At 40.3% G+C, this 57671-nt stretch carries 49 protein-coding genes, 1 tRNA gene and 1 riboswitch (1 of these 51 running past the window's edge); of the genes, 9 read left to right on the top strand and 41 right to left on the bottom strand.

The genetic code is table 11. The annotated features are described in order from the left end of the window. A protein-coding gene (locus DXB52_RS02580) for a PTS transporter subunit EIIC (RefSeq protein ID WP_207661747.1) crosses the window boundary here: on the bottom strand, positions 1-604 show its 5' end (the start). 728 nt of this gene lie to the left of the window's left edge; the window shows 604 of its 1332 coding nt (coding positions 1-604); its start codon is at positions 602-604; its stop codon lies off the left edge, out of view. 178 nt (positions 605-782) lie between these two features. On the opposite strand from DXB52_RS02580, the gene DXB52_RS02575 reads away from it, so the two are divergent. Further along, positions 783-1802, top strand: a complete 1020-nt coding sequence (locus DXB52_RS02575) for an AraC family transcriptional regulator (RefSeq protein ID WP_118106438.1) — start codon at positions 783-785, stop codon at positions 1800-1802. Between the two features lie 280 nt (positions 1803-2082). Here DXB52_RS02575 and DXB52_RS02570 read toward each other — a convergent pair whose 3' ends face one another. The 14 genes from DXB52_RS02570 to DXB52_RS02510 all read right to left on the bottom strand — a co-directional run bounded on the left by DXB52_RS02570 (position 2083) and on the right by DXB52_RS02510 (position 16779). Then, positions 2083-3813, bottom strand: coding sequence for an AAA family ATPase (locus tag DXB52_RS02570; RefSeq protein WP_118106436.1), 1731 nt, complete (start codon positions 3811-3813; stop codon positions 2083-2085). Between the two features lie 18 nt (positions 3814-3831). Then, positions 3832-4002, bottom strand: coding sequence for a hypothetical protein (locus tag DXB52_RS16320; RefSeq protein WP_181984671.1), 171 nt, complete (start codon positions 4000-4002; stop codon positions 3832-3834). An 8-nt stretch (positions 4003-4010) separates the two neighbouring features. Further along, positions 4011-5441: a 6-phospho-beta-glucosidase gene (locus DXB52_RS02565; protein ID WP_118106434.1), complete on the bottom strand. Its 1431-nt coding sequence runs from the start codon at positions 5439-5441 to the stop codon at positions 4011-4013. A gap of 98 nt (positions 5442-5539) precedes the next feature. Next, positions 5540-5857, bottom strand: coding sequence for a PTS sugar transporter subunit IIA (locus tag DXB52_RS02560; protein ID WP_020436744.1), 318 nt, complete (start codon positions 5855-5857; stop codon positions 5540-5542). A 42-nt stretch (positions 5858-5899) separates the two neighbouring features. Then, positions 5900-7213 (bottom strand): PTS sugar transporter subunit IIC, encoded by a 1314-nt coding sequence (locus DXB52_RS02555; RefSeq protein WP_118084876.1) that lies wholly within the window; start codon positions 7211-7213, stop codon positions 5900-5902. 56 nt (positions 7214-7269) lie between these two features. Beyond that, positions 7270-7581 (bottom strand): PTS sugar transporter subunit IIB, encoded by a 312-nt coding sequence (locus DXB52_RS02550; protein ID WP_472519915.1) that lies wholly within the window; start codon positions 7579-7581, stop codon positions 7270-7272. A gap of 262 nt (positions 7582-7843) precedes the next feature. Beyond that, entirely contained in the window at positions 7844-8602 is a 759-nt protein-coding gene (locus tag DXB52_RS02545) for a MurR/RpiR family transcriptional regulator (protein ID WP_227156423.1), read from the bottom strand. Between the two features lie 62 nt (positions 8603-8664). Further along, entirely contained in the window at positions 8665-9435 is a 771-nt protein-coding gene (locus DXB52_RS02540; RefSeq protein ID WP_020436750.1) for an inositol monophosphatase family protein, read from the bottom strand. A gap of 71 nt (positions 9436-9506) precedes the next feature. Next, positions 9507-11117: an AAA family ATPase gene (locus tag DXB52_RS02535; protein ID WP_472519913.1), complete on the bottom strand. Its 1611-nt coding sequence runs from the start codon at positions 11115-11117 to the stop codon at positions 9507-9509. Between the two features lie 145 nt (positions 11118-11262). Further along, entirely contained in the window at positions 11263-12255 is a 993-nt protein-coding gene (locus DXB52_RS02530; protein ID WP_330677902.1) for a LacI family DNA-binding transcriptional regulator, read from the bottom strand. A gap of 124 nt (positions 12256-12379) precedes the next feature. Next, complete coding sequence (uxaC, locus tag DXB52_RS02525; RefSeq protein WP_118106425.1) at positions 12380-13789, bottom strand: glucuronate isomerase; 1410 nt, start codon at positions 13787-13789, stop codon at positions 12380-12382. Between the two features lie 98 nt (positions 13790-13887). Next, positions 13888-15195 carry a TRAP transporter large permease gene (locus DXB52_RS02520; RefSeq protein WP_118106423.1) on the bottom strand — a complete coding sequence of 436 codons (1308 nt, stop codon included), beginning with the start codon at positions 15193-15195 and terminating at the stop codon, positions 13888-13890. Positions 15196-15209: 14 nt separating this feature from the next. Further along, positions 15210-15707 (bottom strand): TRAP transporter small permease, encoded by a 498-nt coding sequence (locus tag DXB52_RS02515; RefSeq protein WP_118106421.1) that lies wholly within the window; start codon positions 15705-15707, stop codon positions 15210-15212. Between the two features lies 1 nt (position 15708). Next, positions 15709-16779, bottom strand: coding sequence for a TRAP transporter substrate-binding protein (locus DXB52_RS02510; protein ID WP_118106419.1), 1071 nt, complete (start codon positions 16777-16779; stop codon positions 15709-15711). A gap of 420 nt (positions 16780-17199) precedes the next feature. Between DXB52_RS02510 and DXB52_RS02505 the strand changes: the two genes are divergently transcribed. From DXB52_RS02505 to DXB52_RS02490, 4 genes are read left to right on the top strand one after another with little or no spacing between them, the layout of a single operon-like run. Beyond that, a complete protein-coding gene (locus DXB52_RS02505) occupies positions 17200-18681 on the top strand; it encodes a UxaA family hydrolase (RefSeq protein WP_118106417.1) in 1482 nt (493 codons plus the stop codon). 40 nt (positions 18682-18721) lie between these two features. After that, positions 18722-20218 carry a tagaturonate reductase gene (locus DXB52_RS02500; protein ID WP_118106415.1) on the top strand — a complete coding sequence of 499 codons (1497 nt, stop codon included), beginning with the start codon at positions 18722-18724 and terminating at the stop codon, positions 20216-20218. Position 20219: 1 nt separating this feature from the next. Beyond that, the gene (locus tag DXB52_RS02495; protein WP_118106413.1) at positions 20220-20861 is read left to right on the top strand and encodes a bifunctional 4-hydroxy-2-oxoglutarate aldolase/2-dehydro-3-deoxy-phosphogluconate aldolase; all 642 of its coding nucleotides are present in this window, start codon (positions 20220-20222) and stop codon (positions 20859-20861) included. A gap of 3 nt (positions 20862-20864) precedes the next feature. Next, positions 20865-21893, top strand: coding sequence for a sugar kinase (locus tag DXB52_RS02490; RefSeq protein WP_118106410.1), 1029 nt, complete (start codon positions 20865-20867; stop codon positions 21891-21893). 252 nt (positions 21894-22145) lie between these two features. Here DXB52_RS02490 and thrH read toward each other — a convergent pair whose 3' ends face one another. The 11 genes from thrH to DXB52_RS02435 all read right to left on the bottom strand — a co-directional run bounded on the left by thrH (position 22146) and on the right by DXB52_RS02435 (position 36671). Then, entirely contained in the window at positions 22146-22748 is a 603-nt protein-coding gene (gene thrH, locus DXB52_RS02485; RefSeq protein WP_118106408.1) for a bifunctional phosphoserine phosphatase/homoserine phosphotransferase ThrH, read from the bottom strand. 151 nt (positions 22749-22899) lie between these two features. Beyond that, positions 22900-24582, bottom strand: a complete 1683-nt coding sequence (locus DXB52_RS02480) for a phospho-sugar mutase (protein WP_015529961.1) — start codon at positions 24580-24582, stop codon at positions 22900-22902. Between the two features lie 189 nt (positions 24583-24771). Next, positions 24772-26148 carry a sodium-dependent transporter gene (locus DXB52_RS02475; RefSeq protein ID WP_020436749.1) on the bottom strand — a complete coding sequence of 459 codons (1377 nt, stop codon included), beginning with the start codon at positions 26146-26148 and terminating at the stop codon, positions 24772-24774. Between the two features lie 167 nt (positions 26149-26315). Further along, positions 26316-27407 (bottom strand): ABC transporter ATP-binding protein, encoded by a 1092-nt coding sequence (locus DXB52_RS02470; RefSeq protein ID WP_055146529.1) that lies wholly within the window; start codon positions 27405-27407, stop codon positions 26316-26318. A 1-nt stretch (position 27408) separates the two neighbouring features. Continuing rightward, positions 27409-28449, bottom strand: a complete 1041-nt coding sequence (locus DXB52_RS02465; RefSeq protein WP_015529958.1) for a FecCD family ABC transporter permease — start codon at positions 28447-28449, stop codon at positions 27409-27411. 4 nt (positions 28450-28453) lie between these two features. Next, positions 28454-29668: an ABC transporter substrate-binding protein gene (locus tag DXB52_RS02460; protein ID WP_118106406.1), complete on the bottom strand. Its 1215-nt coding sequence runs from the start codon at positions 29666-29668 to the stop codon at positions 28454-28456. Between the two features lie 14 nt (positions 29669-29682). Further along, on the bottom strand, positions 29683-32622 hold the full coding sequence (locus DXB52_RS02455) for a hypothetical protein (RefSeq protein WP_118106404.1): 2940 nt from the start codon (positions 32620-32622) through the stop codon (positions 29683-29685). A gap of 156 nt (positions 32623-32778) precedes the next feature. Further along, positions 32779-33040, bottom strand: a riboswitch (cobalamin riboswitch). A gap of 32 nt (positions 33041-33072) precedes the next feature. Further along, positions 33073-34152, bottom strand: coding sequence for a 16S rRNA (cytosine(1402)-N(4))-methyltransferase RsmH (rsmH, locus tag DXB52_RS02450; protein ID WP_117961210.1), 1080 nt, complete (start codon positions 34150-34152; stop codon positions 33073-33075). Next, entirely contained in the window at positions 34149-35318 is a 1170-nt protein-coding gene (locus DXB52_RS02445; RefSeq protein WP_118106401.1) for a HipA domain-containing protein, read from the bottom strand. The genes rsmH and DXB52_RS02445 overlap by 4 nt, the downstream gene beginning before the upstream one ends. Positions 35319-35472: 154 nt before the next feature. Continuing rightward, positions 35473-36033 (bottom strand): chromate transporter, encoded by a 561-nt coding sequence (locus tag DXB52_RS02440; RefSeq protein WP_118106399.1) that lies wholly within the window; start codon positions 36031-36033, stop codon positions 35473-35475. Continuing rightward, positions 36030-36671 (bottom strand): chromate transporter, encoded by a 642-nt coding sequence (locus DXB52_RS02435; RefSeq protein WP_118106397.1) that lies wholly within the window; start codon positions 36669-36671, stop codon positions 36030-36032. The genes DXB52_RS02440 and DXB52_RS02435 overlap by 4 nt, the downstream gene beginning before the upstream one ends. A 193-nt stretch (positions 36672-36864) precedes the next feature. On the opposite strand from DXB52_RS02435, the gene DXB52_RS02430 reads away from it, so the two are divergent. Next, positions 36865-37887, top strand: a complete 1023-nt coding sequence (locus DXB52_RS02430) for an N-acetylmuramoyl-L-alanine amidase family protein (protein ID WP_270370753.1) — start codon at positions 36865-36867, stop codon at positions 37885-37887. A 44-nt stretch (positions 37888-37931) separates the two neighbouring features. Next, entirely contained in the window at positions 37932-38618 is a 687-nt protein-coding gene (locus DXB52_RS02425) for an ABC transporter ATP-binding protein (protein ID WP_117540333.1), read from the top strand. A 134-nt stretch (positions 38619-38752) separates the two neighbouring features. Here the strand turns inward: DXB52_RS02425 and DXB52_RS02420 are convergent, their stop codons facing one another. Beyond that, positions 38753-39604 carry an FKBP-type peptidyl-prolyl cis-trans isomerase gene (locus DXB52_RS02420; RefSeq protein WP_118106393.1) on the bottom strand — a complete coding sequence of 284 codons (852 nt, stop codon included), beginning with the start codon at positions 39602-39604 and terminating at the stop codon, positions 38753-38755. A gap of 181 nt (positions 39605-39785) precedes the next feature. Between DXB52_RS02420 and DXB52_RS02415 the strand changes: the two genes are divergently transcribed. Beyond that, positions 39786-40274 (top strand): DNA-deoxyinosine glycosylase, encoded by a 489-nt coding sequence (locus DXB52_RS02415; RefSeq protein WP_015529950.1) that lies wholly within the window; start codon positions 39786-39788, stop codon positions 40272-40274. Between the two features lie 64 nt (positions 40275-40338). On the opposite strand, the gene DXB52_RS02410 is transcribed toward DXB52_RS02415, so the two are convergent. After that, positions 40339-41400 (bottom strand): FUSC family protein, encoded by a 1062-nt coding sequence (locus tag DXB52_RS02410; RefSeq protein WP_118106392.1) that lies wholly within the window; start codon positions 41398-41400, stop codon positions 40339-40341. Between the two features lie 187 nt (positions 41401-41587). On the opposite strand from DXB52_RS02410, the gene DXB52_RS02405 reads away from it, so the two are divergent. Continuing rightward, positions 41588-41672, top strand: a tRNA-Leu gene (locus DXB52_RS02405). A gap of 54 nt (positions 41673-41726) precedes the next feature. On the opposite strand, the gene DXB52_RS02400 is transcribed toward DXB52_RS02405, so the two are convergent. The 13 genes from DXB52_RS02400 to DXB52_RS02345 all read right to left on the bottom strand — a co-directional run bounded on the left by DXB52_RS02400 (position 41727) and on the right by DXB52_RS02345 (position 57493). Continuing rightward, complete coding sequence (locus tag DXB52_RS02400; protein WP_181982978.1) at positions 41727-43082, bottom strand: tyrosine-type recombinase/integrase; 1356 nt, start codon at positions 43080-43082, stop codon at positions 41727-41729. A gap of 511 nt (positions 43083-43593) precedes the next feature. Continuing rightward, positions 43594-45825 (bottom strand): alpha-galactosidase, encoded by a 2232-nt coding sequence (locus DXB52_RS02395; RefSeq protein ID WP_118106388.1) that lies wholly within the window; start codon positions 45823-45825, stop codon positions 43594-43596. A 15-nt stretch (positions 45826-45840) separates the two neighbouring features. Further along, positions 45841-46929, bottom strand: a complete 1089-nt coding sequence (locus tag DXB52_RS02390; RefSeq protein WP_330581229.1) for an aminoglycoside phosphotransferase family protein — start codon at positions 46927-46929, stop codon at positions 45841-45843. An 87-nt stretch (positions 46930-47016) separates the two neighbouring features. Next, on the bottom strand, positions 47017-48279 hold the full coding sequence (locus tag DXB52_RS02385) for a Gfo/Idh/MocA family protein (RefSeq protein WP_117860621.1): 1263 nt from the start codon (positions 48277-48279) through the stop codon (positions 47017-47019). Positions 48280-48301: 22 nt separating this feature from the next. Next, the gene (locus DXB52_RS02380) at positions 48302-49609 is read right to left on the bottom strand and encodes an alpha-L-fucosidase (protein WP_054751887.1); all 1308 of its coding nucleotides are present in this window, start codon (positions 49607-49609) and stop codon (positions 48302-48304) included. 32 nt (positions 49610-49641) lie between these two features. After that, entirely contained in the window at positions 49642-50496 is an 855-nt protein-coding gene (locus DXB52_RS02375) for a carbohydrate ABC transporter permease (protein ID WP_054751886.1), read from the bottom strand. 18 nt (positions 50497-50514) lie between these two features. Then, positions 50515-50661: a hypothetical protein gene (locus tag DXB52_RS16510; RefSeq protein ID WP_472519912.1), complete on the bottom strand. Its 147-nt coding sequence runs from the start codon at positions 50659-50661 to the stop codon at positions 50515-50517. A 35-nt stretch (positions 50662-50696) separates the two neighbouring features. Further along, the gene (locus tag DXB52_RS02370) at positions 50697-51446 is read right to left on the bottom strand and encodes a carbohydrate ABC transporter permease (protein ID WP_472519911.1); all 750 of its coding nucleotides are present in this window, start codon (positions 51444-51446) and stop codon (positions 50697-50699) included. Between the two features lie 69 nt (positions 51447-51515). Next, positions 51516-52817, bottom strand: coding sequence for an ABC transporter substrate-binding protein (locus DXB52_RS02365; protein ID WP_054751884.1), 1302 nt, complete (start codon positions 52815-52817; stop codon positions 51516-51518). Positions 52818-53031: 214 nt separating this feature from the next. Next, positions 53032-54150 carry an ABC transporter substrate-binding protein gene (locus DXB52_RS02360; RefSeq protein WP_472519910.1) on the bottom strand — a complete coding sequence of 373 codons (1119 nt, stop codon included), beginning with the start codon at positions 54148-54150 and terminating at the stop codon, positions 53032-53034. A gap of 130 nt (positions 54151-54280) precedes the next feature. Continuing rightward, on the bottom strand, positions 54281-55033 hold the full coding sequence (locus DXB52_RS02355) for a response regulator transcription factor (RefSeq protein ID WP_117860619.1): 753 nt from the start codon (positions 55031-55033) through the stop codon (positions 54281-54283). Continuing rightward, positions 55021-56820 (bottom strand): sensor histidine kinase, encoded by a 1800-nt coding sequence (locus DXB52_RS02350; protein ID WP_252255935.1) that lies wholly within the window; start codon positions 56818-56820, stop codon positions 55021-55023. Before DXB52_RS02350 ends, DXB52_RS02355 begins: the two co-directional genes overlap by 13 nt. A 103-nt stretch (positions 56821-56923) precedes the next feature. After that, a complete protein-coding gene (locus DXB52_RS02345) occupies positions 56924-57493 on the bottom strand; it encodes a DUF6553 family protein (RefSeq protein ID WP_117860617.1) in 570 nt (189 codons plus the stop codon). Between the last annotated feature and the right edge of the window lie 178 nt (positions 57494-57671).

Here is a 57671-nt window from a genome sequence, read left to right as displayed (position 1 = left end):
CTGCTGCAATCGCTGCCACCAGATTCGGATATACAAGCGCCGCTCCGATTGCAGCCGTCGTATACGGATTACAATCAAAAATCTTTCCGCATGAAAATCCTACGATAATCGGCATAAAGTACATAATTGCATCAGATGCTGCATAAAGTACAAGGTATGTTCCATCTGTGTTTGTGAGGATACCCATTGTTGTAAGAATGACAAGGATTCCTTTCAAGATTCCTCCTGCGATCATTGGACCTATCATTGGCATGATACATCCGGAGATCACCTTAAAGAAACGGTTCCAAAGACTGTCTTTTTTCATCACCTGGTAATCTTCTTTATTTACCGCCTTACTGTTCCCTGTGATTCCGGCTTCTGTCTTTACAAACTTAACTACTTCACTTACATGAGTACCAATGATCACCTGGTACTGACCACCCTGATTCATAACGCCTTTGACACCCTTCATCTTGCTCACCTCATCCTTATTTGGAATTGTATCATCCTTCAAAACAAAACGTAAACGTGTCATACAATTTGATACACTAACAATATTTTCTTTCCCTCCAACAGCAGCTACTACTTCCTTTGCCAGCTGTCCATAATCTTCTTTTGCCATGATGTACGTTCCTCCCATTCATCACTCACACTTAATATCTAATAGTTTCTCGAAATGCATTTCTTTATTGTCTATATTATAGCCAACCACATATTAGAAAAAAATATCAGATTCCTCACTTTTTATTGACCATTTCCACACAATCTGCTACACTTCATGCAAAGGAGGTACCTGTCTTATGAATCTGAAAGCACTACATCATTATCTTACCACGTTATCCCCAAGTGAGGAGAAATATCACAATGGATATGTCTATGATGGCTGGAAAGATATGCCGAGAAAACAATGTAATGGCGTAGAATACACTATATTGGACTTAGATGTTGCTTATTCCCCACTTGACAACAAGCCAGCCGATCACTCTCCCGGACTTAATGCGGAACTCTCGGAAATATCAATTAAGAAGAATTCCCGCTTCAGTACAGTTCCAGAACATATCCATACCCACATTGAGATTAACTATGTCTATTCCGGAAGCTGCCCGCAGGTTATTGACGGACACCCGATCACTCTGCAAAAGAACCAGGTTCTCCTGATTGACACAAACTGCCCGCACTCAATTGCTCCGCTTGGAGAGAATGATATCATGATCAGCATTATCCCCAAGACGGACTTTCTGCGTGAGCATATGTTTAATCAGTTTTCTAATGACAGTATACTCTCCCGCTTTTTTATTAATGCGATCAACGAAAAGACTGACCATGACCACTACCTGCTTTTCCACTCAGAAAACGACCGTAGAATTCCGATGTTCTTTAATGAACTGTTCTGTGAGTGCTTTGATCCATCCATTAATTCTACAGATATCATCATGCATCTTTTTTACACGATCATGGCGGAATTGATCAATGTCTATGAAGACGATTTGACAAGGGGGGACTCCTACTCACACAACAGCGTTGTGATTCCTATGCTGCGTTATATGGAACGGAATTTCAGAACATGTACACAGGAATCTGTCGCTGACTTTTTCCATATCAGTCCAAACTATGTCACGCGTCTTCTCAAGAAATATACCGGTATGACTTATATTCAATTGATCCAGGCGCAGAAACTGCAGACTGCCGCCAACCTGCTGAGACAGACAGCACTTCCGGTAACCGAAATTGCCCAGCGAGCCGGATATGAAAATGTCACCTTCTTCTATAAGAAATTTCAGGAGAAGTATCACTGCCAGCCGGGGGAGTATCGGGGGTAGGTGAAAAACTTATACCCTTTATTTTACCTCTTCATAGGTTCAAAAAAGAAGAGTCAATATTTCTGGATTTCTTAACAAACTCGAATATTGACCCTTCTTCGCTATTATTTATAACTCAATTTTTTTGTTTATAAAATGTGGATAACTTTTCATAATCCCGCCAGATCCACCTCATATCTACATTTTTCCGAGGTTATTCGATGTGTTTCGTTACATTTTTCCGCGTTTTTTATCGGTTTCTGTAACATTTTTCTGCACTTTTTCACTATGTTTTGTAACATTATTCTCGCATCCCGATTAGAATCTTCTTTCCTTCAAATGCAAATCCATAATGTCTGATTTCTTCTTTTTTGAATCCACGTGCAAAAAGCTGTGCATCATAGTTCATTTCTTCAATCTGATTCAGCGCATGCTCCACTGTCTCTTCCAACGTTTTTTCTTTCCTTGAGTTACGAACTTTAAACTCCATAATGATTGCAGGATATTGTTTATCTCCCTGTTCCCTTGGAATCATCATTACATCATATCTTCCAAATCCGCTCTCTCGATTCGAACAGATTTCATATTGATCTGCCTGATCCGCAATCAATCCCAATACAAAGCCATGATAAAATCGTTCCGGCTCACTTGGTCCTTCTTCATTTCCTGATGTGTCAAAGTAACTAAATGTTGCCATTGAAACCTGATTCATATAATAGTTCATCGCATCCAGATCACCGGCGAGCAGTGCCTTCATAAATTGATTATAATTCGATCTGCTCTGATGAAACCATCCCTTAAATAAATTTGAGAACATTGCGGTTGTTTCCAAATTAGTAATCATCAGATGATACCATGGTTCTCTTAGAACTCCTCGATATTCTACGTCTGTTGCCTTCAGATATCCGCTTGCCAGCATCAGACTCCAGATGGCATTCTCATCCTGATCCAGCTGTTCAAACACAATCTGTTCGTCAAAATTTACTACGATTTCTTTTCCTTGCAGAAGCTCTTCCATCCGTTCTTTGATTTCCGATGAGGATTGTCTGATCAGTCGATTGATCAAACCATTCGAACTTGTATCTGCCCAATACGGACGCAATTGTTTTTTATCCAGATAGTTTGTGATAGACCACGGATTATAAATGTCTTTCTGTTTTCCAAATATAAATCCGTCATACCAGGATTTTACAAGCTGTTTTTCTTGTGACATTCCCATTGTTTCCAATGCATGGAATACTTCTTCTTCAGTAAATCCAAAGCTTGATTCATATTCTTCTGATGTTGTTGTAACAACATTTAAGTTGTTCAAATCAGAAAATACCGATTCCTTCGACACTCTCGTGATGCCAGTCATCATTGCTCTTTCAAGATATGGATTGGTTTTAAATGTTGCATTGAAAAAGTTTCTTATAAAAGCAATGAATTCTTCCCAATATTCATAGAGATATGCTTCTTGCATCGGTGTATCGTATTCGTCCAGAAGAATCAGAACTTTCTTCTCATAATAACGATACAGACAATTGGACAGATTCTTAACTGCATTGCAGATTGTATCATTTGCTACCGGTTCTTTCATTCCTGGATTCTTGGCGTAATTATCCAGTTCTTCAAAGCATCTTCGCTCACCTTCTGTAAGGCCGTTCCATTCCAGGAGATAACGATGCTCGGAATATGCTTCATTGATCGCCATGATGATTCCATCTCTTGCATCCTGATAATCAGCACCTTTAATTGTAGCAAAGCTAATGAATATCACTGGATATGTTCCTTGTAATTTCTGATATTTTTCTTCTTTCCAGACAGAAAGATCTTCGAATAATTTCTTCTTATCCGTATATAGGTTCGAGAAGAAATTATTCAGCATACTCATATTTAATGTCTTGCCAAAACGACGAGGTCTTGTAATCAGTGTGATCTCATCCTGTGATTCCCACCATTCTCTGATCAGGTCAGATTTATCTATATAAAAGCAGTTGTTCTCCCGCAATGATGCGAAATTTTGTTTTCCAATGCTTATTACCGGATGCATAATATTTCCCCTCGCTTTCTACTCTGCAACTTTATCTACACAATCTGATACTACTAGTATTGTAACATTGTTCACTAAAATACTCAACAAATCCCATTTGCCCAATACTATAAAATCAGTAACCAAAAAAGTGTCTATATCAGAACCTTTTATCGTTCCTTGATATAGACACTCTTCTTTAACAATCATCTTGTCAACTAATTGATATTTTCGCCGTTTGTTGAAATAACTTCTTTATACCACTCGAAAGAATCTTTCTTTCTTCTGGACAAATCTCCTGTTCCATCATTATGTTTATCCACATAGATGAATCCATATCTCTTATCCATCTCACCGCTTCCTGCACTGACAAGGTCGATGCATCCCCATGGTGTATAACCCATCAGATCTACACCATCTTCCTCTACCGCCTTTTTCATTTCTGAAATGTGGTGTTGCAGATATTCTACACGGTATGGATCGTGGATGCTTCCATCCTCTTCTAAAGTATCATATGCTCCAAATCCATTTTCTACAATAAACAATGGTACTTTGTAGCGATCTGTAAACCAGTTCAATGAATAGCGCAGTCCAATCGGATCAATCTGCCATCCCCATTCACTTGCCTTTACATACTGATTCTTTATACGATCCTTTTCTCCACGGTAATCATATTCCGGATTGTCTGGTTTTGCTTTTGTACAGAAAGACATATAATAACTGAAACCGATGTAATCGACACAGCCCTGTTTTAACACTGCAAGATCTTCTTCTGTTACGTCAATCTTAAGGTCTTTTCTTTCCCAGTATTTCAAAATATTTACAGGGTATTCTCCTTTTACATGCACATCTGTATAATAATATCTTTTCTGCATGGCTTTTTCAGCCTGCAGTATATCTTCCGGACGGCAGGTAGCCGGATAAATCGGGCACATTGCGATCATGCAGCCAATCTGAAATTTGGGATTGATCTTATGTCCTGCTTTTATCGCTTCGGCACTGGCAACCAGTTCGTAGTGAGATGCCTGATACATCAATTCTTCTACATTTTCTTCTGGTTTAACTACAATCCCGGAATTAGCGTAAAGCATGAATCCGTCACCGATATCTGCCTGGTTGTTAATCTCATTAAATGTCATCCAATATTTTACTTTGTCTTTGTATCGCTCAAAGCATGTTACTGCAAATTTCACGAAGAAATCAATCAGTTTTCTGTTTCTCCATCCACCGTACTCTTGTACAAGATGCAGAGGCATCTCAAAGTGACTCAGTGTGATCACTGGTTCGATTCCATATTTCAGACATTCATCAAACATGTCATCATAGAATTTTAATCCGGCTTCATTCGGCTGCTCTTCATCACCATTTGGGAAGATACGTGTCCATGCAATACTTGTACGGAAACACTTGAATCCCATTTCCGCAAATAAGCGGATATCTTCTTTATAGTAATCATAAAAATCGATTGCTTCATGATTCGGATAATTCTCGCCTTTTAGTATTTCACCTGTTATTCTTCTTCTTGTATTTACATCTCCGCTGGTTACAACGTCCATAATGCTCAAGCCTTTTCCATCTCGATCATAGGCACCCTCCAGCTGATGAGCAGCAACTGCGCCGCCCCAGAGAAAATCTTTTCGAAATCCCATTGTTATTTCCTTCCTGTTGTCTTAATTGCTTTGTATAATAGTGTTGGGGGCTTTTGCCCCCAACTTTTCTGTTTCTATATCCAATTACATCTTGATGATTATTTCTCATCAATTCTCTTATACAGTGCAATGAATTCATCTGCGAGAATACGGAAACTCTCTGCACTCATAAGCTGATCTTCTGCATGCATCAGAAGCATGTATCCATTAGAAATCTCTCCGTTTGCATCCATTGTCAGAAGGTCTGCATGAGCGTTATGCCCAAGTGAAAAGGCTTCATCTCCTTGTTTGATCAGCTCTGCTGCCTCATCATATTTTCCCTCTTTCGCACAATGGATTGCATTGATAAAATGTGTTCTTGCTGTACCTACATATGTAATAATCTGAAAACATGCCAATTCAAATTTTTCGTCCATTTTTGTCTCCTGTCCTGCTTTTATTATTTTTAAATTCTGATTTTACCAGTCTTCATCCTCATCTTCTACTGGCTGATTCTTCTCCTGAACCAGATTCATCTTGTCAACCTTCTTAATGAATGGCAGATAAACAAAGAATGAAACACAAAGGATTACTAACTGAAGCAAAGCACTTTTCCATCCTGCTAAAAGGAATCCTGAGATAATCGGTGGACAAGTCCATGGGATCTGTGTTGCTCCATATAATGGGCAGATTCCTGTATACAGTGCAAAATACTGGATTAAACATGCGATCACAGGCATTCCAATAAACGGAATTGCAAGCATTGGGTTCATAACGATCGGAGTACCAAACAGAACTGGCTCATTGATTCCAAATAATGCCGGAATAATTCCAACTTTACCAAGTGCTTTCAACTGTTTTGATTTTGCAAAGAAGAACATATACATTACAAGTCCGATTGTGATACCTGCACCTGTTATATTGATAAACTGATCATAAAACTGCTGTGTTACAATATGGCCTCCGTTTGCTATTGTAAGTTCTACACCACTGTCAATAATAGCCTGGTTTGCAAGACTGTTTGCCTGTAAAAGTCCTGTCATGATTCCACCAACTACTGTTGAACCATGAACTCCGAAGAACCACAGGAATGGTCCTGTAAAGCACATCAGAACTGCTCCACCAAGGGAGTCTGTCATTTTCTGAAGTGGTGTCTGAACAACTTTGTAAATAATTTCCATACCTGTTGTGTTGAATCCAATAGAACAGATACCGTGAATTACTGCAGTCCCTGTCAGGATTACGAATGCCGGGATTAATGCTGAGAATGCATTTGTTACACCTTCCGGAACTCCGGCCGGCATTTTAATACGTATATTTTTCTTCAAAAACCAGCAGTAAACAAGCGGTACGATCAATCCGACAATGATTGCTCCAATCATTCCCTGTCCTGCTGTCCATGTCTTATCAATGATTCCACCAACAACTTCTCCACTTTCTGTTGTTTTGGACGAAGGCATCAGAATCAAGAATGATGCCAATGAAATAATTGCACAGTTGAGTGGTTCCTGATTTTCCAGTTTCGCATAGCTATAGCTGATACCGATAACTGCGATCATCGCACTGATGGAGAATGTTGCGCCACATGCCTGATCTAATACTGCTTTGATTCCTGTAGACTCTAATACATCGACAACTGCCTTTATCGGAAAGTTTGACAGGATCAGGAAGATTGATCCGATGATCAGAGGAGACATGGAAGTCACCATACCATTTTTTATTGACTGTATTCCCTTTGTATTAATAAACTTAAGGATCACAGGGATTACTTTTTCGTTAAATTTCTCTTTCATTTGCTGCTACCCTTTGCTCTGTTTTTTTGCTTTAAATTGTGTATCTTTGTTTTCTCTTATTTATTTTTCGCAAGCTTATATGCAAATTTCAAAACATTCATTCCATTGCACATTCCATAATCCTGCATTGGGATCACATCTACCGGAACCCCTTTTGGATCACAGATCTCTTTTGCTCTGGCAAGCTGATATCCTACCTGTGGTCCGAGCAGTGCTACATCCACGCCTTCAATCATGCGTTCCATATCTGTAAATGGATATGCTGCGATGTCAGCATCTTTTCCTTTTTCCTTTGCTGCCTCTTCCATCTTTTTTACCAGAAGACTTGTTGACATTCCTGCTGCACAAAATAATCGAATTACCATGATTGTTTCCTCCTTAATTTTTTCCCATTTGTTTTGATGGTGCTAGTATAACAGGCATTTTCCATTTTGTCAGTACTTTTTCCTGTTTCTGGTTTCCGTTCCATATAGACGGAATTTGTTACATAAAAAAAACAGGGCATTCTACTTTATTGTGTAAAATGCACTGTTTTCCTTTTCCTTTTTTGTATATTATGATACTTTTTCGTGTATCCTGTTTTTTTTGTTACTTATCTGGTTACTATTCGTACCATTACATTCTACAACCTTAATGAAATAAGTCTTCCATATCATTTTGAAACAGATCATCTGTATCGTTATGGACGCCCTCCAATTCTCTTCCGATTAATTCCAAAATAAAAACGACTGCCATTTGGGATGTCAGATCATAATTTTCGTCTTTTTTATACTCTGAAACATAATAATTTATATTGCAGTCACTCATCTTCGCCAAAGAACAGTTTGCCTTATTTGTAATAGATATCAGGCTGCTCCCTCTTCTTTTCAGCTTTTCTGCCAGCATCAGTGTCTGCTCTGTCTCTCCTGATACAGACAATGCAACCGTAGCTGTCCTCTCACCTTTTCCGCGAAATACCGGAGTAAATGGATCATCAATTGCAAAAGAAAACCAACCTACATTATTAAAATATCTTGCTCCATACTTTCCTATAATAGAAGAATTTCCCACTCCTACAAATATAATTGACGATGCCTTTGTAAGTAACTTCACAGCTTCCTGGATATTCTCAGCAAATGCCTGTGTCTGCACCCTCTCAAAGAAATCTTTAACCGCAGTAAGATCCATATTGATTTTCTTCTGTTCTTTGCTGTTGACTTCCTGTTTTAATTTCAAACGAAATTCAGAATATCCCTCGCATCCTACCTTTTTACAAAAGCGAAGGATCGTTGTTGTCGAAACATGAACCTCCTCTGCCAGTTCACGTACTTTCATATATACTACTTTCTCTTCATTGCTGATAATATAATTATATACATCCATCTCCAACTGATTAAAAGACTTTATCATCTCATGCGTAAACATATGAATTCAGTTCCCTTCTATTTTTTCTCTCTATTCCATTCTTCTGATTATTCACTCAACAACTGGCTTGCTTCCTTCCAGCACTGCCGTCCTGCTGCCAGGATGGAACACGGCTGATCCAACGTGATCATTCCACCCTCTGCTGTTGAGATAAACCCTCCGGCTTCCATCACGATCAGTGATGCTGCCGCATAATCCCACGGATACAGCATTAGTTCAAGATAGACTCCATTTGCACCGGATGCCACACGGCAGATATCAAGTGCTGCAGAACCACCGGCACGAATTCCAAGGCTGTTCAGATACAGCTTCTTCGCATGGTCAAAGATTCTGTCTGTATCTTCTGTCTGATACCGTGCAGTTCCGAATGCAACCAGATTATCTGCAAGTCCTTTATCCGAACAGTGAATCTCTTTTCCGTTCAGCTTCGCCCCTTCACCTTTCACAGCGGAATACATTTCTCTTGTGTAAGGGTTGTAAACACAGCCAAACAGCATTCTTCCAAACTTTGTCAATCCGACTGAAATGCAACTATGCTTGTAATCAAAAATAAAGTTCGTCGTTCCGTCAATCGGATCTATAATGAAACAATAGCCATCTCCAAGTTCCTGCTGCATCCCGTCTTCCTCTGCAAGAAATGTCGCTTCCGGTATAAGCTGACGCAGGTTCTGAATCAGATAAAACTGAATCTCCTTGTCATGCTTTGTCACAAAGTTTGCGGTTCCTTCTTTATCAAAAACTGTCAGTTCCTCGTCCTGTGCCTGAAGCATCAGTTCCCCTGCCAGTGTCACTATCTTCATGATTTCATCGTATAACATGTTGGTTGTAGTCCTTTCCTGTTTTCAAGAATGCTATTTAATCAATGCGTTTCCTTTTTATTCATACAATCTTACAGATTCCATTTTTCGATAATACAGCTATGTTTTTTCGTCTTTTTATCGTAATTAATACCTGCTAAGAGCAAATCACCTTGATAATCTTTCAGTGCATCTATATATTCTTTATTTTTAATCTGCTGTATCGCACCTTCTGCACTTTTATCCCACTTCAGTTCAATCATAACAGCTGGTTTATCAAGATGAATTTTTCTTGGTATCATACAAATATCCGCAAATCCTCTACCACCTGGCATTTCTCTAATAATAGTATAATATTCTCTTGCAAAGTAAAATGCCAGATTAACTGCACAGCTTAATGAGTTCTCATCATTGTACTCCAATATTGAAATCTCTTTATGAGCCTGTTCAATTCCATTTGCAACCTTTTCGCTATCCATATCCCACAATGCTTCCAACAATTTTCTAGAAGCATTTATTGACCGAATTACTTCTGTCCAATCCATTGTACTGATTGCATTTACGTATTCCTGAGACACTTCTCTATTTGGGATTTCAACTGTTTCTTTCTCATTATCATAGGTCAGATATCCCAAGTGTACCAACAAGGTCAATACATCATCTTTTGTTGCAAATGTTGTCATATCATTGCTGAATGTTCCTGTATTGATGCGTGCGCTTTCTCCTGCAAGTATTTCAATAATGATATCTTTCAATCCATCCATGTTCATCTGAATATATACTTTGAGTGCTTCGTACGTCTCTGTCTGATTCCAATATGTTCCGAATTTTCTCTTCTGCATGGCTTCTACTACAGATTTCGGACTATACATGGAATGAACTTTTCGCACTCCATCTTCGTGTGAAATCAAATGATACCCATTGTACCACGCACTTGCTTCTTCAAAACTCATTTCATATTTTTTGCATAAAATTTCAACTTCTGTTTCTGTAAAACCAAAGTACTCTGCCAGATCGCCCGGATCTGTCATGGAATATTCTGTGAACATATTGAGTGCGGAGTGAGAACCATATTTTTTGATTGGAAGAATTCCTGTCATATAAGCCAACGCCACATACTCTTTATCTTTCAACCAGAATCTTAAAAAATCCAGATATTTTTTCTGCGCTTCCTGATCTTGCTGATATTCTCGAAACAGACAGTCCCACTCATCAATTAATATTACAAAAGGATGTTTTGTATAACTATAAACATCTTTCATTACCTGAACCAGATTGTTTTCGTCACGGAATCGTACCTGTCCATACTGTTCTTTCAGGTCAAAGAGGAGGTAATCATTTAACATTCGAAGCATCTGATCTATATTTTCGGTTGCACTAAGGAATTCCTGCATATTTATTTTCAAAACATCATATTGATTCAAATGTTTTTCATATTCTTTCGTGCTGCTGATTTTTAATTCTTGAAACAATTCCTTTGTATCTACACTTCTGTCATAATAAGCCGCAAGCATATCAACACCCATAGATTTTCCGAATCTTCTTGGTCTGCTCACGCAAATATATCTCTGTAATGTTCGCACACAGCGATTTGTTTTTTCTATCAATCCGCTTTTATCAACAAATATCTGTGATCTCAAAGCCATTTCAAAAAGATCACTTCCTGGATTCAGATAACCTCCCATACTTCTGACAACCTCCATTTTTCTATACAGTCCGTTTCATGTGCTTCTATCTTATCATGATTTTCCTCATTAATCTATAGATATCCGGGGCAAAAGGTCAGACAAAAAAATCGAGAATGTATCCCCATACACTCTCGATTTCGCATCACCATTCTTCTTTTTTCTAAAAATCTGTCGTGCACCGCTTCACGATCTCGCAAGGCACAACTACATTTTTCTCAATCTCTTCCTGCTTCTCCAGAAGGCTGATCATATGATCTACAGTTGTCTTGCAAAGCACATTAAGCTTACTGTCCACGGAAGTCAGCTCCGGTTCGCTACTGATTGCCATAATGGAATCATTGTATCCACTGATCGATAGTTTTTCCGGAACGGAGATAGCTTTCACCTTCGCATATTTCACTGCTCCGACTGCCATCGCATCGTCTGTTGCAAGTACTCCGTCAAACTCCAGAGTTCTGCTGTATTCTAAGAGGAGATTCTTCGTATATTCAATGTCATTCTTCGTGCGGAATTTCAATTCGCCTCTGATCGGATATCCTGCGTCTGCAAGTGCAGCCTCATATCCTTTCATCTTCTGGCGTCCGCTGAAGGAATCTGAATCATACATGAAGAGGATTCTCTCTCTTCCTCTGCGAATCATGGACTTTGTCACTTCATAAGTTGCATGATAATCATCTGCGCAGGCGCAATAGATATTTTTGCCACACACTCTACCGTTGATGATAAAGATTGGTGTCTGTTCTGCGGCTTCTCTGATGTAATCTGTGTCATCCTCGTCTTTTCCATTCCCTGCATAAGTGGAACCTACAAGTACGAGGGTGTCAATCTTCTTTGACAATAACAGATTCACGTAATTTTCTTTCTCTTTCTGCTTGAATCCACTGCAGCCGAGGATACAGTCGTATCCGTATTCATGTAAACGGCTTTCTAAATAAGAAACAGCTTTAGACATGTAACTGTCTGAAATATCCGGACAAATGATTCCCACTGTCTTCATTGATCCAAGTCCAAGACCTCTCGCGAAGACATTCGGCGTGTAATCATTCTCCTCCATGACAGCCAACACTTTCTGTTTTGTTTTCTCGCTTACTCTCGGGCTTCCATTGACCACTCTGGACACAGTTGCAATGGACACACCAGAAAGCTTCGCTATATCATATATGTTAATCGTCGTGCCCTCTCTTTCTAATTTCTGTCATCCATGAATGGTTTTTCCTTTCACAAGCGACTCTACAGATAAATTTTAACGCAAATTTCTCGTTATTTCAACCTCGAAACTATTCCACATCAAATCCAAAGTATTTCACTGCATTATCATAGGAAATACCTTTTACAATCTTCTCAAGTACCTTATAGTCAGCCGGGTACTCTCCGTTCTCTACCCATCCTCCGATGAGTTCACAGAGGATTCTTCTGAAGTACTCATGTCTTGTATAAGACAGGAAACTTCTGGAGTCTGTCAGCATACCTACGAAATTAGACAGAAGCCCCAGGTTTGCAAGGGATGTCATCTGAGCGATCATACCTGTCTTGTGATCGTTGAACCACCATGCGCTTCCCTGCTGGATCTTGCCTGCTGCCTCTGTTCCCTGGAAGCATCCGAGAATTGTTCCGATTGCTTCGTTATCACATGGATTCAGAGAATACAGGATGGTCTTCGGAAGCTCATCTGTTGCGATCAGTGAGTTAAGGAAATCTGCTGTCTGTGCACTTGGAGCATAGTTGTTGATACAGTCGAATCCTGTATCCGGTCCGAGCTTTGCATACATCAGGGCATTGTTATCACGCTTGCAGCCGTAATGGATCTGCATTACCCAGTTCTTTTTGTGGTAAGCTCTGGCAACAAACTGCATGAATGCCATCTTGAACTTCATTTCCTCTTCTCTTGATACACCTTCGCCAGCGAGTGCTTTCTTGAAGATCGCATCTACTTCTTCCTCAGAAGCTGGTGCATACATTACATATTCCAGAGCATGGTCAGACACACAACATCCCATAGAATCAAAGAAATCCATTCTGTTCAGGATTGCTTCTTTCATGGTTGCGAAGTCTTTTACTTCAATTCCGCTTACTTCTGAAAGTGTCTTAATGTAATCAGCATATTCCGGTTTCTCAAGGTTCATTGCCTTGTCCGGACGCCATGCAGGAAGTACTTTTACTTCAAATGTCTCATCCTCTGCCAGTTTCTTATGCCATTCAAGAGAATCTACCGGATCATCTGTTGTACAAATCAATTTTACATTAGACTGACGGATCAGATTTCTTACAGACATTCCATCTTCCTGCAACTTTGCGTTGCACAGGTTCCATACTTCCTCTGCTGTCTCGCCACACAGATGTCCTGTATATCCGAAATATCTCTGCAGCTCTAAGTGGCTCCAATGATACAGCGGGTTTCCGATTGCTTTCTCAAGTGTCTCTGCCCATTTCTGGAATTTTTCACGGTCGCTTGCGCCACCTGTAATATAATATTCATCCACACCGTTAGAACGCATCTGACGCCATTTATAATGATCTCCGCCAAGCCATACCTGTGTAATATTCTCAAATTTTCTATCCTCTGCAATTTCCTGCGGATTGATATGACAATGATAATCTACGATTGGCATATTTTCTGCGTACTCGTGGAAAAGTTTCTGTGATGTCTCTGATGATAATAAAAAGTCTTTGTCCATAAATGCTTTCATCTTACTATTCTCCATTTCTAACTCTTATTAATTGTAGTTTAAAGAGCGCACATAGAATTGTTGCGCGCTCTTTGTGTGTATCAAAACAGGCGGATTCTTTAGATATATCCGAGTAGTTTTGGAAGTGTCAGGCTGAGTGCCGGAATGTATGTTACCAGCAGCAGTACGATAAAGATTGCTGCGAAATATACGAGCAGCTGTTTAAATACGGTTTCGATCTTAACGCCTCCGACTTTAACACCAACGAAGAGTGTTGTTCCAACCGGTGGAGTGATTGTTCCGATACACAGGTTGAAGATCATCATGATTCCGAAGTGGATCGTGTTCATTCCGAGTGCTGTACATACCGGAAGAAAGATTGGTGTAAAGATCAGGCAGGCTGGTGTCATATCCATGAATGTTCCAACTACAAGAAGGATGACATTGATCAGAAGGAAGATGACATATTTGTTGCTGCTGATTGCAAGAAGTCCTGCAGATACGATTGCCGGAATATTTGTAAATGCCATAACCCATGACATGATACTGGATACTCCAATCAGGAAGATGATGATTCCTGTCATCTCTGCACTGTCCTTGAAAATCTTCGGAAGCTCTTTGATCTTGATTGATTTATACACAAACAGAGAAAGACACAGGCTGTATACTACTGCCACTACAGATCCTTCTGTTGCTGTGAACACACCAAAGATGATTCCCCCGATAACGATTACGATCAGAAGCAGACATGGGAGTGCCTGAAGGATTACATTTCCTGCTTCTTTGGCTGTGAATTTTGTCTTTGCGCGGTAGCCTCTCTTCTTGGCAATGAAATAGACTACGAGCATACATGCAAGTCCCCAGAGGATTCCCGGGATATATCCTGCCATGAAAAGTGCTGCTACAGAAGTTCCTCCACTTACAAGTGAGAATGTGATCATTACGTTACTTGGTGGAATCAAAAGTCCTGTCGGTGCTGTTGCGATATTAACTGCTGCTGAGAAGTTCGGGTCATATCCTTCTTCTTTCTCGATTGGTCCGATGATAGATCCCATAGCGGATGCTGCGGCTGTACCGGAACCGGAGATGGAACCAAAGAGCATGTTGGCGAGAACATTTGTCTGGGCCAGTGCTCCAGGTGCACGGCCTGTGATAAGTTTTGCAAGGTTGATCAGGCGGACTGCGATACCACCTTTATTCATAATATTTCCTGCAAGGATGAAAAACGGAATAGCCAGCAGACTGAATACGGAGATTCCGGAGAAAATTCTCTGGGATCCTGTCAGAACGGCTACATCTACATCCATGACCGGAAGAATTGCACATACAGAAGATACTCCAAGCGCTACTGCGATCGGCACTCCTGCAATCAGCATGATTACAAGAAGGACTAAAATAATTAATCCTGACAATACTGCTATATTCATCTTCTAATTCCCCCCTATTCCTCTATTTTCTGTACATAATTTCCTGTACACATATCTGCAATGTTAAGAAGTCCGTAGACTGCAATCAGAACTCCACTGATCGGCATAACTGCGTAGATCACACCCATGGATACTCCAAGAGATGCTGTTTTCTGTGTCATTGTCAGATTCATGATTGTAACACCACCGTAGATCAATACTGCTGCTGCGAAGAAAACGATTAGTACTTCGATCACGATATCAAGCACTCTTCTCTTTCCTTCCGGAAGCTTGTCTACTAAGAAACTCATTTTCATGTGGTCTCTCTTACCGAATACATAAGCGGAAGCAAGCATTGCCATCCATGCAAATGTATATGTAAGAAGCTCTTCTGATACAGTACTTGGTTTGTTGAATATGAATCTTGTTACGATCTGATATGTTCCAACGACTACCATCATTGCAAACAGCAGTACACAGGCTGAGCTTAAGACTGTATCAATACCTTTTCTGATCTTATGTAATGCTTCCATCTTACTTCGCCTCCTTTGTCTCTGCTGTATCAGATGAATCTGATGTATTCGCATATTTTTCATTGTACATCTGGATGTGGTCATACAGATTCTGGATATCCGGGTTCGCATCAAGCATCTCCTGCTGTACATTGCTTACCTTATCTTTAAACAGGTTGATGTCCGGGTAAATGAATTCAACGCCCATATCGTCCTGTGCAATCTTCTTAGCCTGCTCTACCTGAGTATCCCATGCTTCCATCTCTGTCTCTGTTGCCTGCTGTGCCGCATCATAGAAGATCTCTTTCTCTTCATCGTTCAGTCCGTTGAGGAACTTCAGGTTTGCGATCAGAACATCAGGAATAATCTGGTGCATTGTATAAGAATAATATTTGGCAACCTCACCGTGTTTGTTCTCTGTCAGAGCCAGCTCATTGTTCTCCGCTCCGTCGATAACTCCCTGTTGGATCGCTGTGTATACTTCACCGAAACTCATCGGAGAAGCGGCTGCGCCAAATGCATTCGCCATCTTTACACTGGCCGGACTCTGCTGAACACGCATCTTCAGACCTTTCAGGTCATCCGGTGTGTTGATTGGTTTCTTTGCATAGAAGTTTCTTGATCCAACGTTGAACCATGTCATAACACGAAGTCCTGTATCATCTGTAGACTCATAAACCTTTTCCATATAATCGGTATCATTCATTGATGCGAAATAAGCTTCTTCTGATGTAAAGAGGTATGGCATACTGAATACTTCATATACATCTGCAAAGATCTCAAGGTTTGGCGTACCTGCTACTACGAAGTCGATCGCACCTGTCTGCGTCAGCTCGATTGCTTTTGTCTGTCCACCAAGGAGCTCGTTTGGATAAATCTGAACTTCATATTTATCTCCAAGTTTTTCCTCTACAACTTCTTTAAACTTTTCCATTCCTGTATACTCCGGATGTGTCTCTGACTGGGACAGAGCAACACGAATGATTCGTTTTCCCCCATTGATATCCCCTGTTCCGCTGCATCCTCCTGCCAGACCGGCAACAAGACCTGCACAGAGAACAGTGCTGATAATTTTTTTAATCCTGTTTCTCATATTCTTTTCCTTTATTCATTGAATCCCCGGCGATCGAACTGTCTGTTCTTTTTATAGAAATATTCTGGAAGTAACGCATTCCATATTGCATTAAGATGTTAGTGCTTCCTCCTGGTTTTCCTTGTTCGCCGCATTTACACCGTTTCTTGTGTAAGCTCTTACATTTATAAATTAAGTATAACGTGCATTGTACTCGATTGCAAACAATTTCTCGTTTATTTTTTCACAATTTTTATTCTTTGTTTTTGTAGCTTTTTCACAAAATTTGTTGTTTTCCCATTTTTATATTGACCTTTTTCTGATTTCGGTTTACTTTTTATGTAAGCTCTTACATAATCTGTAAGCAATTACATTTTAAAACATTACATTTATAAAAAGAAGTTTCTATTGATACACATTGGAAGGAGGATCAATCGACCTTTGAAACCATTTATTAAAATCCATCCTGCTGATAAAGTCGCAGTTGCACTGTCTCCTCTTAAGAAAGGAACAGAGATCCAGCTCGACGGTCAGACAGTAATATTAACAGAAGACATCCCACAGGGACATAAATTTGCTTTAACTGATATCGCCGAAGGTGAATCCGTTATTAAATATGGAAATCCCATCGGAGTTGCAAAGACAGATATCGCAAAGGGCTCCTGGATCCATACTCACAATATGAAAACAGGACTTGGTGACCTTCTTACATATACTTATAATAAAGAAACTACTCCTCTCGCTGAGAAGGAAGCACGTTTCTTCAACGGTTACAGAAGAAAGGACGGACGCGTCGGTGTTCGTAATGAGATCTGGATCGTTCCGACTGTCGGATGTGTCAACAATGTGGCACAGGCAATCGAGAAAGGTTCCCAGCGCTTTGTAACTGAGAATGTAGAAGGTGTGATCGCATTCACTCATCCATATGGATGTTCCCAGATGGGTGACGATCAGGAGCACACACGTCAGATTCTGGCAGACCTGGTCAACCATCCAAATGCCGGTGGTGTTCTTGTTCTCGGACTTGGCTGTGAAAACAGTAACATTGATGAACTGAAGAAATACATAGGAGAATATGATCCGGAACGTGTGCGTTTTCTTGTTGCGCAGGAATGTGAAGATGAGATTGCAGACGGAATCGAGGTTGTACGTGAGCTTGCCGCTTACGCAGAACAGTTCCACAGAGAACCGATCAGCTGCAGTGAACTTGTAATTGGTATGAAATGTGGTGGTTCTGACGGACTTTCCGGTATTACAGCGAACCCGACTGTTGGTGGATTTTCTGACCGTCTGATCGCCATGGGCGGTTCCACAATCCTTACAGAAGTTCCTGAGATGTTCGGAGCTGAGACGTTACTTATGAACCGTTGTGAGAACGAAGCTCTTTTCGATAAGACAGTTACTCTGATCAATGACTTCAAAGAATACTTTAAACGTCACGGACAGACAATCTATGAGAACCCGTCTCCTGGAAATAAGAAGGGTGGAATCTCCACACTGGAAGACAAGTCTCTTGGATGTACACAGAAGTCCGGTACAGCTCCTGTCAAAGGTGTCCTTGCTTACGGCGAACCAGTCTGTACAAAGGGACTCAACCTTTTAAGCGCACCTGGAAATGATCTGGTTGCCGCAACTGCACTGGCTGCATCCGGTGCGCACATCGTCCTCTTTACTACAGGACGAGGAACACCATTCGCATGCCCGGTACCGACTGTAAAGATTTCTACAAACAATCTTCTCGCTGAGAAGAAAAAGAACTGGATTGACTTCAACTGTGGTGTCCTCGTTGATGACACACCGGCGGATGAACTTGCAGATCAGCTGCTTGACTTCGTCATTAATATCGCATCCGGTAAGAAATCAAAATCTGAAGAAGCTGGTTTCCATGACATGGCGATCTTTAAACAAGGTGTAACACTTTAAGAATCATTGATATATATTTTATGGAAAGGACGATACAATTATGAAAAAGCTTTCTTATGAAACTTTAAAAGAACAGAATTATTCCGGATATCTTCTGGAAAATGCACCGGAACGTGTGCTTCAGTTTGGTGAAGGTAACTTCCTTCGTGCATTCGTTGACTACTTTATTGATGTTATGAATGAAAAGGCAGGATTCAACTCCAAGGTTGTTCTCTGCCAGCCGATCGGACCAGGTCTTGCCGACATGATCAATGAGCAGGAAGGACTTTACACACTCTTCTTAAGAGGATTCCAGGACGGAAAGGAAGTAAATAAGAAACGTGTCATTTCCTGCGTAAGCCGTTGCCTGAACCCATATGCTGATTTCGAAGCTGTTCTTGAGTGTGCTTCTAACCCGGATTTAAGATTCATTACATGTAACACAACCGAGGCTGGAATCGCTTACGATCCATCCTGCCAGTTCACAGATGTTCCGGCAAACTCTTACCCTGGAAAGCTGACACAGTTCTTATATCGCCGTTTCCAGAAATTTGGTCAGGAAGAAGGAAAAGGATTCATCATTCTTTCCTGTGAGCTGATTGATAATAACGGAAAAGAACTTGAGAAGTGTGTTCTGAAATATGCAGAGCAGTGGAACCTCAGTGAGGACTTCTGTGCATGGGTTAAGAAGGAAAATACTTTCTGCTCCACACTGGTTGACCGTATCGTAACAGGATATCCAAGAAATGAAGCCGCTGCAATCTGTGAAGAACTCGGATATGAAGACAACCTGATTGACACAGGAGAAATTTTCGGATTCTGGGTAATTGAAGGACCACAGTCTATCAAAGATGAATTCCCGGTAGACAAAGCGGAACTTCCGATCCTGATCACAGACAACCATAAACCATACAAACAGCGTAAAGTACGTATTCTGAACGGAGCTCATACTTCTTTCGTTCTTGGTGCTTACCTTGCAGGACAGGACATCGTAAGAGACTGTATGCATGATGATGTAATCTGCGGATTCATGAACAAGACAATCTATGATGAGATCATCCCGACACTGGATCTTCCAAAGGAAGAGCTGCTTGACTTCGCTGCTGCTGTAACAGAACGTTTCAAAAACCCATTCATTGACCACGCATTACTTGCCATCTCACTGAACTCTACTTCCAAATGGAAAGCCCGTGTAATGCCATCACTGAAAGAGTACATCAAACGTAAAGGAACTCTTCCTGAATGCATCACAGCTTCCTTTGCTTTCTACATTGCATTCTTCAATGGTCACACTCTGACAGACGAAGGTCTTGTAGCAAGCAGAAAAGGAAATGATTACACTGTAAAAGATGACAAAGAAGTTCTTGAATTCTACCTTGCACACAAGGATGATTCTGTAGAAGCTCTTGTTCACGCAGTATGCACAAACAAAGCTTTCTGGGGTGAAGACCTGACACAACTTGAAGGATTCGAGAGTGCTGTATGCAATTACCTGACACAGATCCGCGAAGAAGGAACCTATGCTGTAATGAAATCTCTTTTAAAGGAGGCGAACTAGAATGAACGCTACATTAGAAAAACTTTCACAGTTCGGTATTGTACCGGTTGTTGTTCTTGATGATGCGAAAGACGCAGCTCCGCTTGCAAAAGCTCTTTGCGACGGCGGACTGGCTTGTGCGGAAGTAACATTCCGCACAGCCGCTGCTGAAGAATCCATCCGCATCATGGCAACAGAACATCCTGAGATGGTTGTCGGAGCCGGAACAGTTCTTACAACAGAGCAGGTTGACCGTGCAGTAAATGCCGGAGCAAAATTCATCGTAAGCCCGGGACTTAACCCAAAGGTAGTAAAATATTGTCTTGAAAAGGGAATCCCTGTTACACCTGGTGTTGTAACACCTAGCGAAATGGAGCAGGCAATCGAGCTTGGTCTTGAAGCAGTTAAATTCTTCCCGGCTGAGCCATCCGGTGGACTTAACATGATCAAAGCTGTTGCAGCGCCTTATACAATGCTGAAGTTCATGCCAACAGGCGGACTTAACCCTCAGAATGTCACATCTTACCTTCAGTATGATAAAATCTTCGCCTGCGGCGGAAGCTGGATGGTAAAAGGAAACCTCGTAAAAGAGGGTGCTTTTGATGAGATCACAAGACTTACAAAAGAAGCTGTAGAACTTGTTCGCACTGCACGGGAGGTGTAAGCCATGGCAAAAGTTGTCACATTAGGAGAAATCATGCTCCGTCTCTCCCCACCGGGATATCAGCGTTTTGCTCAGGCGTCCGACTTCGAGATCAATTATGGCGGTGCTGAGGCAAATGTAGCTGCTTCCCTCGCCCAGTTCGGCAATGATGCGGCATTCGTTTCCAAGGTTCCTGCCAATGCCATTGGAGACGCTGCTGTCGCAACACTGCGTAAGCTCGGCGTAGACTGCAGCCATATCGTGAGAGGAGGTAATCGTCTTGGAATCTATTTCCTGGAAAACGGTGCTTCCGTCCGCCCGTCAAGCGTTGTCTATGACAGAGCGGATTCCGCGATCACAAAAGCAACTGCCGATGAATTTGATTTCGATGCGATCATGGAAGGGGCTGATCTCTTCCATGTATCCGGAATCACTCCTGTCCTGAGTAAAGCAGCTGCAGAACTTACAATGACTGCACTAAAAAAAGCAAAAGAGCACGGAGTAACTGTTTCCTTCGACCTGAACTACCGTGCAAAACTCTGGACAGAAGATATCGAAGGAAAACAGAAAATGCTCTCTGAGATGATGCCATATGTTGATATCTGCTTCGGAAATGCAAGAGATGCTGCCAAATGTCTTGGATATTCCGAGGAAGGTGTTGACTTCATCAATGGAGACTATCAGATCTGTGTCGATGAAGAACACATGACCCATGTTCTGAACCACTACGGATTCACTCATCTGATCACAACTCTCCGTAAGAGTATCAGCGCATCCGACAATGGCTGGTCCGGTGCTGTCTGCACAGCAGACGGACTGTACCACGGACGCAATTACGATCTTCACATCGTAGACCGCGTCGGCGGAGGAGATTCCTTCGCTTCCGGATGCCTGCACGGTATCCTTGCACAGATGGGTGCCGAAAAAGCCTTAGAGTTCGGTCTTGCCGCAGCTGCGATCAAGCACACGATTCCGGGAGACCTGAACTTTATCTCTGAAACAGAAGTATTAAATCTCATGGACAGCGACGGTGCCGGTCGCGTGCAGAGATAACTCAGAATGTGTCAAGGCACATTCTGACCCTTATGCCGGCCGCAAAAAGCCATGGTTCTGTGGTCGGCATTTTCATCAAATATAAACCAAAATATTAACTTGCCAACAACCATTAAAAACATATAAACATTTTTCCTAAAATTTTTAAATATAACTATAAGAAACCGCACACTATAACAGATGAACATATCAAGATTTGTTCTCCTGTTATAGTGTGCGGTTCTTTTTTGGGTCTTAACTGGCCTATTTTGCTTATTTCATCGCATCTTTAATTGCTGTCAGAAGCTCATCATAAGTCTCATATGCCGGAAGTTCCGGATGATCTGCTTTGATCTGCTCTGTGCTGCGGAACAAGAATCCTGCCTTACTTGCCTGGATCATGCCAAGGTCATTGTAGGAATCTCCGCTTGCAATTGTGTCAAATCCGATAGACTGCAGTGCTTTCACAGTACTTAACTTAGACTGCTCTACGCGCATCTTGAATCCTGTGATCTCGCCGTCCTCAGCTACTTTCAGACTGTTACAGAACAGTGTCGGCCACCCCAGCTTCTCCATCAGCGGTGTTGCAAACTGTGTAAATGTATCACTGATCAGGATTACCTGGCTGAATGTGCGGAGCTCATCTAAGAACTCTCTCGCTCCCGGAAGCGGATCGATCTTTGCGATTGTCTCCTGGATCTCTTTCAGTCCGAGACCATGCTCTTTCAGAATTCCAAGTCTCCAATTCATCAGTTTATCATAGTCAGGTTCGTCTCTTGTTGTCTTCTTGAGTTCCGGAATTCCACTCGCCTCTGCGAATGCAATCCAGATCTCCGGTACAAGTACTCCCTCTACATCAAGACATGTTATATACATCGTAATATTCCTCCATCTGTTTCGTTCTCTAATCACTTTATTACTTTACTGTAATGTATTGATTTTAACATATATGCTACATATTTACTACTTATTTTTTTACGACATTGAAAAAGGAGACCAGATATCTGATCCCCTTTCCCATCTTCTATTACTCCATAATAGGTTTCAGTGCTTCTGCAAGCTTCTCTTTCTCAGCTTCTGCCTCTGCAAGATCTTTACCAAGTGTTGTGTAGTAGATCTTGATCTTCGGCTCTGTTCCGGATGGACGAACGATTACTGTCTCGTTGTTCTCCAGTTTGTAAACAAGTACGTTAGCCTTCGGAAGTCCTGTTTCTTCTGTCTTCTCGTAATCGATCACGCTGGCTACTTTGTATCCTGCGATCTCTTCCAGAGGATTCTTACGAAGATTTTCCATGATTCCTGACATCTTATCCATTCCGCTCAGTCCCGGGAATTCAAAGCTATCGATCTTGTTGAGATAACGTCCGTACTGTGCGTAGATCTCTTCCAGTCTCTGTTTCAGTGAACTTCCGATACTTCTATAGTAAGCGGCCATCTCACAGATCAGCATAGATCCGATGATTGCATCTTTATCACGTACATAAGGTCCTGCAAGGTATCCGTAGCTCTCTTCAAATCCGAAGATAAAACGGTCAACTTCTCCTGCTGCCTCGAGGTTCGCGATCTGATCTCCGATCCATTTGAATCCTGTCAGTACGTTGCGAAGCTCTACTCCGTAATGCTCTGCAACTGCATCTGCAAGTGGTGTAGATACGAGAGATTTCACTGCTACCGGTTTCTCAGGCATTGTGCCTTTCTCGATACGTCCTGCTGCGATGTAGTCAAGAAGAAGAACTCCGACTTCATTTCCTGAAACAAGCTCATAGGATCCGTCCGGGCACTTCATAGCGATTCCTACACGGTCTGCATCTGGGTCTGTTGCAAGCATGAGGTCTGCACCTGTCTCTTTCGCAAGATTCAGTCCCAGCTCAAGTGCTGCAAAGATCTCTGGGTTCGGGTAGCTGCATGTTGTGAAATATCCATTCGGGTACTCCTGCTCCGGTACGATTGTTACATCTGTGATTCCGATGTCTTTAAGTACACGTGTTACCGGTACTAATCCAGATCCATTCAGTGGGCTGTATACAAGCTTAAGTCCTGCGCTCTTACACAGACCCGGACGAACCTGACGGGACTCGATTGCCTCATACAGTGCATCCTTACAGTCATCTCCTACGAAACGGATCAGACCTTCTTCAACTCCCTGAGCGAAAGACATATACTTCGCACCTGTAAGTACATCTGTCTTCTGGATCTCTTCGTATACGATTGCTGCTGCATCATCTGTCATCTGGCATCCATCCGGTCCGTATGCCTTATATCCGTTATACTTCGCCGGGTTGTGGGATGCTGTTACCATAACACCTGCGTTACAGTTATAATAGCGTGTTGCAAAGGAAAGTGCCGGTACTGGCATCAGAGCATCGTAGATTCTTACTTTAATTCCGTTCGCTGCAAGAACTCCTGCTGCTGTCTTCGCAAACACATCACTCTTGAGTCGGCTGTCGTAGCTGATCGCTACTGTCTGTGTACCGCCCTGTGTCTTTACCCAGTTAGCGAGTCCCTGTGTAGCCTGACGAACAACATAGATATTCATTCTGTTTGTTCCTGCTCCAAGTACACCACGAAGTCCGGCTGTTCCAAACTTCAGCGCAACTGCGAAACGCTCCTTGATCTCGTCATCATTTCCCTCGATTTTAGTTAACTCCGGCATCAGATCTGCGTCTTCCAGGTCTGCTGCCATCCAGCGCTTATACTCTTCCTGATACATCTTAATCACTCCTATTATTTTCTTAAAATGTAAAATTATTGCAATTCAGCCATACAACGTAAGACCGTCAGTTTATGACCACTTCGTTGTATGGCTGAACTGTTTCTAAACTTTACAAGTCTAGTTATATTATACCATGCAGGTAGATTTACAGCAAGATTACTTGTCTATTTTAACAAGCATTTTCCATTACATAGAAATAATTCCCAATACATTTGCAATAGAACTTAATAATATAATAATCAGGCAGATCGGTGCCAGATATTTCATAAAGAACATGTATAATTTCTTTCTCTTAAATGCAGATGACTGCTCAATCTCCCTTGCAATCTTGTCAAATCCAACGGTACGAACGATCAAGAAGCATGTTGCAAGTGCTGCAAGTGGCATCATCACTGAATTTGTCAGGAAGTCAAAGAAGTCCAGACATGCCATTCCGAAAATCTGAATAAAGCTCAGTACTCCATATCCCATAGAAGATAAGGTTCCGATTATAAGCATAACAGCAACCATAAGGATACAGCATTTCGGTCTGCTCCAGTGAAGTTCATCCTGGAATGTAGATACGCTTGTCTCCAGAAGTGAGATTGCACTTGTCACTGCTGCAAGAAGTACCAATATGAAGAACAGGATACCAGCCAGCCTTCCAACGCCCATACTTGCGAATACCTTCGGAAGTGTGATGAACATCAGAGATGGTCCTGCCTGCAGATTATCCGGGTTTCCACCAGAGAATGCAAATACAGCCGGAATGATCATAAGTCCTGCGAGCATTGCGATTGCTGTATCGAAAATCTCAACCTGTGTTGTACTCTTCTCAAGATCAACGTCTTTACCAATATAAGAACCATATGTATACAAAATTCCCATCGCGATTGACAGGGAGTAGAACATCTGTCCCATTGCCGCAACAACCGTCATTGCTGAGAAGTGCTTTGGATTCGGAATCAGGAAATACTTCACACCTTCAATTGCTCCCGGTCTTGTTACAGAATAAATTGCTACGATAACCGCAAGGATAACAAGGATTGGCATCATAATCTTAGATACTCGCTCTACACCATTCTCAACTCCTGCCAGGATAACGCAGAATACAAGAATAGAAAACACGATGAACCATGCTTCTACCTGAAAAGAATCTGAAATAAATTCTGTAAAATATCCGTCCTGTGCAACAGTCTGCACATTTCCTTTCAAATACTCTGCAAGGTACTTGATAACCCAGCCACCGATCGAACTATAATACGGCACGATCAGCATAGGGATTATTGCATTGAGCCATCCGCCGATCTTAAATGATTTTGTCTTACCAAATGTCTGAAAAGCTCCAACCGGACTTTTTCTTGTCATTCTTCCAAGTGCTGTCTCTGACATGATCAGAACATATCCAAAAGATACGGTCAGAATCAGATAAACGAGAAGGAAGATTCCCCCTCCATATTTCGCAGCCAGATACGGGAATCTCCAGATATTTCCCAGGCCGACTGCTGAGCCTGCAACAGCAAGCACATATCCAATTTTACCCGAGAAGCTTGCTCTCTTTGCTGATTGTCCATTGTTACTCATAAATTGCCTCCCATCACATAACAGTCTGTACTGCTATTTTCCCATCTTTTTTATAGCCTATACTGTTCTATTCTACCATTCACAATCATGAATAGCAACAAAAAAGAGCGTTGACAGCGCTTTTTAAACACATTTAAAATGCTATCTCGGCTCATTTTTATACGTTTTTATAATTTCCCTTCTATTTCTGCTCTTTCAAGCAATCTCTCAATCCCTATATTCCATGTTCCGATCTTCACTCCGGCATTGATCACACGCTTACATTTCCCTATTGTCTCAAATGCTTTCTGAAGCGTTTCTTCCCGAATCTCCTCAAACGGTTCTTCCGTGATCACTTCTGCTGCCAGTAATCTTGCCAGCCGGTAATCCATATCATTTTCATATAAAATACCTGCCGCAAACGGGATGTGCTCCTTCTGAAGTCTTCGATAAACCGGGATTCCAGTTCCGCCGGAAGAGATCACGAACACTTCCGGCTCACCCTCCGGCGCAGGAAGTTCAATACTTCCAAAAAGCGGGTCAAAATATCCATTATTGATTCCATACAATTCGCGAATGATTTCTTCTGTAAATACTTCTTCCGGACTTCCGTAATGTGAAATCGTCTCGCCTTTGACACAGATGATCTTATCTGAAATCTTCTGTGCCAGATCGATTTCATGAAGAGACATAATCACCGTAATCTTCTTCTGCCTTGCCATCCGCTCAAGGATAGACAATAGCTCCAACTTATATTTTACATCCAGGAATGAAGTCGGCTCATCTAAAACGATCACATCCGGGTCCTGACAGATTGCTCTCGCCAGCAGAACGCGCTGCTTCTGTCCATCACTAATCGCATTAAAATCACGGTTGCCGAGCTCCTGCGCATGCACCGCCTGCATCGCCTCTTCCACCAGACATTCATCTTCCTGCGTCAGAATCCCAAGTCGTCCTGTGTAAGGATAGCGTCCGGTCGCCACAATATCATGACAAGTCATCAACTCTGTCTTGATCCGATCCGTCAACACGACCGCCATCTTAGACGCAAGCTCTTTGTACGGCAGTTTCAGGAGAGAAGTATCGTCAAAAAATACATTTCCTCCAACGACTTTCAACTGTCTTGTAATACTTTTCAAAATCGTTGACTTTCCTGAACCATTCGGCCCGATCAAAGTCACGATCTCCCCCTTGTTGATCCCGATATTAATATCACGGATCAGGGAGTTTCCATTATAACCTACCGACAGGTCTTTCATTTGAAAATAATAATCTGCCATCTTATTTTCTTCCTCCCTTCGGTATCATCATATAGATAACGATCGGTGCACCCAGAATAGAAGTCACCGTACTGATATTCAATTCCACCGGTGCCAGTGCCATTCGTGCGATCAAGTCACAAATCATACAGAACACAGCTCCCATAAAGAACGTTCCCGGTATAACCACGATCGGTTTTGATGTTCCAAATGCCTTCCTTGCAAGAAACGGAACTGCGATTCCCACGAAGGAAATCGGTCCCGCAAATGCTGTCACACACGCTGACAGAATACTGGAAAGCAAGATCAAAATCACGCGAAATGTCTTGATGTTGACTCCCATACTCTGCGCATACGCTTCTCCCAATTGATATGCACTGATTGGTTTGGACAGGAAAAATGTAAACAGCACCGCAAGTCCGACAACCACTGCTGCCACACGAATATTGCTCCAGCTCATTCCGGAAAAACTTCCCTGTGACCACCCGTGCAGATTCACAATATCAGAATCATCCGCAAATGTCACAACAAAATCCGTGATAGCCGAACAGATATATCCGATCATGATCCCCCCGACAAGAAGAGACGCCATATGCTGCACTTTTTTCGACATCAGAAGGATAAATCCTGTCGAGATCAGCGACCCGATAAATGCTGCAAGAATCAGTGTATACGAAGAAAATCTTCCGATATATTTCAAATACACGATCATTGTAAGTGCCACGACCATTTTCGCTCCGGAAGAAATTCCGAGAACGAAAGGTCCGGCAATAGGATTGGAAAAAAATGTCTGCAGCAAAAAGCCTGAAAGAGACAATGCACCACCAAGCAGTGCTGCCATCAGAATTCTCGGAAGACGGATCTTCCATATAATATTGTACTCTGTCGCCGCTCCTTCTTTCAGAAAGAGAATGCGCAGAATCTTAGGTACCGGAATATGAACATTTCCGGTATTGATATTTAGCACTGTCACAACACAAAATACTGCTGCAAGAATCAGAAATACCGCTGTGTATCTTGTACGCCGTCTGAAATTTTCCTGATGAAAACTTGTCTGCTCCATTCTTCTACTCCATCTTTTCAAGAAATGTCATCTGAGATGCATCACCGTCTGTCAGCATCAGATGCATATCTTTGATCAGCTCTCCGACTGTATCTGTTGCCTGATATAAGTTCTTTCCGGTATACCAGACATTTCCGTCTTTCACCGCCTTGAATTCAGAGAACAATTCATTCTTTGCTTCCAACTCACTGATACTATTTATCTGTCCGTCGATCGTCCCGTTGTAGATCAGATAATCTGCATCCACAGCAGTCGCATAGAATTCCTCCATCGTCAGTTTAACAGATGGTGCGTTGCTGTCCGGATTCTTCAGATCTTTGAACGCATATCTTCCACCTGCGATTTCGATCATTGACGGAATATAATCGTCAGATTTTCTCACAACAATTGAACCATCTGTACTCACATAGAAATAAGCAACCGTCTTTTCCGTGTTCTCGAATCCTTTCAGTTCCTCGATTACATGAGCCTGCTGGTCAAAAAATGTGTCCGCTTCTTCCTCTTTATTCAGAAGTGCCCCATAAAGCTTGATCCACTCGGTTCTTCCAAGCGGATGTGACTCGTAACTCGAATAATCCACAAATACTGGAATCCCAAGATCTTCAATCATTTCCTGTACCTTCGGTGTATGAAGGATCATCGTTGATTCGATTGCCAGATCACAGTCTCCGTCAACGAGAGTCTCATAATCTGGTTCGCTGTATTTTCCCGCAAATGTCATCGCTCCGGATTCCATTGCTTCCTTTGCACTCTCTACATACCAGCCGGAAGCCTCAAGTCCGGAGAATTTCACCTTGTCAATTCCGCCAATTGCATCAAACAGAGACATGGATGCTGTCGCCGCCATATAAATATTCTCTGTCGGCTGCTGGATCACAACAATATCATCCGCTAGATTTTCCGGTTCTTCTTCACCTTCCGGAACGATCAGATACTGCTTATCTTCATGAACGTCGATCAGCTTATATCCATCCTTATAATAGTATACATCGAATTCTGTCGCGTAAGTCAGATCCATTGTAGATTCATAGGTAAGCCCTTCGATCTCCGGTGCTTTTTTTGTCTTGTCAGCTGCATCTTTGGTCTTATCCTTTGTTACATCTGTACCTGCTGAATTATTACCGCTGTTTCCACCGGAGGCTGCGGTAGAACCGCAGCCTCCGAGCAGAAGTGCAGCTGAAAGCATTAACGCTGTGATTCTGCATCTTCTTATCTTCATTCTATTTTTCTCTCCTATTTCTCTGCCGCTGCTACTGCCGCATCAAACTTCTCGTTCGTCAGCTCTTCACATCCGTAGAGAACACCGTAAACCTTGATCCACTCCTGCTTTCCAAGTTCTGTCTTTTCCTCGGAAGAACGATCAACGAGTACCGGAATTCCAAGTGTCGCAAGCTTCTCTGTCAACTCCTCAAACTGCTCCGTCTGCTCTTCCAAAGTCAACGTCTCTTCTGTATCCTTACTGTCTTTCTTGTCAGTATCTTTTGCTTCTACTTCGGTTTCTTCTGATTTCGCACCCGGAAGGATATCTCCTGTAAACAATGCAAGATTCACTTCACTCTTCACAAGGTTCTTCAACTTCAGTTTGTCCGCTGTTCCTGCATATGCAACTTCAGCATTCTTCTCACCGTCTTTTGCTTTCATCTTATCAGCAATCTCGGATACTGTACAGTCTTTGCTCTTCATTCCAACTGCTGCAACATTATCGAGAAGATCTAAGTCTTTCATCATATTCAGAATCTCATCAGACTCTGCATAAGTATGATCTGTCGGTTTTTTCACAATGATCATATCCTGCTCAAGGCCAACCGGAACTTCCACATCCTCCGGAACGATCAGATATTTCACAACATTTCCTTTGTAAAGCTCTGCTGCCAGATCCTGTTCGCTTGTGCCGTTGTTATCCGAAGCTGCGGATTCCTCGACAGAAGCATCTGACTTGCTGTCGGTATCAGATTTCTTGGTATCTGCTGACTTTGCATCCTCAGATCTGTTAATTGTGACAGATGCAACTTTTTTCTTAGAAGATTTTTCTGAGTCCGAATTATCCGCTTCTGATTTCTTATCCTCTGCTTTCTCCGGATCTCTGGCTGTATCTTTCGTCATGTCGATCTCAAGAAGTACGATTCCCTGATCATAATGATAAATCTTGAAATATTCTGCATAGTCAAGCTTTGTCTCTGACTGATATTCCAAGCCTATGATTTCAGGTGCTTTTTCGTCCAACTTCTGGTTACTATTTGTTGAAGCAACTGTTCCGTTTGCAGATGTTCCTCCATTAGCCGCTGCAAGATAAATGAAAATCGTATATTCTATCTCATGTGCGACAGACATTTTGTCCGTCATTCCAATAATCTTATTGTTCTGATTCAACGCAACCGGGATAACAGCTGTCGCTGATCCGCCGCCCTTTGTTGTGTAATACTTATTTCCGTTCGCTTTCACATACTGATAATGATCACTGCTGAACACGAGTGTTGCATAAGCCTGTCCATTCTGGATCGTCACTTTATTACAAGTAATCTGAACCTTACCTGTTCCGCCTGACCAGGTAAAACGGTCCGGAGTATATACACCGTCTTTCAGTGTTGTTCCACTGTCTACATGAGAAGTAGAGCCACTTGTATCGGATTCGTATTTTGATACATTATCTGCTTTTCCGTCGTTTCCATCTGTTTTTCCTGAATTAGTTCCAGGTACAGAACCGCCTGGGAAAGCAGAATTGTTTGTTCCTGTATTACCTGTATTGTTGGAACCACCAGTAGTTCCGGAATTTCCTGTGTTTCCATTGTTTCCTGTATTTCCGGAATCGCCTTTATTATTAGAATCTGTGGAATTAAGATCGGCAATCTTCTTCATTGTCTCTGACTGGAAAGTCAGCGTTCTGTCATACCAGATTCCTTTTTTAATGGAATAGGCTGCTACCGCGAGTTCTTTATCTAATGCTTCTACCGGAACAGTATAAGTATATTTTCCTTCTTCATTTACCTGATAGGGAATCCAGGATGACTGATCTGCGCTTGTAGCCTCTTCCTTTGTTCCCATATACAGATAGCCGTAACCGGTTCCGCTTAATGTAAGCACGGCACTCATTTTTCCGTCTTTCGCTGTCAAGATACAATCCACTACTTTAAACATAGAAGAACTGGAAACTACGTCCATGCTGTAGATTCCGTTGGCTACTGTTGCTTCCGGTGTCGGAGTTGGAGTTGGCTCTGGATTAGGCATTGGATTCGGTGATGGAGTTGGTTCCGGTGATGGTTCTGGTGTTGATGTTTCTTCTGGAGTTGGGATATACATCCACAGATACATCGTATCATACCAAGTTTGCTTTTTTGATCTTCTCAAAGATACCGGAATTGTCTGTCCTGCCTGCGCCTGCGGCACTTTAAAAGTAAATGTCATTCCTCCATCTTCTGTCTTTGTTCCTTCAATTATGGAAGACTTCAGAAGGTCATCTTTAGAGCCAAGATAAAGTGCATCATAATGTGCTTTTTCTGTCTTAATTGTAATTTCAAGCTCACCATCTTTTTTCGTAACTGTTGACTTGCTGACCTTGAACATTGCGAACTCTTCGGCGTTTTCTTTTACTACCTTCACAGATTCTCCTGTTACAGAAGGAGCCTCCTGCAGTGGCGGAAGTTCCGGTTCCGGAGTATTCGTAGAATCGTTAGAATCTGTAGAAGATTCTGATTTACCTGTCTCATCTTTTATCTGTATATCCTTATTATCAGCTTTTTCGTCCGCAACCTGATCTAAGACAGTTGTGCCTGAATTTTTCCCAGTGGTTTCTATATCTTTCTCTTCTGAGTTATTTTCTAAGTTGTTTTCTGAATTATTTTCTGAGTTATTCTCTAAATTTGGTTTTGTTTCTGCTTCGATTGAATTCTGATTATCTGATTTATCCGAAGAATTATCAACTTTATCAGATTCCTCTTTCTGATCTTCTTTCGTTAAATCGTCATTTCTTTTATCTTCTTTAACATTTCCTGCGTCTTCTGTCTGACTCTCATCTTGTTTCTTATCTGGATCAGCTTCTTCCACCTCAACAGTTCCCTGTAAATTTGTCTCATATTGCTGCTCATTTTCTGCCGCATATGTTCTTGTATAAGACAATGGTGAAATCATCATAGAACCTGTCAGCATAAGCGCAAGCCATCTGCTCTTATTTTTCATTTCTTTTTTGTCTCCTCATAAGCTGTGAATTATAAAATGCGAAAAATGGATAGAATTACCCTGACTCGAATGAATGATTGCTGGTCACACGTAATGCGAACAGTAAGAATGGTTCTTTCGGTACAATCAATTACTCGTGATCTGGAATCCTTATATTCCCCGCACCAGCGGCCGGCAGGTTTCCTGACTTACAGATCTTCTATACAGAACACCTTCCCGGTCTCCCAGTGGATGTGCGGACTCTCCACACTTGTCTGTATAGGAGCGGTCTTCTGAAATCTAATTTCTAAGAAGACCGCTTCTCTGCTCACAGTGACGAGTTCGTACAGGTCTTGCACCTGTTTCCCTTTTACCTGTTTCGATCAGGATATGGAAATATATTCCCTGATCAAACAGCACCGAACGCTATTATTTCTGACTAACTATAACATTTCATTATATTGAAGTCAACTATTCTGCCTTCACAGCCCAGCGCATCTTCGTGGATCTTGCTCTTCCGTTCTGCGCGCATTCCTGTGCTGACGGACGTACCACGTCTCTTGCATATTCGGAATAGATTCCTTCTTTATATCCTGCTTTGAGTGCTTTCTTTACAAGCTTATCCTCGCCTGAATGGAAGGTAAGAATCGCTACTCTTCCACCCGGTTTCAACGCTCCCGGAAGCTTCTCCATGAATTCGTACAGTACTTCGAACTCATTATTGACATCAATACGAAGTGCCTGGAATGTTCTTTGGCAAGTCTTCTTGATAATATCCTTCTTTTCTTTATTATTTGGAAGGAAATCCAAAGTCTTCTCGATCACATTTCTAAGCTTTGTTGTTGTATCGATGCGATTGCCTCTGCGAATCTCATTTGTAATTGCTTTCGCCAGTTCTTCGCAGTATGGCTCGTCTGAATTTTCATAAAGCATTCCGGCGAGTTCTTCCTCGGAAATGTTATCCAGGCGCTCCGCCGCGCTGATGCCTTTCTCCTGGTTCAATCGCAGATCCAGCGGTCCGTCAACTTTGAAGGAAAATCCTCTCTTCGGATTGTCGATCTGCATGGAGGAAACTCCGAGGTCCGCAAGGATAAAATCAAATCCGCCAACTTCTTTTGCAATCTCATCGATCGTGCAGAAGTTCTGCAGACGGATACTTAAAATGTCTTCTCCGAACCCCTGATCTGCCAGACGTTTCCTTGTCTTTGCAGACTCTTCCGGGTCAACATCTGTTGCATAGATGTGCCCCTTGCCTTTCAGACACTCAAGCATTGCTTTCGTATGTCCACCGTATCCGAGTGTCGCATCAAACCCAGTCTCGCCCGGCTGGATCTTCAGAAAATCCAGGATCTCATTTACCATGATAGAAATGTGCATTCCGGCAGGAGTGTTTCCCTTCTGGATTACATGCGCGATTGTGTCCTGATATTTCTCCGGCTGTAACTCTTTATATTTCTCCTCGAATTTCTTCGGGTATTTTCCTTTGTATCTCACACGACGCTTATGCGGTGTCTGTGATTCCTGGATATTCTGATTGTTCTGTTCGCTCATTTCTCTCTCCTTGTATATTCACATATATTTTCTATATTATTTTCCAGACCTGACTGTATATTTCTAAGACGCTTCTCTGAAATATTCTCATTTGTTCTGAGAATTTCCATAATCTTATCCACCGTTCCATCCAACTTCTGTTCATCAAACCAATCGAACTGATGAAACAATTCCAATTGTCTGTCCGGACTCATTCCGTTATTTCCAAACGGCTTTGCAACATAAGAATAATCTGACGGCAGTTCAAGCATCTCTGCCCTGCACCAGAGACAGGTCCCACTGTCAAAGATTGGTGCCACTCTTGTATATTCTAATGTCTCAACATTACGGATTACACCAAAATTTCTCCAATGTCTGTCTTCATTTGCAAGAATATAATCACAGACAAACATCTTTGTAAGCATTTCTTCCGCATTTTTTAATCCAAGCTCCTGATAAACAGATAACAGAAATTGGTAGTCATTCATAGAGGATGGTTTCTTCTTATTGCAAAGCACATCATATGCTGTTATAAGTTCCTCGTTCTCGCCAAGCATATTTTTACATGCAGAATACGTTGACCTTCCTTCTTGGTGCAAAAAATATGGAACATAATCTTCTTTCTCTAGAAGCTGTTGATGAAGCACCGTCGCTGCGACCTCATTCTGCACTTCCTGACGGAACAATGCAGATCCTGTCTTCAGAAGAATCCGCTCGCCATTTACAATCTTCCATTTCTTGTTCAAATCTCCTCCCAAAGTGGAGTTCGGTGACATGAGATTCGGATGTCCTGACGACTGCTGTCCGAGTGTCAGTATTCCAAGATCATCTGTAAAATTATTATCAAAAAAATTGATATCTTTCCACTGCTGTGGTGCTGCTGTATCATTGATCCAATAGCGATCTGACAAAGACAGTCCAAAGTTTTTCTCTGCTAATGCAAGAGTACTGTCGAGATCCAGACAATCCAAAACCTGTTGGATCTGATTTCTTGATGCCGGAATTGCTCTTCCCTTCCACCAGGCATTCAAGGCTTTCTTCGTCACATTTCCTTTTTGATCTACTGTTGACGGTGGCGCATACCGAGCGTCATGAACTTCCAGGATTTTCATAACCGCATGAACTTCCAGATCATAATCAAATTCTAAAACCGGTGTGTTCTTATTCATTAAAAGATATCGTGCCATTATGTTCCTCCTGTTCTTATCTTTACAACGTATGTACAGTATACCATGAAAGTTATTCACAATATACCATGAACTTTGAAATGTTTTCCACATAAGTCTGCATATTTTTCACCTTTTCACATTTCTTTACCGGAACCTGCATGGATTCGCTATTTTATCCGGCTGCATATCTTACTGCCACGTTCATCACTCCGGCAAGTGCCATCACAACCACCGGATTCAATTTTGTCTTACGAAGCAGTAACAGACAGATTCCAAAGATCACCACCATAGACCATTTTGTTGCAGCAAACTGCACAATTCCATCTGCCCAGAATGCAGTGTGCAGAATTGCGATTCCTGCTGATGCGATCAGTGCGACAACCGCCGGTCGTAATGATTCCAAAACACTCTGGAACATTTTCATTTTCTTATATCTTAAATAAAACCATGCGATCAAAGTTACGATAATGCAGGATGGCAGAATGCACCCACAAGTCGCCGCAATCGATCCCGGCACTCCTGAGATCTTGCTGCCGACAAATGTTGCCGCATTGATCGCAATTGGCCCAGGTGTCATCTGGGAAATCGTGATCAGATCTGTGAATTCTGTCATCGTAAGCCAGCCGTGCTGTGTCACAACCTGTTCCTGGATCAGAGGCATCGCCGCATAACCGCCGCCAAAGCTGAACAGTCCAATCTGAAGGAAGCTTAAAAATAATTTCAAATAAATCATTTCTCATCACTTCCTTTCTTCGTGATTTTTTTCTCAATTAATGCGCGGAGTACTCCGACAATTCCACAGATCAGAATCACATAGACTACATTTACCTCAAATATGCAGGAAGCTATAAATGCCCCAACCATAAGTACGTATGACAAAGCATCTTTCTTCTTCACGATTCCGGCACCCATGTCATATGTCACAGATGCGATCACGGCACCCACTCCGGCCTGCATTCCTTCGAGCATTAAGCTGATGATCTGGTTACTTCGAAATGCCTGATAACCGGCAGAAAGTATCGATATAATAAGAAATGGTGGGATTACTGTCCCGGCAATTGCTGTCAGAATCCCCGCAATTCCAGCCAGTTTATATCCGATCACGATTGCTCCGTTCACTGCGATTGCTCCCGGTGCCGACTGCGCGATCGCCACAAGATCCAGCATCTCCTCTTCTTCGATCCAATGATATTCATCTACGAACTTTTTCTTCATCAGGCTGACGATCACATAACCTCCACCAAATGTGAACGCGCTTAAGTAAAAGGTTGACCAGAAAATCTTCCACAGCCTTTTCTCTTGATCTTTATCTGATTTTTTGTCTTGCTTCTTTTCTTCTTTCCCGCTTTGTTGTTTCTGGTTCTCTTCCATATATATTGTCCTCGTATATTGTGATATTCTTTCTCTTGTAGTCTATCGCAATTAAATTGATTCTGCAATCTCCTTGATTTTTTTCACATTATATTTTCCTTTTTGAAACCTTAATTTTATCTGAATTTCCCCTATTTGAAAAGTAATTATGATACAATGAGAACAGTAATATTTATCATAAAGGAGATTGAACTTGAGAAAGCCATTTTTTCGATTATCTTGTGCCGTTCTCCTGTGTTGCTGCCTGACCGGATGCGGTAGCATACAGCACAAATCCAGTACGGACACGGCGCAGGCGCAGGGTACTAAGGCACCACCCAAGACAGCGGATGATTTTTCTATCTCCTCAGATTCTGAAAATGAAACTGTAGATGAACCTTCTTCTGCTGATGCCGCCAACGCATCTGTTTCTGAATCCGCAACTCAGCAGGAACCACTGACCGGCGCAGCGGCTCTTTACAGCAATGGACAGGAGATCAGCTTTGATTCTTCCTGGCAGTATGCAGACTTTTCTGCGATTAATTCTGGAACAGCTACTATTTATCTTGCAGATTCTAACCGTAAGGATATCGTCATTGGCGTGAATGCCGGGCATGGAACTTCTGGTGGTTCTTCTGTAAAGACGAAGTGTCACCCAGATGGTTCTGCAAAGACAACCGGCGGAAGCACTGCTCAGGGTGCAACTTATGCGACTGCTGTTTCCGGTGGAATGACATTTAACGATGGAACTGCTGAAAGCACTGTTACACTTCAGATAGCTCAGATTCTGAAAGATAAGCTGCTTGCTCAAGGATATGATGTCCTTATGGTGAGAAATAGCGACGATGTCCAACTTGATAATGTTGCCCGCACCGTGCTCTGCAACAATGTAGCTGACTGTCACATCTCACTCCACTGGGATGGAGACGGATTGGGATATGACAAAGGCTGTTTCTACATTTCTGTACCAGATGGCCTGAAAAGTATGGAACCTGTCGCTTCCCACTGGCAGGAACATGATGCACTTGGAGCATCTCTTGTAGAAGGACTTCGTACGGAGGGAATGACCATTTATCAAAACGGTTCTATGAATATCGACCTGACGCAGACTTCTTATAGTACGATTCCGTCTGTTGATATGGAACTTGGAAATGCAAGCTCTGACCACAGTGATTCCACACTAAACAGTCTGGCTGATGGTCTAACTGCCGGAGTCAATGCTTATTTTGGAAATTAGAATTCTTATTGTGATATTTATTTTATTTTTTAAGGAGGAGTTTTATGGAGCCACTCATTCGTGTTAAAAATATGTACAAGATTTACAACCCTGGAGAAAATGAAGTCCGCGCGCTGGATGATGTTTCTCTTGAGATCAACCAGGGGGAATTTATTGCCATTGTCGGGCATTCCGGTTCTGGTAAATCTACATTTATGAATATGCTCGGCTGTCTTGACACACCTGATTCCGGGGAATATTTTCTGGACGGAAAAGATGTCGCCAATCTCTCAGACAATGAACTGTCTGATATCCGCAATCACAAGATTGGCTTCATCTTTCAGGGATTCAATCTGATCCCAAACCTGGATGCGCTTGGAAATGTAGAACTTCCGCTGATCTACCGTGGACTTGGAAAACAACAGAGAAAAGAGATTGCAGGGGAAGCGCTGTCGAAAGTTGGATTGGAAAATCGTATGGATCACAGACCGAACCAGCTCTCCGGTGGACAGCAGCAGCGTGTTGCTGTAGCCAGAGCAATTGCCGCGCAGCCGCCGATCATCCTTGCTGATGAGCCGACCGGTAACCTGGACAGTAAGTCGACTATCGAGATCATGAATATTCTGAAAGACCTTCATGAATCTGGAAGAACAGTTATTATTATTACACATGATGATGAAATTGCCAATCAGGTAGACCGCGTTGTCCGCATTATGGATGGAAAGATTGTGAGTGATAGTGTAAATCAGTAACAATTTAAATGCTTACCCGCACTTAAAGAGAGGGGGCAGTACTTCACGATTTCTCAATCGTTGAATCACTGCCCTCTTTCTATGTTTCTTATTAGATACTTCTTACTGGAATTCTAATTACTTCTATTCACTTTTTATTCAACTGATACAAGCTCAATCTTGAAGTTCAGTTCTTTTCCTGCCATCTCATGGTTTGCATCGAAAGTAATTGTTGTCTCTTCCTTAGCTGTTACCTTTACCGGGAATGGCTGTCCATACTGATTGGACAGATACAGCTGCTGTCCTACTTCAAGATCCTCAGATCCCGGAAGCTCTGCGATCTCTACTGTAAAGATAGCTTCCGGATTCGGCATTCCGTAAGCTTCTTCCGGCATCAGATGGATGTCTACTACCTGACCAACTTCCATATCAGCTACTGCTGCGTCAAATCCTTTGATCATCTGTCCTACACCACATACAAACTCAAGCGGCTCTCCACGGTCATAAGAAGAATCAAATTGAGTTCCGTCATTGAATGTTCCTTTGTAATGTGTACGGCATTTCTTTCCAACATTCTTTCCTTCCATTGTAGTGTGTGATCCGCATCCGCCACCGCAGCTGCTTCCACAAGAATGTCCCTCTTCATGATCTCCGCAGGAATGTCCTTCCTCATGGTGATGATGATCACAAGTAGCTCCTTTGGATGTAAGCTCGCCTTTCAGGTATGCCTCTACTGCCTGGTCTGCATCTCCCTGAGCACCTGAACATAATTCAACGCCGGCCTCTGCAAGTGCTGTCTGAGCTCCGCCACCAATTCCACCACAGATCAGAACATCTACGTTCTGTCCTGCAAGCAGTCCTGCCAGTGCTCCGTGTCCTTCCCCATTAGAACCGATCACTTCACTGGAAACCACCTTATTATCTTCCACTTCATACACTTTGAAAGTCTCTGTCTTTCCAAAATGCTGGAAAATATTTCCGTTGTCATAAGTTACTGCAATTTTCATTGTAAAATCCTCCGTTTCAAAATTCCCTGTCAGACTAGTATAATCCATTACGCAGGTAAAAGCAACCTTTGTGTAGATGCGAAGTTGCTCCTTGTAGTAAGCAGTATTATTGACACAATCTTCATGAGACACTATACTTGTTATAAAACTTACTTCAAACCATCAGAAAGTGAACACAACCATGGAATATGAACACATTACCCACTCCTTTGAACCAATATATAATGAAGACTCCGAGATTCTGATTCTTGGAACTCTTCCTTCTGTAAAATCACGGGAAAATAATTTCTACTACGGACATAAACAAAATCGATTCTGGAAATTGTTGGCGAAACTTTGTGAGGAGGAAACTCCGCAGACAGTTGAAGAGAAAACGGCCATGTTGCTCCGCCACCATATCGCCATCTGGGATGTTATTCAAAGCTGTGACATCAAAGGCTCCAGTGACAGCAGCATCAAGAATGTGACACCAACTGATTTGAAACAAATCTTAGATCATTGTCAGATTCGACAAATCTATGCAAATGGAAATAAAGCCGGAGCTCTTTATAAGAAATATCAGCAGCCGCTGACCGAAAGAGACATCCTTGTGCTTCCTTCCACCAGCCCGGCCAATGCCGCCTGGTCACTGGATCGTTTGTATGAAAAATGGAGTGAGATACTGAGGTGAATTATATTGCCTCAGTTCTCACTCCATTTTTATTCGAATAAATTACTATTTCAAACAACTTAGATTATTCACTAACCTGTTCTCTTCTCTGCTCAAACACTGCTGCCAGTCTCGGCAGAATCCTATTGCATGCCATCGTGTATGCCGCGCCAAATACATTTGCCCCAATACGAAGCGCTACCGCATACGGCATCCCAAACAAGCCGGATGCAATCGACAATGCACCAAATGTATTAAATGCTGTCTGCCATGCATACCCTGCAGAATATCCGACTCCAATTCCTCCTATCATTCCGATGTATGGATACATAGACTCCGGAAGCACCAGATACAAGATAACAAATAACAGACATCCTACTATATTAAATGCAGCTCTCTTACCTGCTCGCTCTCCACAGTCATCCGGAAATGGGAGACAAACAGACATGCTTGCGATTCCCGCCCACATTGCTCTTGGAAGTCCAAGCAATGACATGAACAACATTGCGCTGGAAACAACCAGTGAAAGACGAATATACCATCTGTTTCTTGCGGAGTTAATATCGAACTCGCGGAACAAATCAAGAAATGATCTTCGATACGGTCTGTTCTTCTGATTCTTATAGAAAATCGCCATACACAATACCATTCCAACCAAAAGGCCAGCCACACGATACAAGTACTCCTGTCCGGTCACATCATATCCCTGAAGAAGAAGATATCCAAGAACAAATGTAGAATGATTGTACATAATCACATTGTGACATCCCAGAATCATAAGAAGCAAAATGCATACTACATTAATAAAGAATGCCGGAACCGGTGACACCATATTCGAAAGCTTCGGTCCTGCAATCAATATTCCAAAGATTCCGACGATGGAGGCCAATCCGTGCGTTGTACGAATTCCAAAATCTGCCTGTCGAAGAACAAGCACCGCAAGAAGCACTGTAACGCCTACTACACTGTTGTTATTCCCTGTGAAATGACTGTATAAGGAAACCACTGCCACACAAAACGCCATTACAAGATAGACCTTAAAATTATAAATAAGAATGTGTCTACGTCTTTCCTTCTTGTCTTCTGTCGCTTTGATCAGCTGCTTAGATGCAACTGAACTAAGCTGTAACTCCTGATAAAATGTCATATATCTCTTCCTCCCACTGTTATTTTTCTTCAAAATATCAACGAGAAACTATAATACAAATCCATCACGGAGTCAATAAAAACTTTATTAAAATTTTCTGATAAATCGAAATTATTCAAACAATATATAGAATTTATTTTTTAGGCTTTACAAACCGTTCGCTCTATGATAAGATAGTTTGTGTCGAGCGGAAGTGGCGGAATGGCAGACGCGCTAGATTCAGGTTCTAGTGGGAGTTTTATCCTGTGGGAGTTCAAGTCTCCTCTTCCGCATGGTTGAAAAGTACGAGAAAGCCTTATTTTATAAGGATTTCTCGTCTTTTTTTGTTATCTGAAATTTGCCCATTTTTGGTTACCTCTGGTTACCTCTGTTATTTTTTCTCTCCCATTCGGGAAATCAATCACATTTTTACGGTTATAATTCTTATCCAATGCACGATCCAGCTGACTGACAATCTCTTCAGGACGTTTTCTGTCATAACAATAATTGTTATAAGTTGTTCTTTCATTCTCATGTCCAATGATCTTTCTGACTGTATTAATATTGATTCCTTCGTCAATCATCGATGAGATCACCGTCTTTCTCACTTTATGAGGACTTCTGTATGGAATATCAAGATACTTACAGTATTTTCTCAAACGACATGCGATTGCATTTTCCGTAATTCTCTTTCCCTGATTTATAAATAAATAAGAACCTGAGCAGCCATTTCTCTCATTCGCAGCCATTGCAAGTTTAATGACCAGCTTCGCTTTTTCAATCAAAGGAATTTCCCTGTCACCGGCATCTGTCTTTGTATGTTCCACAACTTCTCTAGATGTTTTTCTAAATTTCCCATCCGGTCCCTCTGTATAGCAGCTTGTTTCCATATGTTGGATATGAATATGATCCCGGCTCACGTCACTCTCTTTCAGTGCAACCAGTTCTCCCGGACGAACCCCTAGATAAAACTGAAGGATCACTGCTAACGATGTTGTGTTATCCGGATTTTCTTCATACTCTTTCCATGCCTCTTCTATGATTAGCGGCTGTTCGTTTTCCAAATAAACTTGCGTCTCATCTGATTTCTTCTTTTCCTTACGAAACATCTTTGCATTAATCTTGACCTGTGCAAATGGATTGGAATTGATAAAACCTCTGTCAATCGCATACTCCATGCAATGCCTCATGATAAATGACATTGTATAATACTGTTTTTTAGTCATGTGATTTGTTTTTATCATTCCATGAGCCCACTCATCCAACATCAACTTATTGAATTTCTTCAAGGGTATTGTTGCAATTTTAGTTCCTTCGTAAAATCTCGACCATTCTGTAGAATAACGTTTTACCGATGCCGACTTCAAAGTATGAAGCTGAAAATATTGTAACCACATCGGATAGACTGTCGTAAGTGTAATCTCATCCTCTGCATTCTCTTCACAGTAAGTATTTACGATCAGATTTTCCAGTTCCTTTTGTGTACTTCTTTTGACTAATCGCCTATGATCTGCTTTCGTCTCATCATAAAAATGTGTATACCACTTTCCATCCTTTCCTTGCCATATTTTATATTTGTGCGCTTTTAAAATATCTCTTCTTCTCATCATAGCCATTTTCTTCCGCACATCATCTAATGTTATAATACCATTACCGATTGCTTCAGACAATAACTCTTTCACATCCATTTCGTCATATCCCAAAGCTTGCATCACCCCTTTTTAATTTTTTTCTGTCAGTTTTACCGATGGCTGATTCTCAAAGGCAAGATTTTAAGGCCTCATATATAGAAACGTTTCAAGGGGCTTATACAACCATCGATACTGAAGTTTCAAAAAAACAGGTGATAAGAATCTGACGGTGATACTATGATAATTCTTTGATTAGAAAATACAACGATAACTTTTAGGGCAAGATGCGCCCTTGAGTAACTCTAATTTCCTTTTGGAAATCAGGCTACCTGGCAATCTTGATGGGGATTTCGCTCCCCATTCCCTCGAATCTGTATATAACTGTTAAACATAAGTGATGTTTACGCCATCTAACATATACCCAAATAGATTATTCCAAAAATTAGGGAATTTTGAAAATATAGATGGAACGCATCTGCCTACGTGAAATTAATTCTACGCTAAAAGTATAATTTCAAAAAAACGCCTCCCGGCTATTTCAACCGAGAGGCAATTTCTAAAAGAAGGGATGAAAGAAAACTAACTATTCAACTTTTTCTTGTAATATATAAATTCTTGATTCAAAATCAGTGCATGGCGTTACATTTCCCGGAACTTGCCCTGCTGTTACATCTGTCGTGATCAGTCCCCAATTCATCAACTCATCTCCATAATTCTCTGTATTTGCTGATAAATTCTTATAAAGTTTATTTGGATCAAGTCCCTGCAGCTTTATTCTGCTGTATGGCATATTCACACCATTTAATACACGGTAATATCCTACAAGTGCTGTTGTTTTCTCTTCATTGACTACCATCCAAATAGTTTCATTTCCTTCAAATGGACTTTTCAATCTATAAAATGTTCCAAACTGTATCAACTGACGATACTTTTTCATAAATAGGATTTGTGCCTTTACCTCTTCAATTTCAAAATCAGATAATTTATTCAAATCCAACTCGTAACCAAATGTTCCAAAATAGGCTACATTTGCTCTTGTATGTAACGGTGTATTTCGAAAAACCTGATGATTCGGTATTACAGAAACATGACTTCCCATACTACTGATTGGATAACACATCGACGTTCCATATTGAATTTTCAGTCTTTCAATTGCATCAGAATCATCGCTTGTCCATCCTTGTGGTGCATAATAAAGCATTCCCGGATCAAAGCGTCCTCCCCCACTTGCACAAGACTCAAATAAGATTTTTGGAAATTCAGAGGTTAATCTTTCATACAGGTCATACACTCCAAGTATATAACGATGGAAGATTTCTCCCTGCCGTTCTGCTGGATAAGCAATACTATAACATTCTGTAATACTTCTGTTCATATCCCATTTTATGTATGAGATTTTTGCTTTTGAAAGAATCTTTGAAATCATCGTATAAATATAATCAACAATCTCTTTTCTTGAAAAATCTAATACATATTGATTACGTCCATGTGAATTCGTTCTTCCTGGTGTTTGTACAATCCAATCCGGATGTTGACGATACAGATCTGAATCCTTATTCACCATCTCTGGTTCGATCCATAAACCAAATTGCATACCAAGATTTTCTATACGCTCTGCAAGACCTTCAATTCCATTCGGAAGTAACTCTTTGTTTACTATCCAATCTCCCAAACCAGCTCGATCGTTTCTACGTTTACCAAACCATCCATCATCGAGAACAAATAATTCAATGCCACATTCTTTTGCTTTCTCTGCAATTTTTACCAACCGTTCTTCAGTAAAATCAAAATACGTTGCTTCCCAATTATTATTCAATATTGGTCTTACACGATCACGCCAATATCCTCGCGCAAGACGTTTTGCATATAATTTATGGAAGTTCTGACTCATCTCATTAAGTCCATTATCCGAATAAAGCATCACCGCTTCCGGTGTCTGAAAACTGTCTCCTGATTCTAATTTCCAGTCAAATCCATTTGGATTAATCCCTACTGTAATTCGTGTCACATCATGTGTATCTACTTCTGCCTGGATTCTAAAATTCCCACTATAAATGAAACTAAATCCGATTGCCTCTCCCATAGATTCATCTGTATTTTTTCTTTTAAGAACCATAAACGGATTCTGTTCATGTGAAGAATTTCCACGCATACTATCAATTGCTGTGATTCCCTGTTCCAAAGTCCTCATCTTCACATGTCGCTCTCTGGCCCATGCACCAGACAGTTGCATCCAAACATAATCTTTATCCGGAAGATCCAAATTCAAACTCATTGCTGTAAGCAAATGTACCGGCATTTCTCCCGTATTTTTTATACGGACACTTCTTGCAATTGCACCGTATTCAGAAAAAATAGTATACAGCAACTCCACTACAACCCCTGTAAGAGAATCTTTCAAAAAGATCCTAAGTGTCATTGCTTCTTCTTCAGACTCTGCGTAAATAGCTGGAAGTCCTTGAAGTTTTGGCTTTCCTGGTACAATCTCATATCCATTATATTTAAAATCTGAGATTCTGCTTCCATTTTTCTGTAATATTTCAATTGCAGAATGACGATAGTCCGTTGTCCCATATACCGGATATTCCTGTCGAATATGCTCCAATGAAAAACTTTTGTCCCCTTCATATACATAGGAGGTCATCGGACGTTCTATTTTCTCCACCAGATAAGAAAAATTCTTCTTATCATGGATTTTCTTTCCGTAATAAATCTGTCCCATATGTCCGTTTTCTAATACGCACATAATATAGCTTATCTGATCATTATATAAATGAAATGTCTTTGTCTCTTTATGAAATACAATATTTCTCATATATATTTTCCCTTGTTATTGGTATTTTGCAACAATCTTCTGCATTAAATCCCATTTCTTTTCCATGTCTGTAACAAGCTTAAATTGTGTTCGACATCTATCAAGATTATGGTCTTCTCTATGAATCTTAAAATAATGATCTCCTTCCAGATAATCCGTCAGGAATCGTATTCCGCATTCAAAAGTCATCACCTTAGCTCCCATTGGCAAAAGTTCTATTTCTTTTGTTGTCAATTGTTCTCTACATTCTTCAAGAAAACCTTTCGTATAAAGTTCAAATAACTCCATACTACAAGTAACCTTCTCTAAATCTTTTTCATCCTCTGCTGCTGTACTCGCACCAAAGCGAATAGAATCGCCAAAATCATTCATCGCCAGTCCTGGCATAATCGTATCTAAATCTATTACACAGAGTCCTTTTCCTGTAGCGTAATCTATCATAATATTATTTAACTTTGTATCATTATGTGTTACTCGTAATGGGATCTCACCTTTTGCCAATAGTTTTCCAAAAACACTTGATATTTCTTCACGCTCAAGGACAAACCGAATCTCCTTTTGTACTTTTGCTGCACGGCCAAAGCTATCTTTTTCAACAGCCTCCTTAAATGCAATCAATCTAGATTCTGTATCATGAAATCCCTTAATTGTTTCATTCAGTGTTTCTGCTGGATAATTTGACAATAATTTTTGAAAATGTCCAAATGCTACTGCGCTTTCATAAAAATCTTTCGGATTTTCTACAAGATCATAGCTTGTTGCATCTGTGATATACTTATAAGATCTCCAGTACTCTCCTTTTGAATCCACAAAATAATATTTTTCATCTTTTGCCGGAATCAAATTTAATGTTTCTCTCTCTGGATCTCCTCCATTTTTCTTTATTATTTTCTTTAAGTAGGTTGTGACGCCTTCAATATTCTGCATTAATTCAACTGGGTTAGTAAAAATCTCCTGATTCACTCTTTGCAAAATCACTCTTATTGATCCCATTTTTCCAATCTCATACGTCAACAAATAAGTGTCATTGATATGTCCACTTCCATAGGGCTTGATACTAATAAGATTACCTTCAAACTGAAATCCATTAATTGCTTCTTTCAACTGTTCTTCTGATACTCTATTCATCACTTACTCCCTTCCCATAAATGCTGAGGATAAATCCCTTCATCATTTTATGGTTTTCAATTTCTATTTTGTCTCGTAGGCGCTGTATTCTTCAAAATCAATCACAGTTTTTCTAATTCTGGCTTCTTCAGCTGCAAGAGCCATCAAATGACTTGCCACAGAAACTGACGCATCTGTTTTTCCTGTTTTTCCTTCTCCAACCATACGAACAAACTCGCGCATCATACTCATATCACTTCCGCTATGTCCCTTTGAAGGTGTATGAAGTTGAATCAAATCATTTGTTCCACTTACAAAATCTATGATTTCTATTGTTCCTGCCTCCATATCACCTTTTAATTCGCCTTTAGTTCCCATAATTCGAATTCTTCTTGCGCACTGGTTTGTAAACGCTGTCATCAAAAATGAAGCTGTAACTTGGTTTTCAAATTCGATATCTACTGTCTGATGATCCACAACTGTATTATCAGAATGGAACACGCATCTTCCATAAGGTCCTTTCTTTAACTCCTTTAGGACATGTTCTGAATCTGCCTGATCAGTTACTGCATATACAAGTCCGTCTTCCACAGCTTTCGGATGTTCTAAGTAAAAACGTGGTGCATAAAACGGACATTTATCTCTATGTTCACATCCGTCCATGCAATATCTCGGTGCATTTACAGGTGCATTTTCTTCTGTAAAATATGTAAGTTCTCCAAAAGAACTGATTTTTTTACACTTACTATCAGCTAACCATAACATAATATCCATATCATGACAGCATTTCTGCAATATCATTGGACTTGATTCTTCTTTATTTCTCCAATTTCCTCTCACAAAGCTATGTGCATGATGCCAATATCCTACTTCCTCAATATGCTGAATTGACATCATTCTTCCAATTCTTTCCTCGTCTAAAATTTCTTTTATTTTTGAGAAAAAAGGTGAGTAGCGCAAAACATGACATACCGATAATATTCGATTATATTTCTTTGCCATTGCTCCCATTTTTACAATTTCGTCTTTATTTGGAGACATCGGTTTTTCACATAAAACATGATATCCTTTTTGCAATGCCATAGTAACCGGTTCATAGTGCATTTTATCCTGTGTACAAATCATAGCACAATCTGCAATTTTGTCTTGTTGTAATAATTCTTCATATGATTCATACTGTAGCTCTTTTGGAATATTATGTTTTGCCGCAAAAAGTTCTCTACGTTCTTGGTCTGGTTCTGCCACAGCTACCACTTTAAATTCATCTGGGTGATCCAATGCATACTGAGAATATACATAGCCACCCCTCAATCCTGCCCCAATCAAAATACTGGTTACCTGCTTCATCGTTTTTCTTCCTTCCTCATTCTCAATTCTTAAGTTGAATTTTTAATACCGTGTCTTTTTCATCAGGCAATGGATAAGTAAATACCGGATCATCTCCAAATGATACGAATGCAACATCTGTATAAAGAGCTGTATTCCATGCTTCTCCTCTTTTCACTTCACTTCCATCAGCTAAATATGTAATTCTATCCAGTTTTTCAGGACTGATTCCATAGAGCGGAAGTGCTCCTAAAGGTGTCTCATAAACATGTGCATAAATCACTCCGTCTTTCTCTGTATATCTTCCCCAATCAGGTTTCTCAAGATCTGATATTCCACATCCATAAATACTTTCTTTATTCTTATCCATCCAGTTTCCGACTTCTTTGAGTATTTCAACACTTTCCTTTGGAATGTTTCCTTTTGCATCAGGTCCTACATTCAAAATCATATTTCCACCCTTACTAACACACTCTACAAGTTTTCTCACTAACATTTCTGGTGTTTTATACTGATGGTCGAAGTTGCAATATCCCCAGTGATTATTCATTGTTGCGCAAAGTTCCCATGGAATTGGCTCTCCATTGATATCACATACTCCTTTTGGCGGAATGATCTGTTCCGGACTTGCAAAATCACCACTGTAAATTAACGGATTATCTGTTGCAATACTTCCATGGTTATCTCCAGCACCTTCTAAACGATTATCAATGATTACATCCGGCTGATAGTGACGTACCATTTTGATCAATTCTGTTGCTTTCCATTTTTCACCTGTCATATCGTCATAAGAAAAATCAAACCATAATAAATCTAATTTCCCATAATTTGTAACAAGTTCTTTTACCTGTCCATGCATGTAATCCAAATATCTGTCAAAATCAATTTTTTCATCCTTGTATGCTTCATTATTTCTCATCGGGTGCTGACGATCTCCATATTTCGGGAAATCCGGATGTTTCCAGTCAATAATGGAAAAATAAAGTCCTACCTTTAAATCCTCTTCTCTACATGCATCTACAAATTCTCTTACCAGATCACGTCCGGCTTTTGTATTTGTTGATTTATAATCTGTAAGTTTGGAATCAAACAAACAAAAACCATCATGGTGTTTTGCAGTTAATACTACATATTTCATTCCTGCTTCTTTGGCTAATCGAACCCATTTTTTTGGATCATAATCTACTGGATCAAACTGTTCAAAATACGTTCTGTATTCTTCTACAGTCATCTCTTTTTCCGACATAACCCATTCACCACAAGCCGGAATTGAATATAATCCCCAATGTATAAACATTCCAAATCGTGCATCCATAAACCACTTTGTTCGTTCTCTAATTTCCTGATTCATTTATTTTCTCCTCGTCTTTCAATTATCTACAATTAACCTTTCACAGCACCGCCGGATAATGCTTCAATAAAGAATTTACTAAATACACAATATAAGATTACCGGTGGAAGAATGATAACAACCATTGCTGAAAACAGTCCGTTATAGTTCGTATTAAATGATGTTGTAAATGTTGACAGCAATGCCGGAACTGTTAATTTTTCTCTTGTGATCAGTACAAGTGATGCCCAGTAATATTCATTCCAGTTACTCAGAAAGGCTAAAACTGCAGCTGTCATAATTCCCGGTCGTGCAATTGGGAAAATAACTTTTACCCATGTTTGGAAATAAGTACAACCATCAATTCTTGCAGCTTCCTCCAACTCTTTTGGAATATTGTCATAATAATTTTTTATAACAAAGAAGCTGACTGCGATACCACTGCAAGAATAAATTAAAATTAATGCTGCACGAGTATCATATAAATGCAGATTATTAATAAGGTTATATACCGGATATGTTAAAGCTGTTGCGGGAATAAACATAGTGGAATATAAAAGAATATTTACCAGTGCTTTACCACGAAATTCCATTCTTGCCACTACATAAGCTGACATAGAGATCATAACCACACTGATCAATACAGATACGCCTGCAACAAACAAACTGTTTCCGAAATAACGAAGTACATGAAGGTCTTTAAATGTAGAAATATATCCATCAATGCAAATCGACTCCGGAAGTTGAAATCCTGGTCTTGCCATAGGATCTTTTTTCAAACTTGATAATCCCAACCATACTAATGGTACGAGTGATATAATCAGTGCCCATGCTAAACAAATATATGTAACGATTTTAGTCCCTGTCGGCATATTTTTTACTGTTTTTCCATGTAAAGATTTTTTCATTATTTATCACGCTCCTCCCTAATGTTTCTCTTTTTTGAATGAAACACTGTATGCGAAATTAATTACAAGAATAATGACCATACCTGCTAAAATCTGTATCATAGCCACCGCATTTGCTCGTCCAAACTGAGTCCTCGGACTTGTGATTGCTAACTCTCGAATCACATAACTGATACTGTACGTTCCCGCTGCTCCTTTTGTCAGGAAATAACTTCGTTGTAAAGAAGGAATCCTGAGGTTGCTGCAAGCACAGATACTGTTTTCAGCGTTCCTTTAATCATTGGAATTGTAATGAACCAATCCTGCTTTAATCCGCTGGCTCCATCTAACATTGCCGCTTCTCTCACTTCTTCTGGAACCGCCATGATATTACCAAGTATCATTAATGTTGTTGTTCCTGTAAAAAAGATATAGGCACATGTCATAGCTATAAATGCCGGTCCTTTTAACAACAGAACACTATCTGTAAAGTCTTTGTTGAATATTCTAATGATAGGATTGATAATTCCATAGGATGGATTATATAACTGTAAAAAAATCACTCCCATTGCCGCTGTAGAAATCATATTCGGAATGATATAAACATTTCGTACAAACTTAATTCCCTTTACTTTTCTTGATAATGCAAGTGCTATCAAAGTAGCAACAGGAATCTGAACTATTGCACCAAGAAGTGCCCAAGTTGCAGAGTTTTTAAGTGCTTCCCAAAAGAATGGATATTTTTTAAATATATACTCATAGTTGCTCCATAAATCCTGGAATCCAAAAAATTCCGGAGATGTAATATTACTGTAATCCCACTTACAGAAAGATGTCACAAATACCGTAATGATTGGATAAAGGTAGAACACACAGAATGCCAGAATTGTTGGTGCTAAAAAGGCAATAATAAATCCTGTACGTCTCATCCCCAATTTACTTTTTTTCTTATTGTTAATACTTTCTTTCAATTTAATACCTCCAATAAAAACGGGAAGGGACAACATTCCCCTCCCTCATTGAAACTAAATCATTTATAATTAACCGATTAATGCAAGTAATTCTTTCTGGAGTGCCTCAAATCTTGCATCAATGTCTGTTCCGGAAACAGCACACTCCATAAGTGCGTTTATAATCGCTTTGTTAACGTCAGATCCCCATGTATATTTCATGTCGATTACAATTGTATCTGCTTCATTAACCTGAGCACATGCTTTAGCAAGTTTCATTGTAGCAGCATCTCCGCTCTGCTCTGCAAGTGCATTCAGATCAACTGTTGTGTTACATGGGTTTGCCTGGGCACCTGTAAAAATTTTTTCCTGAACTTCCGCACTTGTCATATACTTAACAAATTCAAGCGCAAGTGCTGTCTTCTCTTCACTCATGCTGTTTGCAACTGTAAGTCCGCCACCTGCTGATGAAATAGAGATATTTCCCGGGAACAGTGCTGGCTCAATTGCATCAACCAGAGATTCATCAATTCCACTTGCATTCCATACACCATTGAAAAGTACTCCTACTTTTCCATTTGTATTAAACTCAGCCATCAGATTTCCATTATCATCTGTTGTATGCTCTGAACCATTTGCCTGATCTAATTTTGCTGTTGTCTTGAATGCATTAGCAAACTCATCAGAATTAACAATATCTTCTGTCAACTCAGACTCTACCATCTTCTTTCCAGCGTCTGTAGATGCCATAATTGCATTTATAATACATCCAGATCCCTGTCCGGCAATATATCCATAGGATTCATCACCTAAACCTGCAATCTTTGTCATTGCATCTCCGAATGTATTCCAGTCTGCAAATGCATCTGCAGAAACACCCGCTTTTTCAAACAGCGCTGCATTATACCAAAGACCACGACTTTCGATCTGATCATGTACAGCATAAATATGACCATCTAGATCATGCTGTGTATAGTTAAGTCCTACTGCGTCCTGAAGATTATTTTCATCAATATATGGCTTCAGATCATAAACAAGCTCCTGTGAAATTGCAGCCTGTGGTACTCCATTTCCTCCAACATCTACCATATCCGGGTATGATCCACCAGCAACCTGTGCACTAACAATATCATCTCTGTTCTCAACAGCAATCGGTTTAAAAGTTACATCTCCGTCTGCATGTTCCTGTGCAAATTCATCATAGATATCTCTCATTACCTGTGCTGCCGGCCATTCACTTTCATCCTGATAATATCCATGATAAAACTCCAAAACATTTTCATCACCGGAAGCTTTCTTATCTCCTTCGTTTCCTGAACTGCTTCCACATCCTGCTAATACGGATACACCCATTGCTGCTACTAGAAGTACACTTACCAATTTCTTTCTCATCTTTTTTCCTCCTGTGTTTCTCCTTATTTGTTGAATTAATTCTACCTTATTTTTTGTGCATTTTGAATGTTTGGTATTGACAATAACATGCATGTTGTTTACACATTGCCGAACAAAGCATGGATTATTTTTACCTCGTGTCAATATTTTACATGTTTTGCACAAAGAAAGAGTGCGTATCAACTCACTTTAAGTCAATATGCACTCTCTCCAACTATTTCATTTTTATATTTTCTTCAAATTCTTGTACTGAGATTGTTCCCGCCAATAAATCAAAAATTGATTCAGTAAAATAATTTTTTTGTTCTAGTGACCAGATGTTACTTGGAACTTCTATTTTTTCATCAGCTTCAAGAACCAATGATACCGCTTGATATAATTTATCTTTATTTTCCTTATATAGCTCTACCGAAACATCCGGATTCGCCGGAATTTGTTCCGTCCTCTCAAGAATCTGTAACTGAACGTCTTTGCTAAGCATGTACTTTAAAAAGCTTACTGCCGCTTCCTGTCTTTCTTCATTTCCACTCTTTCCTAATACATATCCAAGACCTGAAGATTCACATGATACAGTTTTTTCTGTACATGATGGAAGTAAAGCATACTTTGCATTAATATCATCTGAAATCATTGGAGCACTCCATACACCATTGATGTAAATTGCCAGTTTTCCTTCATTGAAGAGATTCGTTTCATCTCGATAACTATACTCTGGAGTTTTTGAAACAGATAAACTATACAATTGTTTCAGCTGATTTATCGCAGTAGTGAACTCTTCCTCTTGATATACAAACTGCTGTCCCTTTGTCCTGGCTTGTTCACTACCTGAAAGCATATGATCTATACAATATAAATATCCCTCTGCCGCTGGTTGAAGTGCTGTTATCTCTGTTCCTTCTTTCAATGCCCAATCACTGATCTGGTTACACATCATCTGAAATTCATCCCAACTTTTCGGCACTTGCTCAATTCCTGCTGCATTTAAAATATCCTCATTGTACCAATATCCACCACTTAACATAAGAACATCTGACACAGAATACAACTCTCCATTCTTGGTTTTCCAATATTCCTTATTCACATCTGATATGCTTTGGGAAAAATCATTATCTCGCTCTATATATGGCTGAATATCTAATGCCATATCATTTTCAACTAAAAAATCATACAGACAATTTTCACCAACTCCACTAAAAGAGATAATATCCGGAACATTACCAACCATTACCATATCTTCTACCTTTCTCATCATCTCTTCACTCGTCGGCATCGAAATAATCTGTAAGTCAATCTCCGGATACTCTTTTTGAAACTCAGCGTAAATATCTCTCATTTCAGCATGATCTTTTTCTGTACCGCCCCAGGCATGAATTAAAGTAATTGAGACATTATGATTATCCTCACTTTCGCAACCGCCCAATAAGCAACAACTTATTAAAATTCCCAATAAAAATATAACTTGTCTAATTCTTCTTTTCATCCTTTTCCTGCTTCCTAAAGTCCTTCGGTGAAACCCCTGTGATCTTTTTAAACATCTTTGAAAAATACCCTGCATCTTCAAATCCAACGGCTTCCGAAACTTCATAAGTTTTCATATTTGTTTTTAAAAGATATTCTTTTGCTGACTCTATACGAAGCTTTAATATCTCATCAAAAAGATTTACGCCTGTTTTATTCTTATAAAACCTACTTAAATAACTTCTGTTAACATGTAATTCGTCTGCAATTTCTTCCAAAGAAATCTTGCTTTTATAGTTTTGTTTTACATATTGTTCAATCTGCTGAAGAAGTGTCTTTTGCTCTGGTACAATAACTTCCTCTTTTTCAACTTCTTTTTTCAATTTTAATAGTTTTCCGGTTGCTTTTCCTAACGCTTCCGGAAGTTCATCCATAATCGCAATCTTCAAAACATATTCACATGCACTGTATTTGATTGCAGATTTTGCATAATCAAAATTAGAGTATGCTGTTAATATTATCACCTGTGTTTCAGGCCTGGTTTCATATAAATACTTGCACACATCAAGTCCATTTACTTCAGGCATCTGAATATCTGTAATAACAATATCCGGTGATTCTTTTTCGATACATTCGATAAGCTCTTGTCCGTCCTCTAACACTGCTATCAAATCACAATCCATTTTCTCCCAATTAATCAGTTTTTTTAATGCTTCTCTTATATAACCTTCGTCATCTGCCGCAACTACTTTCCACATAGCATTGTCCCCCTTTCTGACGGAAGAATGATTTCGATTCTAGTTCCTTTCCCCTTTTTGCTCTCAATGTCAAGCTCATAATCTTCGCCATACAAAATCTGTAACATTCTTTGTGTATTTTTTAAGCCGGTGCGAGTATGTCCTATTTTCCCATTCTGTGGGATTTCATTCTCTTGATCCTCATTCAGCTTTTTATAATCCATTCCAACTCCATTGTCCTCAACAATAATATGGAGCCTCTTTATCTGTTCTGTATGATTGATTTTTTCTTCCTTTGCAGATTCCTCTGACGTATTTTCCTCATACAAACATACTTTTATCATTCCGCTCTCTTTTTGAGGTTCTAACCCATGTGAAACAGCATTTTCCACAAGTGGTTCGATTAAAAGTCGAGGAATAAGGTTCTCTTTTATCTGCTCGTCAGATAAATTAATTTCATACATTAATTTATCTTGATAACGTTCTTTTTGCAAAAACAAATAGAACTGAACAATTTCCAATTCTTCCTTCACTTTTATTTTTATTTCCTTATCACGGAAAATTTTACCTTGCATTAATTTTGAAAAAGCATTCAGACTTTCATATAATTCCTCGTTTCCTGACATTTTCGCTTTGAGACTGAGCATAGCAAGTATGTTAAACTGAAAATGAGGGTTAAGCTGCGATTGAAGATATTTCACCTGTGATTTAGTGGCTAATAACTGCTTTTCATATACCTCTGTGATCAAATACTTGATTCGATCTGCCATCTCATTAAACACTTGTCCCATATCATGAAATTCCTGTATTGTGGAATCCTCCATTCTCACATCCAGGTTCTGATTTCCAAATGCACGAATATTGGAAATCATTCTCGTTACTGGCTTTGAAAATCGATTACTAAGTCCATAAGAAACACAAAATGTAAAAAATAATACAATAACAAGTCCTGCCCAAAAGATAAATAACGTTGGTCGTAAAATTTCTAAAACATTGCTCTGTCCTACAGCAATGACAGTTCTTGTTCCAAATCCACTCGAATCTGCACTCCCAATTACTTTTTTTCCTTCGATTTTCTTATTTCCCACCCAGGATACGGATGTTTCTTTCATCAGCTCATTTTGTTTCTCATCTCCACCGGATACTAACAGCAAATCATTATTAGATAATACAATCCAAGAAGAATCCTGATAGTCTTCTATCTCCTTAAATATTTCTCGAATTGCATCACAACTAATTTGTGCTATGCCGATTCCTTTCTCTTTCATATTGTCATCATAAATATGAAAAAGAATATTCAAATTCTCTCTATCCGCAACACATGCATACCGATTTTTTTCTAATTTAAACCACTGTTGCATATTTTGATAATATACTTCCTGTTCCTTCTCAGCGCTCAGCGTTATAGCATAATAGTGATCTTTCACACACTGATCCTGATTATTAAACAGATACATACTCGTAACGAATGGATATTGCTGATTGACTCTATTTCTTTGCGCAAATAGTTCCATGCTATATACTAATTGTTTTTTAGCTTCTTCTGAATCATAATTATCACATTGAAAAAAACTATCCAGCAGACTATTATGCCTTATAGCAATCGCCCCATCCTCTATAAATTGCATATGTGACTGGTACTGCTGTGTTGTATTATTGAGTACATATTCTATATCTTCCTGCGTATTTTCGAAAAAAAATGAGAAAAAGACATAACACACCGCCAGCACAACCAGCATTAATGTAACTACTGATGCAAGTGACATAAATACTGTTAACTCTTTCTTTAAAGTATGTCTTTTTCTCATTTTTTCTTTCCCCATTTTAATAAGTTTATTTTTATATATACTAACACACCTAGTATAAATAGTCGAGTGATTTTCCGTTCTGTGTATTACACTCTCATTCTTACTATTTGTTTAAAAAGTGTTCCCTATTCGGATATTCCTGACGATACGCTCGGAGGGCAGCTTCCTGGAGCAGGGAGAATTCTTTTTCCATTCGGAGCAAGCGTGGTGCTTTGAAGGCAATCGCGCTGATCTGTTCGGCGATTTTTTTTGCAATTCCTTCTTCGGATAACTGTCCCATGCCAAATACCAAGAAGGTAAATCCTCTGCCCCCTCTGCTAACCTGAATAAATTTTAAGAATACATTGTACAGCTCTTCTAAAAGGATTTGTCGGTAGCCCTCCTCTAACTGCATGGCTTCTGTCAAACATAACGTGGAAAGTATTTGAGCACCCATCTTTTTTCTGTCGCCTCCCAGATTCAGAGTTGTTCCTTCCGCCAAGTATTTCAATTCCATTAAGCATCTGACAAATTCATCCTTCTGTAGCCTGCGTTTTCCGTAACGGGCTGTCCAAAGCTGGTTGCGATATTCTTCTGCCCAGTCTTCCTCCTCTCCTGTATGCTCTTTTAAAATCTGCTGCCGTTTCACCGGATCTGTCTCCTGATAAAAATCTTTGGTCCATATATTTTCCAATTGCTGCTAATGCTTTTCTTTTCATTTTTTTCCTCCTGTTTTTCCTTTTGGTAATATTGCTAGTTTTTCGTCCTAACCAGCTGATAAATTCATTATAATCACAAAATAGGTTATAAGAAATAGAATTTTTTTTGATTAGTTATCGAATTTTTTAGTTATTTTTATAATTTTTTTAAAG

It is taken from the genome of Ruminococcus sp. OM04-4AA (assembly GCF_003462585.1).
GTDB lineage: Bacteria > Bacillota > Clostridia > Lachnospirales > Lachnospiraceae > Mediterraneibacter > Mediterraneibacter faecis.
This window is presented reverse-complemented; position numbering and strand designations above follow the sequence as displayed.

Bases quoted from the DNA above. Each gene is read 5' to 3' on its own strand.
- DXB52_RS02470 (WP_055146529.1), bottom strand. From the start codon at position 27,407: ATGGCAGATTATTATTTTCAAATGAAAGACCTGTCGGTAGGTTATAAT.
- DXB52_RS02490 (WP_118106410.1), top strand. From the start codon at position 20,865: ATGGCAAAAGTTGTCACATTAGGAGAAATCATGCTCCGTCTCTCCCCA.
- DXB52_RS02500 (WP_118106415.1), top strand. From the start codon at position 18,722: ATGAAAAAGCTTTCTTATGAAACTTTAAAAGAACAGAATTATTCCGGA.
- DXB52_RS16320 (WP_181984671.1), bottom strand. From the start codon at position 4,002: ATGATTGTTAAAGAAGAGTGTCTATATCAAGGAACGATAAAAGGTTCT.
- DXB52_RS02440 (WP_118106399.1), bottom strand. From the start codon at position 36,033: ATGATTTATTTGAAATTATTTTTAAGCTTCCTTCAGATTGGACTGTTC.
- uxaC (WP_118106425.1), bottom strand. From the start codon at position 13,789: ATGAAAGCATTTATGGACAAAGACTTTTTATTATCATCAGAGACATCA.
- DXB52_RS02520 (WP_118106423.1), bottom strand. From the start codon at position 15,195: ATGAATATAGCAGTATTGTCAGGATTAATTATTTTAGTCCTTCTTGTA.
- DXB52_RS02425 (WP_117540333.1), top strand. From the start codon at position 37,932: ATGGAGCCACTCATTCGTGTTAAAAATATGTACAAGATTTACAACCCT.
- thrH (WP_118106408.1), bottom strand. From the start codon at position 22,748: ATGTATATAACATGTCTTGATGTAGAGGGAGTACTTGTACCGGAGATC.
- DXB52_RS02355 (WP_117860619.1), bottom strand. From the start codon at position 55,033: ATGTGGAAAGTAGTTGCGGCAGATGACGAAGGTTATATAAGAGAAGCA.
- DXB52_RS02475 (WP_020436749.1), bottom strand. From the start codon at position 26,148: ATGAGTAACAATGGACAATCAGCAAAGAGAGCAAGCTTCTCGGGTAAA.
- DXB52_RS02465 (WP_015529958.1), bottom strand. From the start codon at position 28,449: ATGGAGCAGACAAGTTTTCATCAGGAAAATTTCAGACGGCGTACAAGA.
- DXB52_RS02385 (WP_117860621.1), bottom strand. From the start codon at position 48,279: ATGAAGCAGGTAACCAGTATTTTGATTGGGGCAGGATTGAGGGGTGGC.
- DXB52_RS02575 (WP_118106438.1), top strand. From the start codon at position 783: ATGAATCTGAAAGCACTACATCATTATCTTACCACGTTATCCCCAAGT.
- DXB52_RS02375 (WP_054751886.1), bottom strand. From the start codon at position 50,496: ATGAAAAAATCTTTACATGGAAAAACAGTAAAAAATATGCCGACAGGG.
- DXB52_RS02480 (WP_015529961.1), bottom strand. From the start codon at position 24,582: ATGTATCAGGAAGAGTATAAGCGCTGGATGGCAGCAGACCTGGAAGAC.
- DXB52_RS02420 (WP_118106393.1), bottom strand. From the start codon at position 39,604: ATGAAAATTGCAGTAACTTATGACAACGGAAATATTTTCCAGCATTTT.
- DXB52_RS02510 (WP_118106419.1), bottom strand. From the start codon at position 16,779: ATGAGAAACAGGATTAAAAAAATTATCAGCACTGTTCTCTGTGCAGGT.
- DXB52_RS02380 (WP_054751887.1), bottom strand. From the start codon at position 49,609: ATGAATCAGGAAATTAGAGAACGAACAAAGTGGTTTATGGATGCACGA.
- rsmH (WP_117961210.1), bottom strand. From the start codon at position 34,152: ATGAGCGAACAGAACAATCAGAATATCCAGGAATCACAGACACCGCAT.
- DXB52_RS02515 (WP_118106421.1), bottom strand. From the start codon at position 15,707: ATGGAAGCATTACATAAGATCAGAAAAGGTATTGATACAGTCTTAAGC.
- DXB52_RS02410 (WP_118106392.1), bottom strand. From the start codon at position 41,400: ATGACATTTTATCAGGAGTTACAGCTTAGTTCAGTTGCATCTAAGCAG.
- DXB52_RS02435 (WP_118106397.1), bottom strand. From the start codon at position 36,671: ATGGAAGAGAACCAGAAACAACAAAGCGGGAAAGAAGAAAAGAAGCAA.
- DXB52_RS02555 (WP_118084876.1), bottom strand. From the start codon at position 7,213: ATGAAAGAGAAATTTAACGAAAAAGTAATCCCTGTGATCCTTAAGTTT.
- DXB52_RS02360 (WP_472519910.1), bottom strand. From the start codon at position 54,150: ATGAGAGATATTTACGCTGAGTTTCAAAAAGAGTATCCGGAGATTGAC.
- DXB52_RS02455 (WP_118106404.1), bottom strand. From the start codon at position 32,622: ATGAAAAATAAGAGCAGATGGCTTGCGCTTATGCTGACAGGTTCTATG.
- DXB52_RS02460 (WP_118106406.1), bottom strand. From the start codon at position 29,668: ATGAAGATAAGAAGATGCAGAATCACAGCGTTAATGCTTTCAGCTGCA.
- DXB52_RS02415 (WP_015529950.1), top strand. From the start codon at position 39,786: ATGGAATATGAACACATTACCCACTCCTTTGAACCAATATATAATGAA.
- DXB52_RS02495 (WP_118106413.1), top strand. From the start codon at position 20,220: ATGAACGCTACATTAGAAAAACTTTCACAGTTCGGTATTGTACCGGTT.
- DXB52_RS02365 (WP_054751884.1), bottom strand. From the start codon at position 52,817: ATGAGAAAGAAATTGGTAAGTGTACTTCTAGTAGCAGCAATGGGTGTA.
- DXB52_RS02540 (WP_020436750.1), bottom strand. From the start codon at position 9,435: ATGTTATACGATGAAATCATGAAGATAGTGACACTGGCAGGGGAACTG.
- DXB52_RS02565 (WP_118106434.1), bottom strand. From the start codon at position 5,441: ATGGGATTTCGAAAAGATTTTCTCTGGGGCGGCGCAGTTGCTGCTCAT.
- DXB52_RS02560 (WP_020436744.1), bottom strand. From the start codon at position 5,857: ATGGACGAAAAATTTGAATTGGCATGTTTTCAGATTATTACATATGTA.
- DXB52_RS02545 (WP_227156423.1), bottom strand. From the start codon at position 8,602: ATGATAAAGTCTTTTAATCAGTTGGAGATGGATGTATATAATTATATT.
- DXB52_RS02535 (WP_472519913.1), bottom strand. From the start codon at position 11,117: ATGGAGGTTGTCAGAAGTATGGGAGGTTATCTGAATCCAGGAAGTGAT.
- DXB52_RS02395 (WP_118106388.1), bottom strand. From the start codon at position 45,825: ATGAGAAATATTGTATTTCATAAAGAGACAAAGACATTTCATTTATAT.
- DXB52_RS02445 (WP_118106401.1), bottom strand. From the start codon at position 35,318: ATGGCACGATATCTTTTAATGAATAAGAACACACCGGTTTTAGAATTT.
- DXB52_RS02570 (WP_118106436.1), bottom strand. From the start codon at position 3,813: ATGCATCCGGTAATAAGCATTGGAAAACAAAATTTCGCATCATTGCGG.
- DXB52_RS02350 (WP_252255935.1), bottom strand. From the start codon at position 56,820: ATGAGAAAAAGACATACTTTAAAGAAAGAGTTAACAGTATTTATGTCA.